Raw genomic sequence first — 52,449 nt, 5'->3', positions numbered from 1 at the left:
ATTTTTACACCTTGTATTCAAGAATTGATAAAGAAGGTGAAAAGCTTGAGCTAGTCCTAGCTGATGGCATGCTGTCTTGGAGTACGGAGTCAGGAATTGACGGGGCAGTAAGCATTCAGCACCCGATCATCCTTAAACGCGTCGAATTAAGGTTCAACCCAAACATTCCAGAATTCACAGTACATGAGACGGATAGAGAGGTTGAGCTTTATAACAATCTTTTCCTTGATCTCAAGGAAGTTGAATCAGTTTCGATTCGTAACAGAAAAGAAGAATTAGAAAATTCCGGATATCACCCATTGGGATGGGAAGACACATCGGCATTCCTAAAAGCCTTCGCACTAACAGTGTCACCTACGAAGGGCGAATACCTAGACGAGCCAAGCGATGGAAATAAGAATTACCCTCGTATCTGGAGAGATCCAGTTCTTGTACTAAGAAATCGAACGGCAGGTATTGCGAACGCGGTCGATAAAATTCTTGATCACATTGATGGACAGCCACTGTTTCCCCAGTCTCTCTCTCAGATTACTGGAGAAGCGACTGAATGGAGTGCTTCTGGTTTATCAGACAGTCAAAAAGGCTCATCGTCACATGCTGAGCATGGATCAAAACTCCCTGAGTCTTTTTCCTCAAAAGAAATTCTTCTTGTCAACGAAGCAAACGAAGAACAAATTGAAATCGTAAAGAGACTTGATCGAAGTGGATCAGTGGTTGTTCAAGGTCCTCCGGGTACAGGCAAGACTCACACAATTAGCAACTTGATCGGGCACTTACTTTCTCAGGGTAAATCCATTCTTGTTACGGCTCACACGACTAAGGCACTTAGAGTTTTAAGAGACAAAGTGCCTGACATGCTTAAACCCTTGTGCGTATCTGTTCTAGGGAGCGATCAATTGGCTAGACGTCAGCTTGAGTCTGCTGTTAGCTCTATTACTGAACGACTTACGAGCGAAACATATGAAAGCCTTGCTAAAAAGGCCGAACGATATGAAGAAGAGCGCAACGAACTAATCAAAAGGCAGCTAGCTTTAAAACACTTGCTGAGGGAAGCAATTGAAAATGAGTACAAGACAATTGATCTAGGTGTAAAAAAATACACGCCTGCTGATGCGGCTAGGTTAGTTTTACAAAACAAAAAAGGTAATGATTGGATACCTTCATCAATTAACGTTTCCGTCAGTATTGAAGCAAAGATCACAGACATCGAACGACTGTATGTACTCGGCGCTTCATTCGATCAAAGTGAAGAGGACGACTCCAGACTCCACGTTCCTAAGTTACCTGACTTGCCAAATGAAAGCCAATTCAAGTCGATGGTCGCCGATTTCGAGGCGCTACTTTTACAAGACATATCAGCAGGAAAAGACAAATGGCTCGAAAGCGAAGTAAAGAGTGAGGAACTTGCCTTAGTTCTGGCAAGTTTACTGTCGGAATTTGACGATGAATTGCTTGCTCAAAGCTGGAGGCCGTTCGCTATCGTTGCGGGCTTACATGGAGCAATTGAGCGTCAAGTTTGGACATCACTAATTGAAAAAATTGAATCGGCGGTTGAGTCAAGCGCAAAGTACTCCCTAACACTTCAACACAGAGCCACGCTTTCGAATGAAATTGCCATACATAAGCAATTTGCGCTGCTGAGTCAGATTTGCTTCCATCTTGAAGGCGGGGGAAAACTTGGCTTCCTTCAGTTAGCAACAAAATCCGAATGGAGGCATTTACTTAAAGGCGTTAAGGTCGCCGCAGGAGAACCAACGCATCTTGAGCATTTCAATGCTCTACGCCAGATTGCGGATTTGAAAGCAAAGCGACTTGACCTAGAGGAACTGTGGAATATGAATCGCCCCGCATTTCGAGGAGGCCAGTTGGTTTAAGTTAACACTTCGGTGTTGGCCTTCTCAGCGAGTTGCCGATAGTAGTTGGCCTCAGCCTCGGCAGGTGGAATATACCCAATCGACTCCAGCAGTCGGTGGTGGTTGAACCATGACACCCATTCAAGGGTTGCCAATTCCACAGACTCCTTCGTTTTCCAAGGCGCACGGCGGTGAATCAATTCGGCCTTGTACAACCCGTTAATCGTTTCGGCCAACGCGTTGTCATAGCTGTCACCACGACTCCCCACCGAGGGTTCTATGCCCGCTTGCGCTAGACGCTCGGTGTACAAGATGGAGACGTATTGCGACCCCCTATCCGAATGTGAACGGGAATGAGATAAACCCAAGGGAAGTAACGAGATAAATCCGGGAAGAGGCTGGAACAATCGGGAAGAAACGGGACGGGTTCTAAAAAACGCTTGCAACAGGCGAAAATAATAACCGGCTCGACTTCGGGCGGCTCAACCGAGCTTCCCATCCACTAAATCACGCATCAAGCCCAAAATTGACTCGCTGGCTTTCGGGGTCAGCTCCAGATCGGTGCCTTTCATCCGCATGGGCAGATATGGACGGGCGGGAATGGTCACCTTGCGACCTCGGCCAGCTTGGCCACCAAACTGGTGAATGGCCGCGTAAGGCTTGGAAACCGACAGGCCCGCTTCTTTGCTGTTGCTGAACGGCTGGACACTGGCGGCCAAGCCACCCGCTGACACCTGGAGCATCTTGCCAGGCCATTGGCCCTTCTTCTCACGTCGCCGGATGGTGGACAGCGCCAACTTCGGCCACTTCTCCCCATCACCTTCTTTTGCAAACGCGGCCTCGGTCAGAGAAAGCAACTCGACCGAGATGCCGCGCATCAGCACCTGTGGATTCATCAGGCGGCGCTGAATAGAGGCCAGTTCGGCGCTCACGGCGCTGCTGTTGACCTCAAGGCGAAGCTCGCTCACTGGTTGCTCCCGTGGTAATCGGCGGCAGGGTTGTAGTCCCAGCCTGCATCTGGCTGGAATGGCTTGTCCATGCCCGGCAAAACGAGGCGTTTGACCTTGAGCATGGAGCCATCCTTCTGGGGTACATCGACCTGCTGGACGTAGCCTTCAGCGGAGCCAACCACCAAACCCTCGCGCCGAAGCGTGGATTCAGAGAGCGGCGTAGCCCGGCACCGGCACCGCCAGCCGTTGGGTGGATATGCCACCGACCAAGCCACATCGTCATGACGAAACACACGGCCATTCATGGCTCGGTGTGTTGGCCGCGTGCGGCTGTCCAGCACTGCGACGTATTGCCAATATGGGTGCGTGCCCGTGGAGTCCTTCATGCTGCGGTACCGACCGGCCATGAAGGCCGTCTGTATGTTCTGCTCATAGATCAGCTTCAGGCGGCGCGGGCTGCCCAACTCAACGGGTCGGCTGGAATCAGGGTGGTAAGTGGTGATTTCGCCGGTTGCCTTGTCAATCGCCTTGCCCCACCAACCCTTGGCTTGCAAGGTTGGCGTGAGCTTGTCGGTGAACTGTTGGTAGCTCTCGCCTTTGGCCAGGGCATCCAGCAAGGCTTGCCGGATGTCTTCCAACACGTCATAACCTGCCGACCGCGCCACGGTGAAGGCCCGGCGATGGGCGACCTGCCACAGATCGCGCCATGAATCGCTGACCTGCAAGCCTTTGGAGCGCAGGAACTCGACCGCCTGGTCTGGCGGCATCTTCATGGCTGCGACGATGGTGGCTTGATCGACGTTCATTCACCCAACTCCTGAAGCACTGCATCAGCGCCCACCAGCTCGGCAATGAACATGGCACGGGCCACGGCTTCAATCAGCACGCTATCGGCCACCAGTGGGTTTTCGCTGGCCAGCAGCTCCAGCGCGGCCTCGGCGGTGCTGGCTTTGGTCAACGCCTCCACAGCGGGCTTCAGCCAGGCTTCGACTTGAGGCTGCAAGGTGGCATCCAGATCGGCCAAGGCACCGTCGATGGCGTCCTGGTCGGGAAAAGCGGTTTTGCCGTCGCTTTGGCTTGCCGACAGAGCGGCCAGTGCGGCTTTGGTTGTCGCCTTTGGTTTGTCAGTCGCTGGCGTGGCAGGCTGTGCGGCCTGAGTGGCCAGCACGTCTTCGTTGTCCGCTGGCTGCGGGATGCGCAATTTTTCATGCGCCCACTGCGTGGGAATCTTCATGCCGATGCTCACCAACTTGGGCAGGCTGTCCGAGTAGGTCTTGAGGTCTTCGGCTTCCAGCGTGTCGTACACAAAGCGCGGGCAGCGGCGAATGTCGGCCCAACCCTTGTTGATCGCCAACAGTGGGTAAATCAGGCTCCGCGTGATGGTGCCTGCCAACTGTTTGCAGTCGCTATCACGAATGTCCAGGCGAATTTCGTTCTGGATGTTAGACAGCCCTTCACCAATGCCACCGCGTCCGGTGTCCATGCCGAGGGTGCTGCCTGTGATCGCCTTGGACTGCGTCTTTTCGCACCAGTCGATCATGGCTTGAAAGGGCTTTTCGGAGCCTTGGGCGGCCTCCTGAAACTCAATGGCCATAGAGGCGGGAATGATGCCTGCGGCGTTGTGGCCAATGCCAGCGACCGCACGCCACAAGGTGGCCTTTTCAGTTTCCGTGGCTTGCGAGGGGAACTTGCCAATGCGCAAAGGCAGGCCGTAGATGTCCAAGAATTCGGCCAGGTCGCCCACGGAGAAGTGCTTGAACAAGTAAGGCCAAACCAGCACGCGTGCCAAGCCTGAACGGGCCGTGTAACCGCTCATGGCACGGTGAATGTGCAGCATCCAGCCAAAGGGCTGGAGCTTTTCGCCATCGGGTGAGCTGTCACGCAGACGCAGTTCGTTGCGGGTTTCAAGGTCAAGCTGGAACCATGTCTGAGGCCGATGGTTGGCGCACTGCACCGTCCAGTCGCTGCCGATGCGTTGCCACTGCAGCTCCAGCGCTGAAAAGCCGTGGCCAATGCCGTCGAGCGCGTCAAACTGCATGTCCTCGAAGTCGCTCATGTCCTGCAGCAGCTCTTTCACATAGGCCGTGAGGTTCTCTTCTTCCTTGCTTGGGTTGCGCGGGGGCACGATGTCCCAGTTCAACTTGATCACGGCACGCTTGCGCTTGCTCAGCTCAGAGAACACATGGCCATCGCGCTCTTCCATGTCGCGGAACAGCTCATGCTGCGAGATCAGGTTGCCCTGCTCAGCCGACTCCAGGATGGAGTTCAGGCGTGCCGGATTGATGCCCCGCGACGGATGCCCAGCCACTTGCCGATGCAGCGTGGTCAGACGTGATGTCTGGGGTTGGTCGAGCGTACCGCTCTCAAGCGGTTGCCCGAACTGATCAACCAATTTCGCCATAAACACTCTCCTTTAACCAGCGCCAAACTTTGGGAATAAGGCGCTTGGTCACAAACTCGATAGCCACCGCGCTGGCGGCGATGCCAATACCAAAAAAGAAACCCTGAACAATCCACTCGAACACGATCATGTCGGTCACCAATCCCCACGGCGTTCAATTTGCGGCAAGTCCAGGCTGGTGGTTGGCCGCATGAAATTGCTGGGTGCGGCTTGGCCTGTTGAATAGCCGCCAAGCGGCACTTCGATGTATTCGATGGAGCCGCCACCTTGATTGCTGGCAAACCACGCCAGGCACAAAGCCACGGCGGCATCACCGTGGCGCTGTTGGCCTTGGCCCGTCTTGGTCTTGCCTTCTGGAATGCGCGGGATGCCCTTGACCACGGTGATTGCTCGCAGATCGTCCAGGATGTCGCGGTCTTTGGGCATACTGGCCAGCGTGCCGTCCTCAAAGGCGGCTTTGAGCTTAGGCATGTTTTCCAGATACCAGTTTTGCGTGAGCATCACCTGAGCGATGCTGCTGGAGCCATAGCGCTGCATGGCCACCTCGGCCAAGTACTGGCCGTTGCCTCGGGCATCAAACGCACCGTAGCCAAAGCGTGGCAGGCGGTCGGTGATCCAGAAGACGATCTGCTCTTGCTGCTTGAAGGGCACATTGCGCATTTCCACCAAGAACGGGTTGACCCGCTCCAAGCCTTGCATCTCCAGCAGCGGGATCAACACGGACAAGTCGCCACTGCGCCCGAAGTCCATACCGATGCTGCTGCGTGCTGTGCGGGGTAACGTGGCCAGCAAGGGGGCTACCTCACGCTCCAGCCACTCTTCTGCATGCGTTGCACGCACGTGGTCGGGCAGCTGATCAAACCCTTCCGCACAGGTGTAACGAAGCACCTTGCAATCGCTGCTCATGCGCGATTCGATCAGGGCGCGGGACAGGTAGGCACCCGTGCTGTTCGATGGCACACAGTCCAACTCTTCGGCATCGTTGGGGCGATAGATGGCGCGGATTTCCTCGGCCCAGGTGGCTTGAGCCTCGGGGCTCCAGATGCGCTTGCTGGCAGCGAACACCCGTTGGCACAAGCCTTGTTCAATCGCTTCATCGAAGGTGATGCGGTGCAGGCTGTAGGGCTTCTTGCCTGCGCGGATGTCGTTGACAAGGTCGGCGAACGGGTTGTCCACCCCGAAGTGCGTGCTGATGATGGAGACGCTACCGCCCCAGATCAATAGCGCAAAGGCTGACTTGAGCAGGTCGGGCAGATCAGGGTGGAAAGCCGCCTCATCAATCACCACGCGGCCTTGTTTGCCGCGCAGGTTGCGTGGGCTGCTGGACAGCGCGGTGATGCGGTTGCCAGAGGCAAAGTTGATGCGGTAGGCCAAGATGTCGCGGTCTTCATCTTCGACCACGATCTGCTCCATTGCCTCGGCGGCGATTTGGTAGTGCCCAGCCCACCAGGCGCAATCGCGGATGAATTCCTGGGCCATGTCTTGCGAGTAGCCCAGATACCAGGTGTCCTGCCCGCCTTGCTTGGCCGCTTCCAGTGCTGAGTTCGCAGCCTCACCCCATGACAGGCCGACACGGCGTGACTTTTCGCAGACCTTCACTTGGGCGGTGTCAGCGATCCACTGCTGCTGATAAGGGAGTAAGACGGCGGTCATGTCAGCGGCGCTTTCTGAGCGGCAGGCGTTTGGCGATGTTGCGGCGCTTGGTGGTCTGGCGCTTGATGGCGGCATTGCTGCCCTTGCGACGGCCACCAAAGCCGCCCACGCTGGGCATGGATAGGCTTGGCAGCGTCCAGATGAACCGAGGCAAAAAGCCGCCAATCAAGGCGGCGATGGTGGGCAACAGGCGGAGCATCATTCGGCGATCCCCAAAATGCGGCGCTTGATCTGCTCGACCGCGTCGTCGGTCAGGCCGACACTCTTGGCTGCGATACCGGCTTCCTTGGCGGCCTCGGCCAGCGCTGACTTGCGTGCCTCCATCTGCCAGCGCTTTTGCGCGACGGAGGCCTTGCCCAGCTCGGCCACAGCGCGGGCCAGCTTGGTCAGATCAATGCTGGTGGGGTCAACTTCCAACTCCATGAGGATGCCGAACATCTTCTCTTGAGTGAGGCGCACCAAGGCATCGTTGACAGCACCGTCATCATCGGGCGAAGCCTGCACCACGGCGCGGGCTTGCTCGGTGACCATGCGCAAGGTCTTGAGGCGCTCTTCAAAGTCTTGGCCATAACGATGCAAGCCCGTCTTGCTGATCTCGCAGCCGCGCTTCTTCAGCTCGGCAGACAGCAGCTCGTACTGGCTGAAATTGCTTTGCACCAAAGCCTGATCAAGCCAGGCTTTGATTTCGGGTGGCAACTGCTCAACCTTGGAACGGGGCGGCATGGCGGATCACCAGTACTTGTTAGGACGAGCGATGCCAGGCTCGCAGGGCACGGTGTACTCCACCACGTCCAGCCCAAAGCGGTCGAGCTTGCAGAACCACTGTGGCTGCATGTCGCGGCCCGTGATGGTGATCAGATCGCGCTCGGCCAGATAGTCGAGGTTGCGGCGCATTTCGAGCTGGGTCAGGTCAGGCATCATCGGCGTGATCGCCGAGAACACCACTTGCTCACTCGCCCCCACGGGTTGAGCAGAGTTGAGGGCCAGCAGAATCAGCCAGCGCAGGTTTTCACGGCGGGCTTTTTCGAGGTCTGGGGTCATGCGGACTTCTCCATGAGGCGTTCAATTCGGGAGCCAATAGCGTCGAGCTTGGCGTTGAGTACGGTTTCAAAGCGGATGGCATCCTCCCGGCGTTGGTATTGCAGGGGCAACATCGTCAGCGTTTCGTTGAGTGATGTTTCGATCTTGCTCACGCGGTCGTTTTGATGGTCAATGCGGGCGTCGATCTGTTTGATCAACACCATGCCGAATGTGGCCAACGTGCCGATAAAACTCAGCAGCAAACCCATCAGGTGCCAAAAATCAACTTGAATGGTCATGCCAGTCCTCTTCGTTTTTGTTGTTCCAGTCGTGACTGGCAGTTGATACAAAGCCGCACACCAGGCACGGCCACTTGTCGTTCAACGGTAATGGGCACCTCACATGCCTCGCACTCACTGAGTGATTCGCGTGAGAGCTGCTCTTGACGTGAGCGCGCAAATGCGGCGAGCGCGTCCTCACGTTGGTTGGCCTCAAGGGCTTCTGCGCGGTCTGCAATGTCAGCCATGCTGATAGTTCCCTCGGCCAAACAGGCACACGGCCCAATACATCAATACGCGCCGCCACTTCGGAACACCCAGCACTTCCATTGCTTCCAGGAAGACGCGGTCTGCCCAGGCTTTGGTGCCGATGGCACGCTCATACAAGAAGTCATGCACGATGGCCGCTTTGGCATAGCGGCCATGCGGCGGGAAGATCGTCCAGAGCACGCGGGGCACAGTGGCCAAGTCGGTGACCGTGCCTGCGGGGATGCGGATCACGGACTCGCTGGGAAGTGCCCCGACGTGGTAATCGAACTCGGTGAGCAGCTCCCACTGGTAGTTGTCCAGCATGCGCAGGTCGGCGGGCGTGGTGAATGCACTCATGCCATACCTTTGGATTTCTCAAAGGTGCGCAGACCTCCAAAACCGAGCATGCCGGTGATCAGTGCCATCAAGGTGGACGTGTCCAGATCAGGCATAGGCATGCCGTGGCCAAGGTAGGAGAACACACCATTGGCCAGTGGTCGAATCAGGAATTGATAGGCCAGTCCAAAGCCACACACCCAGCCGATGAATGGCCGCCAGCCACCACGGAAGTTGCTCGCGCTTTGGGCCTCGGCCTTGTTGATGTCGGTCTGTGCCAGCATGAGCTGAAGGTTGGCCTCCAGCTCTTTGAATTCGCCAGCTTGCTGCAACTGCAGCAGCTTGAGTTGGGCTTCGGCTTGTGCCGTAGGGTCAGGCCAAACCTTGCTGATGATCGACTTGCCAATTTCGAGCAATGGGCCAATGAGTAGGGGATTCATGCGACGGCACCTCCGGGTTGTAAACCTTGAGCGAGCTGCGCCAGTGAGAGGCCGCCCGTGTATTGAAAATGGGCGAATTCACGGAAGGTGTCCCAACGGCCAGCCCACTCCAGGCCAACCGACTCACCAATCTTGCCGATGCGCTCCCACAGGACACCATCGGGGCCAGTGGTGCCCCAGACGGGCTTACCTGCGCGAAGAGGAACCACGTCGATGGCCACGCGCCAGTTGTGAAAACTCTGGCCAGGCTTGGCATTGGTCACGCGCTTGCCGGGTGCCGTGCGCCCTTGAGCGAACAAGGCCGCTTGGGCTTCTTGGTCGCGGTAGGTCGAGGTGATGAGGATGTCGATGCCCGCCTTGCTGCAAGCGTCAAGGAACGCTTGTACCCGTGCGCGTGCGGGTGGCAGGAGATCGGAGAGGGAACGTGAATTAACCATGCCGCCAATGGTGGCGGCGACGGTCAATTAAGGCGATTAAAGTGCTTTAAAACTTAATCCGAAAGTTATGCGGGGAACAGCGCACCTTGGCGCTTGGCTACGTCGCGTGCGCGGCCACGTTTGACGATATTGCGAATCTGCACCGTGGTCAGGTCAAACTCATGGGCCAGGTCGTGGTAGTTGGCCCCCTTGAACTTGGCATAGATGGATTCGTCGCGGATCGACATCTCGTAAGCCTCGCCCTTGGGGATGTACTGCTGCTGGCCACCGATCTCTTCACGGATGGCTTCGATCATCTCGAACGCCTTGGCATTGGCAATCGCCAGCGGCAGACCGAGGTCGAGCAGCTTGCGTCCCAAGATTTGGCCCATCTGCTCCAGCAACTCGGGATACCCATCGGGAAACGTCATAACGGTTGGGGGGACTGCTTGGCTCATGATGTGCCTCCACTTTCAATTGTTTTTTTGAGTGCCTCCCAGGCGGCTTGCATGGGGTCGAAAGTTTGCCGGTTTTGCGCAATGCCAACCAGAGAACGCAGGTTGATCAGGTCTTCCTGTGCCACTTGAATTTCAGCGGCCTTGATGGAGGTGGCGAGCTGCTGGGCCATGCTTTTGACCTGGTCGGGCAGGTAACGCATTGACCACTTCTTCAGCGTCTCAATCACCGTCTCAGCCTGCTCGCCCGTGATCCACTGGAGCGCGTCAACCTTGGCGATCCGCTTCACGTAGGCCGCGAGTGATTCTTCGGATGGGTTCCTGACGGCACCGAGCTGATGCAGCATGATCCACAGGGCGCGGATTTTCCGGCTCTCTGCGTCATGGGCCAACGGGCGTGAGCTGGGTGCTGGCGTGCCGGTGCGTGGCCGTGGCTGGCTTGGTTTTCCTGCCTTGGTACGGGGTTTGAAGCCGAGCTTCTTCAGGTGGTCGAGGTAACGCTTGCGGCCAGTCCAATCCAGATCGGCGGCGCTCTTGACCTGGCACACCGACCACAGCAGCGAGCGGTGATCATCGTCAGTCATGCCGAGCTGCTGCACGGCGATGTGAATCTGTGCCAACTCACGGCGGCGAAGGTCGGGCGCGGTAGCGGGTTTCATGGTGCTTTTCTCCAAGTCAAAGGCTCTTTCAAGAGCGTCCTGTCTGCGCTATTGAAAAAGCCCCGGTCGGGCTCCAACACCTGACCGGGGAAACGGCTGGCAACTGCCGGAAAATCAAACATCGGTTGGCCCTATCTGGATGCGGTGATCGCGTGCATTGCCCTGCCACTCACACCCTGCCGCATCACTGAAGTGGTGGGCATCGTCAAAGCAATGCGGGCAAATCCAGCACTGCGCCTGACCGAAGTTGTGGCCACGTTCTTTGATGAGTTGCTGCTGGGCATCGAAGCTGGCGAGGCTCATATCAAACCGCTGCCACGTCGAGGCTGATCGGACGGTACTGATCGCTGGTGCCGATGCGCTCATAAAAGCGCACGTACTCTTTGCTGCCGACCACTTGCAGGCTTTCTCCGATGGCCTTCATGGCCGTTTGCCACTTCTGATCGCGGATGTCCAGGCGGCGCAGTGCCAACACGCGGCCTGTGTTGATCTTGCCTTCCTTGTCGGTTTGAAAGGCGGCTTGCACCAGCACCTTAATTTCGTCGCGGCTACCCTGTGACCAGTCGGTGATGCACTCATCAATGAGCTGCTTGGCTGCTTGCAGGCGCTCATCAAAAATCATGTGTTCGGCGATGGCCACCTGCACCTTGAAGGCACCGTCGAAACTGAACAGCGTGAGGTTGCCCTTCTTGCCGCCCAACTTGACTTCGTACTGCTCAGCGGACAACTCCACGAAGGCATTGATGTCGGCGAAGACGCGGGCCTTGAATTCGCGCAGGCCGTCACTGACGATGCGGGCTTGGCGTGCCATTTCTTTGACCAGTTCATCGCGGGTGCGGTCAATCGGTTTGATCATGCTCTCGGGTATCAAGCAGCCTTTGGCATCGGCGCGGTACCCTGCAGGGACATCAGTTTTTGTGCTCATAGCGTTCTCCAGGTTAAAAATCAGGTGTTCAAGTTGAGCTGCCCCAACAAGGCGGGCAGCGGTACCTTGCGCAGCCGTGCCTCAATGGACAGGCTGTGCATGGCTCGGGAGCGCAGGAAGGCGCAGCACTCCTCAAGTTCGTCGGCGGTTTGGGCGATGTAGTAGCCGGTCTCTGGCGCTCCCACCACAGGCACGCCTTCTTCGCGCAGCTTCGAGATCACCGTGCGCAGGGTGCGCTCATGAATTCCCGTGGTGACCGCCAGCAACCCGGCCTTGATGCCTTTGGTGCGGCCCTTGTGATCGCGGGACAGGTGGAACAGAACGATGCTGCCGAGCGTGTCGCGCTTGGGTTCTGGGAAGATGAACTGCTGCTGGGTCATGGCGTGCCTCCTGTCTAACGGTTCTTGAGGGCCGCGTGGTGTTGGCGCAGTTCGGCTTCGGCCTGGCTCAACTCCTCGGGGGTGCTGCGTTGCTGCTGCTCTTTGGCGCGGGCGGGGCGACCGGCACCGACCATGCCTTTGATCAGGGCATCCAGTTGTGCCTTGATCGCGGGTGGCATGGGGCCGGGGCGTGGTGCGGCCAGCTTCATCGGTTCGGGTGGGCGCGGCATGACATCAAAGACCTGCACCGGGGCAGGCCAAAAATCAACGGTGCCCGCGATGGTCAGAAAGGCGCTTTGAATGCGCTGTGCATCGCGGTCTTCTAGCCAGGCGACATTGCGCGACATGAACACGGCCAGCCACACTTCCACCACCGCGTCGATGGTGTCTGCTGGGGGAGCGTTGCGCAGGCGAAGAGTGAGCAGCGTTTGCAGCCCTTCAATCACGCGAACCTCCAGCCAGTGGGGTGCGTTTGACCATGTCGCGCTCACGTCAGCCTCCTCGCTTGCGTTGCTCCAGGCGGGCAATCGCCTGGGCAGTGGTGGACAAGGGTTTGGCGATGGAGGCGACATCACCGCCTTGCAGCACCACGGCGGTCTGGGCGCTTGCCCGAGCCGATTCGGCGATCACTACCTCGAACAGGTAGCCGTGCGATTTGAGAGGCGGACGCAAGGCACCAGAATCGCGTGCAGCAATCGTTTTTTCGATGGCCGATGCCCAGGCATGCAGCGGTGCCTCATGCACGCGTCCATCACGCTCCAGGCGCTCCTGTTTGATCAGCGGCAGCAGCTCACCCAGCAGCGCGGCGACACGCGGCCAGGTGAGCTTGTTTTTGGCCGGGCGGAACAGTGCCAGGTAACGAATCACCAAGGCACCAATGGCGCTCATGTCCAAGGCGGCTTGCAGGGCTTGTGCTGCAGCGCCTTCATCCACGATCACGTCCAGGCTCATCTGAGCGCCACAGGAGGGGCAGCGGACTTGCATCAGTGCAGCCCTCCCTGCTTGGCCTTTTGCTCTCGTTCGTAATGAGCAGCCAGTTCGGCGAGTTCATTTTTGAGCGTTGCCTGATCGTTTCCGATGTGGGCTTGCACCAACTTGATCAGTCTGTCGCTCAGATAGTTGGCGAGGCAGTTCATGCGGTGCAGGCGCTCGCCCAAGGCGAAGACGCTATCGTTGGCCCGGCGCAGCTCTTCACGAAGCTCTGGCACCGTGGTGAAAGCCTCGGGGTTGGCCATCGTTGGCATTGCAGTGATCGTCATTGCAGATACCCCGCACAAAAGCCAATCAAGCCAACCACGGCCATCAAAGCAAAGATGCGGACAACCCAAGTGCGAGCCAGTCGGCGGCGCTCCATGCGGGTGCGTTGGTGGTCAATCACACCAGGTGCAAAGAAGTGCTGTGCGCTGCATCCATTGCAGCGTGGTTTTTTGTTTTGGCACAGGCCAAGTTGGTCGCAAGTGCGCTTCATACTGAAACCTTTCTGACGTGAATTCGAGTGACGTCCTCGCCAAATCGCTCCAGCGCGTCGGCGGTGGCATCCCAACTGGACGGGAAGAGGCCGGTGTAGAAGTGCTGATCTCCATCGGCATCAACTCGGACGGCGTACTTCAGCAACGGCGCTTTGTCAAAACCGCGCGCTATCTCGCACTCAGGGCAAAGGCATACGCTCTGCGTGTAATCGTGATTAGCAATTGCAGCCATGTCACGCCTCCCGCGCGATGTCGGCATCAACTACGGGTGCGCCCAAGCTGGCCGCAAGGTTCATGGCGGCTGTCAATGCGTTGGCGACAGCGAGCGGATACACCAGGCTGACCGAGGTGGTCATGACTTGCGCTTGTGCCTTGCCAGTGCCTGCACGTCGATGGGCAAAGGTCAGGCGCTCACGTAAAGCGTCAATGCCGTCCTGGGTGATTACCTTGTCTAGTGCGCAACCGACACGGTTGAGCTTGAACTTCAGGTAGTCGCCCAGGTTGTTGTCGAGTGCTGGAAGTTCGACCAAGTCACAGCGCTGGGCCACTTCGCGGACTTCAGCGTTATTGACAGCCAGGCGTTGGCGAAGCTCTGGCTGACCAACCAGAACTATCGAGAGCAGCGGTGCCAGACCGTCCTTTAGCTCGGCGAAGCGCTTGAGGTGCTTCAGCGTTGCGGTTGGAAGGCAATGCGCTTCTTCAATAATCAGCACGTGGCGCTGGCCAGCGCGGTATCCAGCGGTCAGCATTTGGTGCACCTGGCGTGCGCGTGCTTCAGCATCACGCTTCGGTGGCACCGAAGGGGCAATCGTGGCGATGATGGCTTGCACGATGGCCGCGCTTTTAAGCGTCTTACCTTTGGAGTCGTTTTCCTCCATGTACAAGACGCTGGGTTCGATGATGATCACGTCGCGGCCTTCGCGCTGAAGGCGGTCTTTGAAGTCGGCCACCGTGGTGCTTTTACCGCAGCCGGATTCGCCAACCAAGGCCAGCAGGCCACCGTGCTTGGCGTGTTGCCACAGCGTCTCGCGCACATAGCGAATATCTGGGCTTACGAAAACATCACCACTCGCAGCGATGTCGTTGTTGAATGGGTCTGCTCCGATGCCGAAATGGCGGCGGGTGGCGTGCGTCATGGTTTGCTTTTGGAGTAGCATGTCGGTCTCTTTCTCTGTGGCAGTGGAAGATGTCTCGCTGGATGGCGTGACGGTGGAACGCTCAGCGCTGGAACGCTGGGCGTTTTGCTTTGAGCCGCCTAGGGCGGCGGGCGTTTTCGGCGCGACTTGCGCCCTGTGATCGAAGGCGCTGGCGATAGCGCCTGCGGACGCGCCGAGCTGCTCTAACTCTTGCTGCATGGCAAGGTGCAATTCAGGCCAGCCCTTGGAGGGCTTGCAACCCCAGTTCAGGATGTCGGCCAAGGTGCCAGGGCTGATGCCTAAGCTGCGTGCAAAGCGTGCTTGCGGCACACCCAATCGTTTGAGCAATGCCTTGAGCTTTAGCGCCGTTGGTTTGCGGTCGGGGTATTGCATTACTTGACCCTCCGAAGGCCCGTGGCGGCACCGCCGTGGGTGCCGGTGGCGGCAATCTCTTCGCCCCAGTGGTCGGCCCAGTCTTGGGGAACATGGCCACCAGGGAATGCGTCTTTGATCTGGCTGTAGAGGTCAGCCGGTGCCGAATCGCCAAGCCTGCCCTTAATGCTGCGCACTGCCTCGGGGACGGTGAGCATCACCTGAACCTTTTGCACCTGGGCTTGGAGCGCAGTGACCACATCGGTTTGCACATCGCCTGCTTTGGGCAAAACACGTGTTGGCAGATTGGTCTTGCCAAGGTGGCTGTGTGCGACCAGACCTTTGCCATCATTGAGATGGGCGAATGGCCGGGCTTGTTTGGCACGCAATTGCTCTGCGCCCTCAACCGTGGTGCCTTCTCCCCAGGCGGCGGCTGACAGTGAGCGGGCGGCTTTTTCTGCGGCAGTCTCTGGTGCACGGGCAAACTCTTGACCGACAACAGGGGCTGACTCGGGGCGACCATAGTCGTCAAACTCAGTGTCGGGCTTGACCATCACAATCAGCGGCTCTTGGCCCAGCCGCTCAATGCTGATACGCAGGCTTGCGTCTTGCAGCAGCATTGGCGTGGTGGCCACCTTTTGACCGTTGCCCAAAAACTCAGCCCAAGGTCGCAGGTCATAGCTGCCCACGCGGCCCAGCTCTGGGTGGGCAAAACTTACGCGCAAGTCGCGCACCACTCGGGTTTGCTCTTGCGCCGTCATGAACCACTTGCACACATCGCGCTCGGGCATTTGCACCAGTGCGCCGGGGGTGCGCAAGATGAGCTGCCAAAGGTCATCGCGCACCAAGGGTTCGCCGCTGGCACGCACCAAGCGGCAGTCCACGTGGGCAATGGCGTTGGCGTTGTAGTCGCGCACCCACTGGGCGGCGCTGGCGTTGAGCTGGGCTACGCTGTCCACCGGCTCAAAGCGCAGGCGGCTTTCAAAGTGCGTCTCGACCAGGTTGTTGCCTTGCTCCACACCGCCTTTGGCCCAGCTGTGGCCGGTGGCGTGGGTTTGGTGGTCAACACCCAACGCATCCAGCAGGTTTTTGATGGCGAAGCTGGTGTTGGCGCTGCCCTTGTCCCACAGCAGCATGCTGGGCACGCCGTGTGAAAGGCGATCTGGTTGCTCGCCCCATGTGTAGAGCAAAAACTCAAACAGGCTGTGTTGGTTTTCGCCTGCGGCCTCGTAGTAGCGCACGTCCACCGTGCCGCTGGCATGGTCGTAGCGCACATAGCGCCAAACCTTCAGCTTGATCTTGTTGATCGCGGCGGGTTTGTTTTTATAAAACTCTTCATCGCGCATGATTCGCTGGCCACCGCCAGGCGCGTAATAGATCAAGCAAAGCGAGGGGTCAATCTGGTGCAGGTGGTTGGGGTGCAGGCTGCGCATGGTGATGTGATTGCGGGCAGCGGCTTGGGCCTTTTGATCCAGACGGTGAGCACGCATGAGGGCGTTGATCCGGCTCTCGGACACATTGATCTCGATACCGTTGGTGTGCGCAATGTTCATGGCCACAGCTGTGGGCAGCGTGGCTTTGCCGTTTGCACGCATGCCCTCGCGCTTGGCTGCGGCGATGAAGTGCAGCGTCTCGTCAGGCAATGCGGTGGTGCCTGCGTCTGAGCGCTTTTTGCGCCCTGCGGCATACCCGGCGTGCTGACGCAGCCAGGTATAGACCGTGTTGGGGTTCTTGCCGATCAGGTTGGCAAAGTTGTGCACCAGCTGCGTGGCCGCGCCGTGCGGAGCAGCGGCTATTGCGTCACGCAGACTGAACAGCTCTTGCAACAGATCGGGGGAGAGTTGGGCGGCCATGTCGGTGTCCATTCAGATCACGCGCACTCAGGCCGCATCGCCATAAGCGCCCAAGCTCTTGTCGAAGGTGACGCGCTCTTTTTGAATGTCGCGCTCGGCCTTGCCCAGCGCGGCTTCGTACACCTCCACCACATGGCCCAGGGCGGCTTCGTATTTGGGCTGCAAGTCGGCTTCTAAGGCTTGGCCCGTCTCCATCAAGGTAATGCGGCAGGTCTCCAAGTCGCTGATGGCCTTGGCGATGGCGCGGCCAGCAGCAGCTACTTGGTCGGTGATGGGTGTCAATGCATCGGGCCAGTCGGTGTCGGCTGCGATCTTCTTTTGAGCCTGCACTTGCAGTTTGGTGAGTTTCTTTTGCGCAGCGTCGAGCACTTTGTCTTTGGCATCGACATCGCCACGCAGGCTGCGCACAGCTACGCGCAGTTCTTTCACGCTCATCGTGGCCACATCGTCCAAACTCAGCTCGCCGGTTTGGCCGGTTAATGCCAACTCCTCAAGGTCTTCATCGTCCAAGACCAACATTTCAAACAGCTTGGTCTGATTCCCAATGGCCTTCAAAAGCGGCGTTGACGACGCATTTACAAATTTGGCTGCGGTCGCCATGAACTTCTGAGCGACTCGGGGCTCAATTCCCAACACATCTAAGCGTGGCAAGAATTGACCGTGTGAGCACGCAGCTTTAAGCACCGTCAGGCCTCGCCCCACCTCAAGGCAGGCCTCAACGCTACGGCGCATGTTGGCCGAGATGTCGCGCTGGATCAGGTCAGGGTCGGTGGCATCGGCGGGCAGTTGGTACCCAACCTTGGCGGCAGTGGCTCTGACAAGAACGTCTTGTTCATGGGTGATCATGACAAGCTGATTCAGGTTGCCGCTGGCAGCCTCGAATACGGCAGGGTTTGCTTGATCAATGACGACAGGAGTCTGTGTGGGTTTGCGTGGCATTGCTATGTCCTTAAGCGGGGTGAGTGAATCGGGTGGTGATGTCATCGAGCTGGCGTTTGGCTCGGTCAAGGGTGTGCAAGATCGCCAGTGCCTTTCGGCCAAGGCTTGGGCTGATACGAACCTTGTCGCCACCGGGCAGGCGTTCAATCAGGCCCGCCTCTTCTAGGTTCGCAAGGTCACGCGTGGCGTTGCCTGCGGTGATGTCGGCCAGCTTGGCAACTTGGCCTGGTGTGAGCCCTTCAATCTCATGCCCAAACAGACACATGAGGACTTTCAAAATGCGCTGTTGACTTGCGCAGTGGTATTGGCTTTTCATGCCGCAACCCTTTCGCCTGACCACACAGCCTTTTTGCGGCCACGGCGGCTGACAGACGCATGAATCGGGCAGCCGGTGATCTTTTCCAGCTCCGCTTCGATACGGGCACTGCGCATCGTTCCATTGACCACACGCCATACCGATTGCACGGTGACGTCCAAGTACGAGGCAATCGCGGCTTGATTTGTGCCAGCTCGCAGAATTGCTGCTTTAATCTCATTTGGTGTCATTGATTGGCCTTTTTTCAATAGCGTTAAAAGTTACGCGTAGTGTACGCGCAAATTGCGCGTAATAAAAGCAGGGTGTTAAAAAATGTTGAGTGAAAGACTCGGAAAAGTGGTTGCTGAGAGCGGAATGACTCAGGCTGACTTTTCGGCAGCAACAGGTATCGCCTTGGAGCGACTGAAGAATTTGGTGAACGGCAGGGTTCATCGTCTGAAGGATGAAGAGGCCGAGGCGATCCAGCGCCGGTTTGGCTATCGCGATATTTGGCTGAGAGAAGGCAAGGGAGCCCAGCGACTGACCAAAGATGAGCAAGCATTGCTGTGCGGCGATAAGGCCATGCTTCCGGCTCTGGGGCGAGTTTCCAGACTGGTGATGAAGCTAGGGGTCAAAGACCCTCGCGCCATTGAGTTCACCCAACGTATTGCTTTGGCCGCAGCGAGCGGGAATGAAAACGATTTGGATGCGGCGCTGAGCCAATGGATAACGGAGACGCAAAAGCCAAGTGGTGTGGCCATGAATGACAGCGACTTTGTGTTCGTGCCCAAATTCGACTTGGCTGCATCAGCAGGCAACGGATTGCTGGTACACGATGAATCGATCGTGGATCACTTGGCGTTCAAGCGTGATTGGGTTCAGAGGTCTCTCGGGCTTGATCCTGCATGTTTGGCGTTGATTGATGCAAGAGGCGACTCTATGTGTCCAACCATCAATAGCGGTGACCTTCTCTTGCTGGATACACGCCAAGGTCAAGTCAGAAGCGAAGGGGTCTATGTGATTAACCTCAACGGTGCTCTCTTGGTCAAGCGCATCCGCATCAAGCTCAGTGGCATCGTGGACGTGGTTTCAGACAACCCTCAGTACGGATGTGAATCGGTTTCTGGCGAGGAGCTTGATCGGTTGCTGTTTGTTGGCCGCGTGGTGTGGCACGGACGAAAATTCTGATGGGAGCTGAAAAATGAAAAGAGTCTTTTGTGTTGTCGTTCTCATGTGTGCGGCCATCACTGCATCTGCCGTTGAACGTGTTTTTATTCCTCTTAGTCCGACTGAGTTCTCAGAAGGTTTTAATCGTGCGGCGCGGTTCTACAAACTCAAATACCGACTTCCTTTCTGGCCTGCGAAGACTGGAAAGTTCAGCGCAATCATTGCACCGGGCATTACTGTTGCCGTGGTTGGCATTGATAAAGGTGATGCCATTGATCGGATCACGATCAATTGCAAAGTGCCTGACGGCTGCGAGCAAGGGATAGTTGCCGCTGCTTTGGCGGTTGACCCCAACATCGACATGAAGGCTTTCGGCACCTATATGGCTCAGCGACTTCAGGGCCAAATGGAAGGCCAATCTATGCAGCAAAACGGCATCTACTATTTTGTTGATGCCGGGAAAAAAGCGGGTGGCATTGAGATGATCATTGAGGCCAACGATGAAAATGATTAATTTGGGTGCGCCTTTATTTACGCTCGCTTTGGTTTTCGGCTCAGTATCTTCTGCATACGCAACCAATACGCCTTGTTCTGGAAAAAAAGGTGGTATCTCGCCATTGCGAGAACGGGCGCTTCATCTGCAACGATGGAACGGTGAGTCAATCCAAAAAAGTGTGCGGCATTCCCAGTTCTAAAAAATGACCCGCAGGGGCCGCAATGCCCCCTTGCTTGCCCCGATGTACCACCTTGCGCATTCGAGCGCGCCGGGAATGTTCGCAGGCCGCTTTGTGCCGAAACAAAATGCGGCATGCTCTCTGCCCTGCTCATCACACACGCAAGTTGAGCGGAAAAGTCTTGGTCAAAACTAAAAGCCTTTAATGTCCTAAAGCAGTGCCGCCCGGCAAAGTGGCGGCATGACCAAGCACAAGCCCATCAAACCAGCATCGCACCCGCAACACGCCGTGGCGGCGTTGGCGTTTGATATTGAGCTGGACGATCAGGCTGGCACCGCCTCGGCTCCGAATCGCTTGCGTGTGTTGCCTGATGGCCTGTTCAGTTCGCCCGATGGGCGGCCTGCAAACATGGAAGGCGTCACGGCCAAAAGCTGGGTGCTCAACAACCAAGTTGCCCAGGCTGTCATAGCGCGATTCAATGCGATGGGTTTGGAGCTGCCGCTGGACTATGAGCACCAAACCCTCAAGGCCGCCGAGAACGGCTTGCCTGCACCCGCAGCCGGATGGATCACCGATCTGACCTATGAGTCAGGCGTTGGCCTGATGGCCGATGTGCGCTGGACTGAAGCGGGTGGCGACTATGTAGCCAAGCGCGAATACAAATACCTCTCGCCGGTCTTCCCCTTTGACAAGAAGACGGGCGAGGTGCTTCTTCTGCACAGCGTCGCATTGACGAACAAGCCCGGTCTGACTGTGCTGGGCGCTATTGCCGCGATGGCAGCAATGGCCTTTGACGACAACCACTTCAACGATTTTTCACGCCGACTGCCCGGCTTCGGCAGGACTACAGAGCCTCACAACGAGGAAAAGGAAACCACGATGGATAAAACCAAGGTGCTGGTGGCCCTGGGCTTGGCCCTGGACACTGGCGATGAAACCGCACTGACTGCACTGTCTGCGACGGTGCAAAAGGCCAACACGCTTGAGCAGCAAGTGGTCGCGCTCAAGGCCAACCAGTTTGACCCCGCCAAGCACATCCCCCTGGATGAGCACAAGAAGGTGACGGGTGAGTTGACCAAGCTGCAAGCAACGCTGGCACACACAGAGCATGTGGCGTTGATGGAAAAGGCGCTGGCCGACAACTACATTATGCCGGCCAATGAAGACTACTGGCGCAAGCAGCCGCTGGCCGCGCTGAAGGAGTTTTTGAAAGATGCCAAGCCGCTGCTGGCAGCTTTGACCGGCACCCAAACGGGCGGCAAGCCGCCCGCAGGTGGCGGTGGCACTGTGACGCTCTCTAGCGATGAGATGGCCGTTTGCAAGTCGCTTGGCCTCACGCCCGAGGCGTATGCGCAAAACAAGGTCGAGCAGGCTTGATCTACTAAACCAATTCTGGAGAAATAAAAAATGGCAGCTTTATCAACTGCTCGCGCTACCAAAGAGCGTGAGGTTCGTGAAATCGGTTTCCCTGTGGATGCCGGTGTGAAGGTGATCGGCGGCGGCATGGTGGCATTCAGTGCCGCAGGCTATGCACGCCCTGCGGCCAATGCCACCACCACGCGTTGCATGGGCGTGGCCACGCAGACCGTGGACAACACCACTGGCGCTGCAGGCGCTGCGACCGTTACGGTTCGTCGCTCTTGCTTTGCCTTCGCCACCACTGACGTGACCATCGCCGACATCGGCAAGGACTGCTGGGCGGTCGATGACCAAACCGTGACCAAGACTCTGCCAGGCGTTAACCCCGCCAAGGCCGGGATGATCGTCTCGGTTGAACTCGTCGGTGCTGTTACCCAGGTCTGGGTGGACATGTCCGTTTAATTTCATTCACACCCGACAAATAGGAGCAAAACATGCTTGTCACCCAAAGCCAATTGACCGCCGTTTACACCGGCCTAAAAACCGTGTTCCAGGAGGGCTTCATGCTCACTGGCAGCGGCATCGAAGACGACTGGAAGCAAGTCGCCCTGGAAGCACCCAGCGAAACCGAGCAAGAGGAATATGGCTTCTTGCGCAACATGAGCAACATCCGCGAGTGGATTGGCGACCGCTACCTTCAAAGCTTGGTTGAAGCCTCGTACTTGATCAAGAACAAACACTTTGAAGCCACCCTCGCCGTGCCTGCCGACAAGGTCGCTGACCGCAAGCTGGCGAGCTTCAACATCCCGACCAAGCAGCTGGGCCAGAACGCTCGCGTGTTCCCGAACCGCCTGGTGTTTCCGTTGCTCGCGGCGGGCTTCACCAACCGTGGCTTCGATGGCCAGTACTTCTTCGACGCAAACCATCCGGTGATGCGCCCCGATGGCGGTACAGACCTGGTGTCGAACAACCAAGGCGGCACTGGCCCTGCATGGTTCCTGTTGGACACTACCAAGATCATCAAGCCGGTGGTGTATCAGAACCGCCAACCGTTCAACTTCCAAAGCTTGACGGACATGAGCAAGTCGGATCACGTGTTCATGCGCAACGAATACCTGTTCGGTGTGGATGGCCGCTGCAACGTGGGCTATGGCTTGTGGCAGACCGCATACGGCTCCAAGCAACCGCTGACACTGGACAACGTGACCGCAGCGCGTGCCGCCATGATGGGCTACAAGGGCGACAACGGCGAGCCGATTGGTATCGTGCCGAACTTGCTGGTGGTTCCGCCTGCGCTCGAAATGGACGCACGCAAAGTGACCGATGCTTTGGTGATCGGCACTGACACCAACGTGATGAAGGGCGTGATGAAGACGATGGCCACCGCTTGGCTTGCCTGATCGCTGGCACTGGCCTTCGTGGCCAGTGCTGCGCCTTTGCATTTACCCCCTTAACTGAAAATTTAACCTAAAGGAAACCGTATGGCTACCAACCCCAAACAAGCCGCCAAAAAGGCGGGTGACACAACCCAAGGCGTGGAAGTAATCGCCAAGACCGACGTGTTTTACCGCGCTGGCCGCCAGTGGGGCCAAACCCCCATCGTGGTTCCGCTTTCTGAGCTGACCGAAGACCAGCTGCAGGAGCTGCGTGATGAGCCCTTGCTGATCGTGCGTGATGTCGAGATCAAGCCCGAGGAAGCGCCTGCCTCTTCCTAACTCTTTCTAACTGAATCGCCAGTTGTCTCCTCCACTTCGGTGGACAAGCCAGCAAGCTCCGGCCTGCTGGCTTTTTGCTTTTTTGGCACGTCAATAAATCAAGCCCTTTACTGTCGCTAAATGACGTGGCTCGGCACCATGCCGTATATGAGCTACGCCACCATTCAACAACTGACCGAACGCTACCTTGAGCGTGATCTGCGCCACATCACTGACCCTGATGCGCAGGTGCTCGACGCGGCACGTGCACAGCAAGCGCTGGACGATGCGACCGCTGAAATCGACGCATGGCTTGGCAGGCGCTACGCCTTGCCATTGGTCAGCTACCTCACTGGCTTGCCCGTTGGCTCGCCGATTGTTCTGGTGCGCTGCGCCTGTGACATTGCCATCTACCGCATGCAGACCCTGCGGCCTGCTGACGACATCAAGGATGCCCGCCAGCGGTACGAAGACGTGGTCAAGCTACTCAAGTCGATGGCCTCTGGTGATGTGTCGATTCCCGAGGTCAAGCTGCGCTCTGACGTGTCAGACAACCCCGAAACACAAGCCATCGGCCTGCCTGAATTTGGGCAGCCTGACAGCCTCTTTGGCAGGGGCTACCGATGAGCGCCATCGGCCAGCTCGAAGCGGCCATCGTGGCCCGCATTGGCGCGGCGCTCACGCTACCTGGTCAGACGCACCCCAAGGTGGAGGTGCGTGCCTGGCCAGAGCGTGCCCGTGAGTACAAGATGAGCCACCCACATGGCTGTGCGATGGTGATCTACAAAGGCTCCAAGTTCTCGCAGGATCAATCGACTTCAGGCCAACTGGTGGCCTTTGAGGCTGAATTTGAGCTGGGCCTAATCTCGCGCACGTTGCGCGAACCGAACTTACCAAGTAGTGCGCCTGAAACCGATGTCGCCTTGTCTGCGTCATTCGGCACCGGCATTTATGACTTGCTGGAGAGCTGCCGCATCGCGCTACTCGGTTGGCAACCTGACCAGGTAGCGGGAGCCGTGCGGCTTCGCTCAGAGAACTTTGACGATTACGTCGAGGGCACATGGGGCTACAGCCTGCGCTTCCTCGTTCCCATGATGACGGTTGCCGAGCGCCCCTGCCCGCCAGGGCCGTGGGCTGCGGATGGCCCGAACAGCTGCTGCACCGATGCGCCACCTCTTTCTCAGCTCACCCTTTCCCAACCGTTTCCCCAACCTTGATTCCCGAAAGGAACAACCATGCAAAAAGCCACGTACCGATACACCGGCCCGAACTCTGCCGTCACGCTCAAGGTGAGCGATGGTGCAGGCGGCTTCAAAGATCAGGACGTGATCCTGTGGAGCGGCCAAAACGTCGAGCTGCCCAGCGATCACGAAGTCACCAAAGCACTTGAACACCAAGGCTTGCTGGATCCGATCAGCCAGGCCCAGGTGTCCGCTCAATCGCCAATGAGCGCACCGCAAGCTGACCAAGTCGCGCCTGCTACCGCAGCCGACAAGTCCACGCAACCGAAGGCCAAGTAAGTCCGCCTGGTCACCCAACATCAACTTTTAGGAGAACCCCATGCCCGCAAGCTATTTGCACGGTGTAGAAACCATTGAAATCGACAAAGGCCCGCGTCCTGTATCGCTGGTCAAGACTGCCGTGATTGGCCTGATCGGCACCGCTGCTGCGGGCGCTGTGAACACCCCTATCCTGGTCACCAATGACCGCGACTTTGCGCAGTTCGGTGAAGACATTGCGGGCAGCACCATCCTGGATGCGCTGAATGCGATCTACAAGCAAAAGGGAACCGTTTGCGTGGTGCTCAATGTGCTTGACCCCAACGTCCACAAAACCGCCGTGGTCGATGAGGTGGTCACCATTGGCGTGGACGGCACCTTCAAGACCGCCAAACCCGCTGTGGCTGGTGTAGTTGTCAAGAACATGGCGGGCACGACCACCTACACGCTGGCCACCGATTACACGGTTGACCTGCGCACAGGCAAAGGCACCCGCGTGACCACCGGCACCATCCCGGCTTCGACCGTGGCAGTGCCAACTCAGGTCAAGGTGAGCTACAGCTATGCCGATGCCACCAAGGTCACGGCCAGCGACATCATTGGCTCGGTCAACGCCAGCGGCCAGCGCTTAGGCATGAAGGCGCTGCGTGACAGCTACAGCCTGTTTGGCTTTTATCCCAAGATTTTGATCTCGCCGGTGTTTGCATCGCTGGCCAGTGTTTCGACTGAGCTGATCGCCACTGCCACGGGCATGCGTGCCATCACCTTCATTGATGCACCTATCGGTGTCACGCCCCAACAGGCGATTACCGGACGTGGCCCGGCTGGCACGATCAACTTCAACACCAGCAGCGACCGCGTGGGCCTGTGCTACCCCTACCTGAAGGCATACGACACCGTGGCAGGGGCCGATGCGCTCTATCCGCTGAGCCAGTACGCAGCCGGTGCGCAAAGCCGCAAAGACCAGGAGAACGGCTACTGGTGGAGTCTGTCGAACACCGAGGTGCTGGGCATCACCGGGGTTGAGCGCCCGATTGACGCGATGATCAACGACCCGAACTGCGAGGCCAACTTGCTCAACGCGGCGGGCATCATCACCGTCTTTAACAGCTACGGCACCGGCATCCGTGTGTGGGGCAACCGCAGCGCGGCCTTCCCCAGTAACACGCACCCGAAGAACTTCCTGTGCGTGCGCCGCGTGGCCGACATCATTGCCGAGAGCCTGGAGTACTTCACCCTCCAGTACACCGACCGTCCGCTGGACAACGCTTTGATCGACGACATCGTCGAGAGCTGTAACCGCTTCATTCGCAAGCTCAAAGCCGATGGTGCTGTGATCGATGGTCGCGCATGGTACGACCCGGCGCAAAACCCGAGCGTCGAGTTGGCTGCAGGGCATTTGACTATCGCCTACGACTTCATGCCGCCCACGCCAGCTGAGCGTGTGTCCTACCAGGCCACGATCAACATCGACTACCTCAACCAGTTGGGCAAAAAGGCCTGATCGGGCTTATTCATCAATCTTTGAAAGGAGCCTGAAATGGCCGGAAAAATCCAACTCAATACCCTCAACAACGCCAACGTCTACATGGATGGAAACTGCCTGTTGGGCCGTGCTGAAGATATCAAACTGCCCACCGTCAAGTTCAAGATGTCCGATCACAAGGCCGTGGGCATGGTGGGCACGATCAAGCTGCCCGGTGGCATCGACGCACTGGAGGGTGAGATCAAGTGGAACTCGTTTTATGCAGATGTGTGGGGCAAGCTGCTTGACCCGTTCACTTCGGTGCAGTTGCAACTGCGTGGCAGCCTGGAGACGCACACCAGCCAAGGCCGCATTGCGCAAGTGCCCTACGTGGTCTACCTGACCGCATCGTTCAACGAAGTGCCGATGGGTGACTTCAAACAGAACGACAAGGCCGAGTTCAGCAGCAAGTACTACGCGAGTTACATCAAGCAGCAGGTCAATGGCCAGGATGTGTTGGAGGTCGATGTGATGGCCAACATCTACAAGGTCAACGGCGTGGACAAGCTCGACCTGTATCGCACCAACATCGGAGGCTGACAAGCCACCTGAGCAGTTTCTGCTCCTCAAAAGCCCGCTTGGTCAATATGGCCTCGCGGGCTTTTTTCATGGGCCAATAAATCAATCTCTTTAATGTCGCTCAACGGGGCAAACCGGCACGATACGGTTTTACGTTCCTCCACCTCTAAAAGGATATGAGCATGACTGCCAAGAATGATTTGAAACCCAAGACAGACAAGCCAAGCGTGGATTTGGAAGTCCCGCTCAATACGCCGTCCGGTGTGGTCAATACGATCACGTTTCGCCGTGGCAAGGCCAAGGACATGATGGCCGCGCAGCGCATTGAATCTGACCCTGCTCGGCGCGAGTTGGTGCTCATGACGATGCTGGCAGAAGAAAAGCTGACACCCGAAGATTTGGAGGAACTGGACTTGGCCGATTTGGCCGAAGTCCAGGCCGCGTTTCAAAGCCTATTCCTGCGATCCACCCGACAGCGAGACGCTGTGGGAAGCGAAGGGGCTGCTGGCTAAATGGTTTGGGTTCCAGCCGTCAGAGATTGACGAGCTGGACTGTCAGGACTTGGAGCTGTGGTGCGAACAGGCTGCGAAGCAGATCAAGCAGCGGGCTGAGCAAGCCCGAGGCGCATAGCCAACATGGCGTAAAGGCCGGGGAACACTCGCATGAGAATGAATTTTGAAATGATGCCGCTCAGCAAGCCGAAGACAACGAGCCCAACGACAGTTTGCGCCATGTCTTCGGTCAGTCCTGACGGGTTCTCAATGGCCGCGCCAATGAAGAAAAGCACCATGCCCACCACCCAGTGGTGCTTGAACTGCAAGCGTTCTGCATCAGCTAAGTTTTGATCGTAGGCAGTCATGAAAACTCTTTCGCTTGGTATCGTCATTTCAGCCCTCGGTTTTGGCGGGGCTGCGGCCTCGCTTGGGTCTGTGAACGACAGAATCTCAAGTATAGGGCGTACCGTCGAAAAATTGAAGGTGCAGCAAAAGAGCGCCCTGACCAGCATGGATCGGGAGTGGGTCTGGGGTGGCGAGGCCGTCAAGCGCTACGCCACCGAGGTGGAAAAGCTCGACAAACGCATTCAAACACTCAGCCAGCGCAAAGTGCGACTGGAGATGCTCGGAACTCAGCACTCGCAGAACCGTGCCGACCTGAATCAGCGGTATGGCGACGTGATGGCTGCGGCGGGTATTGGCGCAACGATGGCGGCACCTGGTGTGAAGGCGGCGAAGTTTGAAGACCGGGTCAAGCAGATAAGCATCGTTGGTGAGCTATACAAACAAAATGGGGCCGAGGGCGCGATGGCTCAGGCGATCCGCGAGGCGGCGGTCAAATACGCCGTGAGCCAGGATCAGGTGGCTGAAGGCATCGAAAAGCTGGTGGCCCAGGGAATGGATGCCAAGTCAGCCCAAAAGTACGCCGGTCTGCTTGCCAAAGTAAACACCGCCACGCGCACCGAAATGGGTGACCTGGCCGAGCTGGTCTACACGCTGCAAACGAAGTTCAAGCTGACCAGCGAAGGTGAGGTCATGCAGGCTGTCAATGCCCTGGCCAAGGCGGGCAAGCTCGGCCAGTACGAGCTGAAGCAGATGGCCAAGGGCTTCCCAGAGCTGGGCGGCGCTGCGGCCTCCTTTGGCTCCAAGGGCCTCGACGGCGTGCGCGAGATGGGCATGATGATGCAGGTCATGCGGGCAGGTGCTGGCACCACGGGCGAGGCCGACACCTACATGCGCAACTGGTTCTCACACATGAGCGCCAAGAGCACCCAAGACCATTTCGGGAAGGTCGGCATCAACTTCGAGCGCGAGAAGCTCAAGCTGATGATCGACAAGCGTGTGTCTGCGGTCGAGTCCAGCTTCATGGTGTTCGATGACTACCTGAACCGCGTGACGCAGCAAGGCTTTGTTGAGGTGCGGGACAAAAAGGGCAAGGTCAAAGAACGCATCGACGTGCGCCAGGAGCTGGACAAGGTGATGAACATCGCCAAGAAGGAAGGCTTGCAAGGCGAGGCGCTCCAGGAGCGAGTGAAGGCCGCTGTCGAGCGCATGGGCTTGTCCACGGTGTTGCAGGACATTCAGGCCACCCAAGCCTATCTGGCCTATCGCAACGGCAAGGAAAAGTATGTCGAGGGTCGCAAGGAACTTGCAAAGGGTGAAACCAACAAGACCATCGACAACGATTACGCCGAGCAGATGAAGCTGGCCACCATGCAGACCCAATACATGAAAGTGGCTGTGGGCGACCTGATGATTGAAGTCGGCAACCGCTTGGCTCCTGTCTTTGGCAAGGTCGCTGGCGTCGTGGGCTGGTTTGCTGAGGCGCTGTCCGGGCTGATGCATAAATTCCCAGGCACCACCACGGGAGTGATCACGGTGGTGGGTGCGCTGGCAGCGGCAGCAGCCGGGTTCTTTGCTGTGGGGGCCGCGATGGCGGCATTCCGCTTCGCCGGTACCGCCTTGCAGCTCATGCCGCTGTTGGGTGGTGGCCTGCGCATGGTGGCCGTTGCCGCAGGTTGGCTGGGGACTATCTTGCGCGGTGCATTGGTCATTGGTTTGCGCATGGCTGGGCAGGCTTTGCTATTCATTGGCCGTGCGCTGTTTCTCAACCCGATTGGCTTGGCCGTGACGGTGATCGCCGGTGCCGCGTATCTGATCTATCGCAACTGGGAGCCGATCTCAGCTTGGTTCGGCAAGGTGTGGGGCAAAGTCAAGACCGCATTCAGCGGCGCATGGGACTGGTTCAAGGGATTGCCTGGCCAGTTCAGCCGCCTCGGCAGTGATTTGATCAGTGGGCTGGTTGGCGGCATCACGGCCAAGCTGAGCGCGGCCAAAGACACCATCGTCGGCTTCGGCCAGAACATCAAAGGGTGGTTCGCTGACACCTTGGGCATCAAGTCGCCCAGCCGCGTTTTTATGGGCTTTGGCAGCAACATCGGCGAGGGTGCGCAGATCGGCATTCTGAAGGGTGTGCCTGGTGTGAAAGGCGCAGTCGGCAAGATGGCCGGAGTCGCGCTGGCCGGGGCAGTGGCTGCCAGCGGCAGTGCCTTCGCTGGGGTCAAGCAGGCCAACCAGATGCTCCAGAACATCCAGGGCGGCGGTGTCACGCATAACCAAACAGCGGGTGCAGCGGGCATGACGATTCACTTTGCGCCGACCATTCACGTGGGCGGCGGTGGCGATGTCCGTGGGCAAGTGAAGGAGGCCATGCAGGTGTCTGTGCGCGATCTGGAGCAGATGTTGCGCCGCCTACAGGCTGACCAACAACGGAGGGCTTTCTGATGCCTCAAATCATTCCGCTTCTGAAGTCTGTTGGTGGGTTTGATGCCCTTGGACTTGGCAAGCTGGGTCAGTCTGTCCGCGTGGTGGACTTGGTGCGTGGCTTGCCGCGCAGTCTGGGCTTGGGCACGGCAGCGGGTGTGTTGCAGGGCATAACGCGCAAGGCGACACCTCGGGCTGCATACCTTTATGTGGGCGACTTGGGCGTTGACTTGGCGCTGCCAGACGAACACACGGTGCGTGAGCGGGCAGACTTTGCCGAGCACGCGCTGATTGAGCGAAAGCCGCGTTTGCAGTGGACGGGTTCGGCCTTGGCTGAGCGCCGCTTGTCAGTCAAGTTGCACAGCGATTTCTGTGATGTTCAGACCGCACTTGCATGGCTGGCCAAGCTGCTGGCAGATCATGTGCCTCAACCCTTGGTGATGGGCACAGGCGAGTTCTTGGGGTGGTATGTGCTGACCGAGCTGGAACGGCAGGAGCTGGTGCATGCCACGGCGGGTATGAGCTACGCGAGTGCATCCCTGACCTTGCGCGAATATGCGCCCACTGCCGAGGAACTGCAAAAGATGGGTGTGCCCAAAAATCCTGCGGCGGTGCGTGCGCCAGGGGACGCATTGCCGGGCCTGACCAAGGTGGAAGGCATTTTGCGTGACCCGGTCAAGGCTGCGGTGCGTGTGGCTAACGATGCGTTGCCGAGTCTCAAAGAAACGGCGATGCAGGTGAAGACACAGGTTACTCAGGGCATCGGCTTATGACGGACGTTTTATTGCACCAAGTCGTTGAAGGTGAGCGCTGGGATACGTTGGCGTTTCATTACTACGGCAGCGCCACCCAGTACGGGCGAATCGTGCAGGCGAACCCACACCTGGACATCATGCCCGTGCTGCCTGCCGGGGCCATTGTGTTGATTCCGGTGGTGACCCAAGCCAGTGCTGCGCTGGCGTTGCAGGATGAGGAGTTGCCGCCGTGGAAGCAATGAAGGTGCCCGCGCCTAAGGTGGTGGTGACGTATGAAGGCAAGGACATCACGGCCAGCATCACGCCGTCGCTGATTGAGGTGAATTACATCGATTTCATAGAGGGCGAAAGCGACTCGGTCGAGCTGGTGCTGGAAGACGTGGATCGCCGTTGGCAGAACGCTTGGTATCCGAAGCACGGCGACCAGGTCAATGTGCAGATCGGTTACGAAGATGCACCGCTGCTGCCCTGTGGCGACTTTGAGATTGATGAGGTGGAACTGGACGGCCCGCCTGACGTGGTGCGCATCAAAGCGCTGGCCGCAGGCGTGAAGCGCAGTGTGCGTACCCGCAACGGTCGCGCCTATGAGGACACCACGCTGGCCGACATTGCGGCCACCATCGCCAGGCGCAACAAAATGCAGCTCACGGGCAAGATTGAGCAGATCAAGATCAGCCGTGTCACCCAGGTCTATGAGACCGACCTGACTTTCCTGAAGCGCATATCCGAGGAGTATGGCTACAGCTTTTCGGTACGCGGCAGCAAGCTGGGCTTCTTCAAGCGGTCGGCGCTGAAAGAGGCCAAGCCAACCTTGACTATTGACCGCACGGATGTGAGCAGCTACCGCTTCCGCGACAAGGTACATGGTGTGGCGACCTCTGCCACGGTCAGCTACCACGACCCGCGTGCCAAGCGCACCCGCAAGAGCAAGACCAAGGATGTCGAGGCTAAAACCAACCAACGCAGCGCCGATGAGCTGAAGATCAACGTGCGTGCCGAGAACGACCAGCAAGCCCACCTGAAGGCCGATGCTGCGCTTGACCGCGCCAATGAAGACCAGACCGGCGCAAGCCTGACCTTGTTCGGTAATGTTCGGCTGATGGCTGGCGTAAATTTGCAACTCACCGGCTTTGGCCGCATGGACGGAAAGTACACCATCACCCAGAGCCGCCACCGCTTCTCACGTGGCGCTGGCTATGGCACCGAAGTGGAGCTGAAGCGCGTGCGCGATCCAGCACAGGGAGCCCAGCAATGAACACAGGCGGCGTGACTTACAAACAGGGCATCGTGGCCGAGGCAAAGCCGGGCTTTTGCCGTGTGCGCTTCGATGATCTTGATGAGCTGGTGACGGCCTGGCTGCCGGTGATCCACCACAAGACCCAAGACGACAAGGTGATCTGGACGCTGGACATCGGCGAGCATGTGGCCTGCCTCATGGACAGCAACATGGAAGACGGCTGCATCGTCGGTGCGATCTACTCCGAGGCTGACACGCCGCCTGTGGCCAGCACCGACAAGTTTCGCATCCAGTTCAAGGACGGTGGCTCCTTTGAGTACGACCGCAGCAGCGGGGCCATGAGCGTGGTGTGCAAAGGTGTTGCAAACCTCACCGCTGGAGGGGCTGCGACGGTGAAGGCTCAGACCATCACGCTGGACACGCCCGAGGCCACTTGCACGGGCAAGCTGACCGTTCAAGGCCTGCTGACCTATCAGGGCGGCATGGCCGGTTCTGGTGGCACTGGTGGGGCCGCTGCGAGCATTCAGGGCAATATCAAGGTTACGGGCGGCGACGTTCAGGCTGACACCATCAGCCTGAAGAATCACAAGACCAGCCAGGTTCAAGGTGGCAATGGAACATCCGGCGCACCTGTGCCCTGACCGGCAGCAAAACTAAAGCTCTTTACTCGCCGCTTGAGCGGCCCGAGGCGACCATACACAACATGGTCACCTCAGACGTCAACAACCTTCCCAATCGGTTTTTCCAGCCCGCGCTGTCAAGCCAGGTGGATGGCCACGCCTCGGGCTTGGCCAGCGACCGCTTGGGCGAGCTGGTGACGGACACCCAGGACGTGGATCAATGCATCCGCATCATCTTGACCACGCCTAAGGGCAGCGATCCGCACCGCCCGTTGTTCGGAAGCAATCTGCACCTGTACATCGACTACCCCGTCAACAGCGCCCGTCCGCACATCGTGCGCGAGGCGGTCAATGCGCTGCGTGAGTGGGAGCCGCGTATTGAGGTTGTGAAGGTCACCGTCAGCCTGGTGGACGTGGCTGCACTTGCCTGCGTGGTCGAGTGGAAATTTGTTGCAGGGGTGGCCGAAGAGTCATTCATGACCAACCTTGCATTGGGGACGGCCAAATGAGTCTGCTTGATCGCCTGTTGCCAGAACCTGATTTTTTGGTGCGCGACCCTGATGCGGTCACGCGCCAGATGGTCGCCCAGTACGAGGAGCTAACTGGCAAGACTTTGTACCCCGCGCAAGTTGAGCGCCTGTTGGTGGACGTGATCGCCTACCGCGAGAGCTTGATGCGCGAGGCCATTCAAGATGCGGCTAAGCTCAACCTGGTGCGCTACAGCCGTGCGCCGATCTTGGACTACCTGGGCGAGAACATTGGCGTGTCCAGGCTGGATGCGTCAGCCGCTCGCACCACGCTTCGTTTTACCTTTACTCCGGTGCCCGCCGTGGCCACGTTCTTGCCTGCTGGTGTGGTGGTGCAAGGTGGCGAGGTTCAGTTCACCACAGAGGTGGCCATCTCCATTGCACCCGGCACACAGACGCTGGATGTCGGGGCGGTTTGCCTTCAAACAGGAGTCAAAGGTAACGGCTTTCTGGCTGGCCAGGTGCGTGACCTGGTGTCGGACGTTTCAAGCCTTACAAGCAACCAACTGGTGGTCAGCGCCGTCCAGAACACCACCACGACCGCAGGCGGTGCCGAGGCAGAAGACGATGAACACTTCCGTGAGCGCATCGTTCTTGCGCCCGAACAATTCAGTAACGCTGGCAGTGTGGGCGCGTACAAGTTTCATGCGCTGTCCGCTCACCAGGATGTGATCGACGTGGCCGTGGTGGGTTCGGAGATTGCCGTGCAGAACGGTCAACTGGTATCGACCAACGGGATTCCTCCTGGTGTGGTCAACCTGCACCCGTTGATCAAGACTGGCTTGCCCAGCGCGGCGGTGAAGGCCGCAGTGTTGGCCGCATGCAATGCGGACAAGGTTCGGCCACTGACTGACCTGGTGCGGGTTTATGACCCGGTGCAGGTGGACTTCGCCATCACGGCACAGCTCACCCTCTACGCGTCAGCCGATGCCGCCTTGGCGCTGCTGGAGGCCAACAAGGCGGCGGTGGCCTTCCGTGATCGCTTGCAAGGCCGGCTGGGTCTTGACGTGGTTCGCACGCAGTTGATTCAGGCGTTGCACGTTTATGGGGTCTATGCCGTGGCACTGACCGCACCTGCCAATGATGTGGTGCTGTCCGCTGAGAAGTGGCCGCGTTGCACCGGCATCAACATCACTATTGCCGGAACGGCGCAGGGGTAACGATGGCTGCATTTGTCGAACCCTCGCTGCTTGTTCCTGCGCTTCAGAATGACCTGAGTATGCGGGCGCTGGAGACGATCTCCAGCAGACTTTCCACGCTCGACCTGTCTCCGGTGGTGGTCTATGACTTCGATCATGTGCCGTCGCAAGCGCTGACCGCGTTGGCTGAGCAGTTGAACTTGCTCGGCGATGCCGGGTGGGACTTTGCAGGCTTTGGGCCTGCGCCTGATGCAAAGAAGCGGGCCTTGCTGAAAGAGGCTGTGGCGCTTCATCGGCTCAAAGGTACGCGCTATGCGGTGCAACGGGCGCTGGATTTGATGAGCGTGACCTCGCGCATCATAGAGTGGTGGGAGCCACAACCGAACAATGGGCCACAGGGCATGCCGCACACCTTCTTGGTCGATCTGCTGCTGACGGATGCGCCAGAAGGCCAGCCCGTGTTGACACCCGAACGGGCTGACGCTGTGTTGCGCATGGTGCGCTTCTGGAAGCCAGCACGCAGCCAATTCCGTGCCCGTGTTGGAGCAGGACTTTTGTCAAGAACCCGGTCGGCAATGGTGGTCAGACCCGCTCAGTCGGTGCATGTAACGACTCGCCCCGATGCGACGCGCATGGCGGCTGATTGCCGCACCCGAAGCGTCTGCGCCGTGCGCTTGACCCAGCGCTACTCGCTCACGCTTTTACCTACAGGAGCATTGCAATGATCTTGCACCCCACGAAAACCGTCGCAGGACGGCAGGCGACCTTCAACGCCAACAACTCTGGCGTCAGCTTGAACCTGACGCACATCTCCATCGGCGACAGTGGCGGTGCGATTGATGACACCCGCACCAGCCTGCGCAGTGAGCGCGAAAAGGTGTCGGTCTATGGTCGTCGTGTGACCACCGACCAGATTCACCTTGATTCCGTCTTCGACGGCGCATCCGCTTTCTGGGTGCGGGAGGTGGGCATCTGGGCGGGCAACACGCTGGTCTATTACTGGTCGACCGCTGGTGCCGAGCTTGGCTACAAGAGCCAGAACTTCGAGTGGCTGCTGGGCCTTGACCTGGCGCTCGATGAGGCGGTGGACGGCGTGATCCAGGTCACCGCCCAAGCCCCAAACGTGGGCATGACCGTCGCCCCGATCTTGGCCACCGTGTTGCAGTCCCTCTGCGACACGAATCGGCTTGTCTTGAAAAACCACTACCTATGAAAGAGGTGAATCATGAGTCTTGAACAACAACTCTCTGATGCCATTGCGGCTCAGAACGCATTGACCCAGGCGGTCGCCACGTGGAAAGGACAAGCCGATCAATCGCTTGCCGCAGCGCTCGCCGCTGTTCCAGTCACAGACCGTGTGTATTGGGTCAATTCAGCTACCGGAAACGATGCCAGCGCGGACGGTTCGGCTGCTGCGCCGCTCAAAACGATAAGTGCTGCATGCGCACGAGTTCCAGTTGGTAGTCGAGGAACAATCACATTGGTCGGGTCCGGCGATTCGGTGAATCCACTTATCCACACCATCACCACGTCAATTTATCTGGCCCGCAAGTCGATCCAATTTAAGGTTAATGATGCGGGCGTAAAGATGGTCATCAATGCTTCGTTCTCCTTAGAGTCATCACTCGTCCAGTTGGTACCGGGCATCTCTTGTGCCGTTGAACAGGGCTGTGCCATTGCGTTTTATCAGACTGACTCATTTGTCAGCCTGGGCGGTTACATCTCGCTGGACTACAAGTTCACGTCGAATATCGTGGGATCGGCCATCGTCGGCGGTGACTACAACAACAGCCTCTTCGGTAAGGTCTACCTTGGCCGGGTGCGCCTGACATCGGGCAACGGACTGCAGTGCTACGTGGGAAGCTTAAAGAATGCGGGCTATATCTTGGCAGGCCTGTGGCAATGCACATTGGGCAGCAACGTAGCCAAGACTGACGGCATAGTGCAGGCGGCTGCAACTGGAAGTTCGTTTGACATTTATACCGTGTAACCAAGGAGAATCACATGGACATCGTAGGCTTTACGGAACGATCGAAAGAAGCTGATCAACTGCTGGCATCGGCTGGCTTATCTGGTAGCGAAATTGAAGCGCATTGGGCAGATGCGACAAAGCAAGAGAACAGAAAAATTGTTCGTGATGCGATTGACAAAGTCGCTGACACAAAGACCCGTGAAGGCGTGATTTCCGATGTGCTCGGCGTGGTAGTGGTTGGCTTGTCCCAACTCACCGTTGCCCTGTCCAAGGCGAAGTCGCTGGCCGACGTGAATGCCGCAGCCCAGCCGCTGGCCGACATCGGCGCTGTCGTTGACGCGGCGCTGAAGTCCGGTTCGCTGAAGCTGCCCTACATGGTCAAGACAGGCGGCGCTCAAGGCGTGCTGGCTGATATGACCAAGCTGTCCAATGGTGTGGCTGCGGTTTTTGCCGCTGCCCAGACCCCGGCCAAGTAAGAAAAGAAGACGGGCGACTGGCTTGGGTGCGCTAACACCTTCGCCAGCCCCGAACCCGCTGATTACGCAGCAAGCCCGGCAAGGCACGTCCCACCTGTACAGGCAGGGTCTAGCCTAACCGATTTTTACCAAGTGCAAAAGGCTTGCAATGTTGAAACAAGATAAACCGAAAAGTTTTCTCGCCTGGGTAGGCGGGAAGAGCCAACTGACTGACCGCATCATCCCGCTGCTGCCGCCCCACCATTGCTATTGCGAGGTGTTTGCCGGTGCCGCGTGGATGCTCTTCCGCAAGGAGGAGAGCAAGGTTGAGATCATCAATGACATCAATTCCGACCTGGTCACGCTGTACCGGGTGGTGAAGAACCATCTTGAGGAGTTCGTCCGCACGCTGAAGTGGCTGCTGGTCGCCCGTGAGGAGTTCGACCGCTTCATGATGCAGGAGCCGTCCACGTTGACGGACATCCAGCGCTCGGTGCGCTTCTTCTACATCATGAAGACCGGCTACGGTGCCCGCCTGAAGAGCCCCAGCTTCGGCATAGCGGCCAGCGCACCGAGTCGCTTCAACCTGCTGCGGATTGAGGAGGAGCTGTCAGCCGCCCACCTGCGCCTGAGCCGGGTCTACATTGAAAACAAGCCCTTCCAGACGGTGATCGACCGCTTTGACAAGCCTGACACGGTCTTCTACGTTGATCCGCCGTATTGGGGCTGCGAAAACTACTACGGCAACGGGGTGTTCATCCGGGATGACTTCACTATCCTTCGTGACCGCTTGGCGGGCATCAAAGGGAAATTTGTCATGAGCATCAATGACGTGCCGGAGATCAGAGAGCTGTTCAAGGATTTCGTCATCCGCGAGGTGCCAACCAAGTACTCGATGGCCAGGAATGGGGTGAAGCAGGTCACCGAGCTGCTGATCTTCAACTACGAGCCGCCGAAGGTGTGATGGCCAGCAGTCGCGTTTACGCGACTGTTGGGTTTTACACGTCGCAAGACGCTTGCAATCTTGCGTGGTAGAGCGATAGTACCGACCATCGCAACCGAGCAAGAAAGGCACGCAAAATGAATCCAGAAAACTTTGAGGCGCTGTTTGAGCAGATAGCCAGGCAGCACTTGGGTGTTGCAACCTTGACCGAGCGCCACAGCGACCGGCTTGACTTTCATGACGTCAGCGTCTTGGGAATCAGGCGTGCGCTACAGGCAGCTTTTGAGGCTGGCCAGCAGCATGGCCACGCCGGGAGGGTCGGACAATGAGCGAGATCGAACAACACCTGACGGATTACCTCACGGGCTACGGTCGGGCCGACCAAGGCAAACTGATGGCTGTGGCCAGTTACAGCGACTGGCAGCGCATGGCCCAGCATGAGCTGGATCGTCGGGCGGCACGGCTGCTTGAGTTGTTTGGGGAGGATGAGCTACAGGCGATTGCCTCTGGCCAAGTCAGCCTGCCGAAGTTGGCCAGCCAGCTCATGCCAACTTAAAAGACGCAACCGCATGCATATTTTTGGAGGCCGCCCATGAGGCGGCTTTTTTGTAGCTGGCGGGTTCTGTGAGAATATCTTGCAGCCAGTGAAAATGTGACGGGCGGTATTTATCTCGTCAAATTGGGGTCAAATATCGCGCCGCGCTTCACGAATGGTGAATCAATGCATCTGAGCGCTCGGGCTGACGGTCGTACAGGGCTTGCTCCAACGCATCCAACACGAAATCCGTGCGCATGGAGCTGCTCACACGCCAACCCACGATACGGCGGGCAAACACATCAATCACGAACGCCACGTACAACCAGCCCTGCCAAGTTGAGACGTAGGTGAAGTCCGACACCCACAACTGGTTGGGGCGGTCTGCCTTGAATTGCCTGTTAACCCTGTCTAGCGGGCGGGCCGCAGCTTTGTCTGGGACTGTTGTGCGTATCACCTTGCCACGACGTACACCGCGCAGGCCTAGGTGCTTCATCAACCGCTCCACTGTGCAACGGGCTACGGGTATGCCCTCTCGATTCATTTGATGCCAGACCTTGTCCGCGCCATAGACCTGCAAGTTGGCGTTCCAAACGCGTTGAATGTGAGGGATCAATTCATCATCGCGCTTGGCTCTTGCACAGCGAAGTTGTGGGTTGCGTTGCAGGGCGGCGTGTCGCCTGTAGCAAGACGGGGCAATTTGCAAAACCTTGCAAATTGGCTCGACCCCGAAGGTATTGCGATGCTGGTCGACGAAACGCTTCAAGACTTGAGTCGGCGGTCGAGCTCCGCCTGGGCGAAAAACGCGCTGGCCACCTTCAAGATCTCATTGGCCCGACGCAGCTCTTTGTTCTCGCGTTCAAGCTCCTTGATTCGGTCATGCTCAGCGCTGGTGGTGCCGCCGCGCACGCCGCTGTCGACTTCGTGCTTACGAACCCATTCGTGAAGGGTTTGAGGGGCGCAGCCGATCTTGAGTGCAATTGATTCAATGGCCGCCCATGTGGACGGATATTCGCCACGGTGGTCTTGCAACATGCGAACAGCGCGTTCGCGTACTTCGGGGGAAAAACGATTTGATTTGCTCATAGCTCCATCTTCTCAAAGGTTGGAGCCTCCTCAAAACACGGGGCGATTCATACAGCAATGGGGCCAATTGCAAGGCAGTTCTTACGATGGGTCCACCTTTGTAGGCTCGCATTGCACGCAACAGTCCACCAAACTCAGAAGGCTCGAGGATGGCCGCAAACGTACCTTTGACCCGAGGCGTCAGGCGTGCACGCAATCCATCAGTGATATTGCGTTGTTGTAGGGGGGCCGTAGGCAACCAGTAATCCCAAACTTGCCCTGCCGTATCAAGAATACGACTAGCGGTTTCGATAGCACCTCTGTCTTCAACTTTTTTAAGTACCTCTAAAAGCTCCAAAGGGTGTATCTGCGGCATTGGTCTTTCACCGATGAAGGGGAACAAATCCTTGTGCAAATTGCGCTTTGTACGGGTTGCATGACTTGCACTCCATTGCGGAGCCTGCTTAGCAAACCACTCCAAAGCTACCGTCTTAAATGTTGCTTCACCGGTACTTGCAATTTTGAGCTTGGCCAGCTTTTTGGCTTGGATTGGATCCATGCCACTAGCTTTTTGCAGCTTTGCACGGTCTCTAGCCAACCTGGCTTGGGTCAAAGTAACCGATGGGTAGCTACCTAAGGCTAGCTTCTTTTCAACTCCAGCGATTCGAAACTTGAAAAACCATCGCTTAGACCCCCCAGGACTGACCTGCAAATACAAGCCACCTGAGTCAGCAAACCTAGCTTGCTTCTTCTCTGCTGGACACACCGCATTTCTGCATTCAGCATCAGTCAACATACTCACTCCTTGGGTAACCCTTGTCCAAATATGGGGGTACAAATCCAAAAAGAGAGCGCAAAAATCTATCTGTACCCCCAGCCGTACCCCCAAGTCATCTTTGCAGCCAGTGTATCAATATGTTCATCTTTGTACTATAAATATATGATTTACCAATGAAAAAAGCCGCTAGGTGGTTGAACCTAGCGGCCTTTGTCTTTGCATATGGTGGAGCTGGCGGGATTTGAACCCGCGTCCACAAGTCTTTTTCGTGCAGTTCTACATGTGTAGTCGTCTGATTTGAGTCTTATCTGATGAACCGCGCAGCGACACGCTGAACATCAAACCAGCATCCTTAGATCTCGCACAACATCAAGGTGCCCGATGTCATGCCAGCCAATATGAGTTACCTTGTAGCTAGGACTTTGGAGGCTTTAACACCCCCATCACCCTAACCCAGCCTATCGGCCAACTGTTACAAGGCTCACCGGATTAAGCGGCGAGTGCGAAACGTTCGTCGTTTGCAGTTAGTTTTTTTTCTGTTGTTTTACGAGGATCAGAACCTCGACATGCCCTGCTACGCGTCCGAACCCATGTCGAAACCAGTGCAGCCCCAAGCATTCTATTTTAGGCCTATCCCAGCAATTGCAAGAGCTGAATGGGTGAATCTATTTTTAAATCTGCGCCCCAGCTGCTGATATCGGCCTTTTCGCCCAAATAACCATAGTTGGCGGCAACGGTTCGCATGCCTGCGGCGCGTCCAGCCACGATGTCGCGCTCGTCGTCACCGACATACAAGCACACCTCTGGCGCAAGCCCCAACCGCCGTGCAGCTTCAAACATGGGCTCAGGGTGAGGTTTGGGGTGAGGCGTGGTGTCACCACTCACGATAGCCGCCGCACTGGCGAATAGGGGCATGGCTTGGGTCAACGGGTCGGTAAAGCGTGCCATTTTGTTGGTCACGACGCCCCAAGGCAAGCCACGGGTTTGCAAACCCGCGATCAAATCTGACACACCATCAAACGCGTAAGTCCGAACGGTCATGGCCGCTTCGTAATTGGCAAAGAACTCTTCGCGCATGGCCATGAAGTCGGCGTGTTCGGGCGTTATGTCAAAGGCAATCTTGAGCATGCCACGCGCGCCTGCCCCCGCTAGAGGGCGATACAGCTCATACGGCAGCGAAGGCAAGCCTCGGTCGATGCGCATTTTGTCTGCGGCAGCACCCAAGTCAGGGGCGCTATCGATCAAGGTGCCATCTAAATCAAACAGCACAGCACGAATGTGTTGCAGCATCAGCGCGCTTTCTGGGTGGCGACGAGGTAGTTGACGCTGGTGTCAGCGCTCATCCAATAACGACGTGTCAAGGGGTTGTATTCCATGCCACGGGTGTGCTGCCATTCCAAACCGGCAGCGCGGCATGCACTCGCCAGCTCGCTGGGGCGAATGAATTTGGCGTATTCATGGGTGCCTTTGGGCAGCAAGTTGAGCACGTATTCAGCACCCAAAATGGCAAACAAAAAGGACTTGGGGTTGCGGTTGAGCGTCGAGAAAAACACCCAACCACCCGGCTTGACCAAATCAGCGCACGCTTTGACAACAGACACGGGGTCAGGCACATGCTCCAACATTTCCATGCAAGTCACCACATCAAAGCTGGCGGGACGCTCCAACGCCAAGGCCTCGACGCTTACTTCGCGGTATTGCACATTGGGCGTTTGCGCTTCTAAGGCGTGCAGTTGCGCAACTTTGAGCGACTTGGTGGCCAAGTCAATGCCCAAAGCGTTGGCACCGGAGCGGGCCATTGCATCGGTCAAGATGCCACCGCCACAACCCACATCCAGCACGTCTTTGCCTTGAAGGGGGGCGGACGCCTTGATCCACTCCAAACGCAAGGGGTTGATTTGGTGCAGCGGTCGAAATTCGCTTTCAGGGTCCCACCAACGGTGAGCAAGGTCTGAAAACTTGGCCAATTCGGCCGGATCTACGTTGGTGTGGGCAGTCGTTTGCATAGCGTCAATTGTCGTTCAAGCAAAAAGAAACCCCGCCGAAGCGGGGTTTCTTTGAAGGATCAATGAAGATCAGTTAGCGCGTGTGCCAACCACTTCGATCTCAACGCGACGGTTTTTCGCGCGACCTTCTTTGGTCTTGTTGTCAGCAACAGGTTGCTTCTCGCCCTTGCCTTCGGTGTAGATGCGGTTCTTTTCGATACCTTTGGACACCAAGTAAGCCTTCACAGACTCAGCGCGGCGGACCGACAATTTTTGGTTGTAAACATCAGTACCGACGGAGTCAGTGTGACCCACAGCGATGATGACTTCCAAGTTGATGCCTTTGACTTTACCGACCAAGTCGTCCAGCTTGGCTTTGCCAGCGGGCTTGATGACAGATTTGTCAAAGTCGAAGAATGCGTCAGCGGCGTAAGTCACCTTGGCAGCAGCAGGCTTTTGTGGCGCTGGAGCTGGAGCTGGTTTTGGAGCCACGGTAGGGGCGACCACAGCAGCAGGGGCAACTAAAGCGCCATCGCAATCTTTAGCGGCAGTTGCTGGCGTCCAGCTGGCATCGCGCCAGCACAAGCCCGTTCCGCTTTTCCATGTGTCGCCGGAGGCATTGCGCCAGTTGTCAACGTTCTGTGCAACAGCAGCAGTAGCCAAAGCAGCGGTAGCAACAAAAGCTGCCAAATTCTTCAAGTTTTTCATAGTTCACCTCTGAGGTATGTAAAAGCCGCAGAACACTCTGCGAATTCAGGCAGTCAAGGCGCAAAGACCATAACGCTTAGAAATATTGTGCCATAGCCAACAGGCTCTACTGCTCGAATTAACAAGCCTTAAGAAATTAAGCCGGCAGCCTGTTGCAAGTGAGCCACACCCAAGGGCTAAGTTAAACCGCCTAAAATGTCAGGTTTCCTGCTTTACGGCCGCTTTCATGACCCAGTTCGCTAAAGAAACATTGCCCATCAGCCTAGAAGAGGAGATGCGCCGCAGTTACCTAGATTACGCCATGAGCGTGATTGTGGGCCGCGCCCTGCCCGACGCGCGAGACGGCTTAAAGCCAGTGCACCGTCGCGTTTTGTTCGCGATGCATGAGCTCAACAACGACTGGAACCGTCCTTACAAGAAGTCTGCCCGTATCGTGGGTGACGTGATTGGTAAATACCACCCGCACGGCGACAGCGCGGTGTACGACACCATCGTTCGTATGGCGCAAGATTTCTCGTTGCGCCACATGTTGGTAGACGGCCAAGGCAACTTCGGTTCGGTCGACGGCGACAACGCCGCGGCCATGCGTTACACGGAAATCCGCTTATCCAAAATCGCTCACGAAATGTTGAGCGACATCGACAAAGAAACCGTCGATTTCGGCCCCAACTACGACGGCTCAGAAAAAGAACCGCTGGTCTTGCCAAGCCGCATTCCCAACTTGCTGGTCAACGGTTCGTCCGGTATTGCCGTGGGTATGGCCACCAACATCCCACCCCACAACTTGAACGAAGTCGTCGACGCGTGTTTGCACATGCTGCGCCACCCCGAGGCCACCATCGACGAGTTGATGGAAATCATCCCCGCGCCCGACTTCCCGACTGCCGGCATCATTTACGGCATGAGCGGCGTCAAAGACGGTTACCGCACTGGCCGTGGCCGTGTGGTGATGCGCGCCAAGTGCCACTTTGAAGACATCGACAAAGGCCAGCGCCAATCCATCATCGTGGACGAACTGCCTTACCAAGTGAACAAAAAGACCTTGCAAGAACGCATGGCCGAGTTGGTGCACGAGAAGAAAATTGAAGACATCAGCCACATCCAAGACGAGTCCGACAAGTCGGGCATGCGTTTGGTGATTGAACTCAAGCGCGGCGCCGTGCCTGAGGTGGTGCTGAACAACCTGTACAAGCAAACCCAGTTGCAAGATACCTTTGGTATCAACATGGTGGCCTTGATTGACGGCCAACCCAAGCTGTGTAACTTGCGCGACCTGATTGCTGTGTTCTTGGGTCACCGCCGCGAAGTGGTCACACGCCGCACCATCTTCACCCTGCGCAAAGCCCGCGAGCGCGGTCATGTGCTGGAAGGTTTGGCGGTGGCGTTGGCCAACATCGACGAGTTCATCCGCATCATCCGTAATGCGCCTACGCCCCCTGTGGCCAAGGCCGAGTTGATGACCAAGTCGTGGGACAGCCAACTGGTGCGCGAAATGCTCACCCGCAGCCGCACTGACGGCGGCGTGATCAACGCTGACGACTACCGCCCCGACGGTTTGGAAAAAGAATTCGGCATGGGCAGCGACGGCCTGTACCGTTTGAGCGACACCCAAGCCCAAGAAATTTTGCAGATGCGTCTGCAACGCCTGACCGGCTTGGAACAAGACAAGATCGTCAAAGAATACAAAGACGTGATGGCCGAGATCGACGACTTGCTCGACATCTTGGCCAAGCCCGAACGCGTCTCCACCATCATTGGTGACGAGTTGGCCGTGGTGAAGCAAGAGTTCGGTCAAACCAAACTCGGGGCACGCCGCAGCCTGATTGAACACAACGCCCAAGACTTGGCCACCGAAGACCTGATCACGCCCACCAACATGGTGGTCACGCTCAGCCACAGCGGTTACATCAAGAGCCAGCCTCTGTCTGAATACCGCGCCCAAAAACGCGGCGGTCGCGGCAAACAAGCCACCGCCACCAAAGAAGACGACTGGATCGACCAACTCTTCATCGCCAACACGCACGACTACATCTTGTGCTTCTCCAACCGTGGTCGCCTGTATTGGCTCAAGGTTTGGGAAGTGCCTGCGGGCTCACGCGGCTCACGCGGTCGCCCCATCGTCAACATGTTCCCGCTGCAAGAAGGCGAAAAAATCAACGTCGTGCTGCCTCTCACCGGCGACATGCGCACCTTCCCCAGCGACCACTACGTGTTCATGGGCACCTCGATGGGCACGGTCAAAAAGACCTCGTTGGATGAGTTCAACAACCCACGCAAAGGCGGCATCATCGCGGTCAACTTGGACGACGGCGACTTCCTCGTCGGCGCCGCTTTGACCGATGGCAAGCACGACGTGATGTTGTTCAGCGACGGCGGCAAAGCCGTGCGCTTTGACGAAAACGATGTGCGCCCCTTGGGTCGCAGTGCACGCGGCGTGCGCGGCATGATGATCGAAGAAGGCCAAAGCGTCATCGCCATGTTGGTGTCTGAGCAAGAAGACCCGAACGCTCCTGCCGATGAAGGCAAGCCACGCGCCAGCGTGTTGACCGCCACCATCAACGGCTACGGCAAACGCACCAGCATCACCGAGTACACACGCCACGGCCGAGGTACCAAAGGCATGATTGCCATCCAACAATCTGAGCGCAACGGCAAAGTCGTCGCCGCAACCTTGGTGCATGCCGAAGACGAGATCATGCTCATCACCGACACCGGCGTTTTGGTGCGTACCCGCGTGTCTGAAATTCGCGAACTCGGCCGCGCCACCCAAGGCGTGACCTTGATTGGCTTGGACGAAGGCGCCAAACTCAGCGGCTTGCAACGCATCGTCGAAAACGACGCGGCCATCGCAGAAGGTGACACCGACGAGAGCCAAAGCGGCAGCGCTGACAACGCAACAGACGGCGACACAAACAGCGGTACAGATGCACCCAGCGAGTCCTAAATCAGCATGAGTGTTCGTCCCTATAACTTTTCGGCAGGCCCAGCGGCCATGCCGCTGGAAGTGTTGCAACAAGCGGCTGCCGAAATGACCGACTGGCACGATGCACAAGGCCGTTCCTCAGGCATGGGCGTGATGGAAATGAGCCATCGCGGCAAAGAGTTCATCAGCATTTACGAACAAGCCGAAGCCGATCTGCGCGAGCTGTTGGCTGTGCCCGCCAATTTCAAAATCTTGTTCATGCAAGGGGGTGGCTTGGCTGAAAACGCCATCGTGCCCTTGAACCTCTCACGCGGCGAAACCGTCGATGTGGTGGTCACGGGCAGCTGGAGCGAGAAGTCGTACAAAGAAGCAGCCAAATACTGCACACCGCATTTGGCCGCCACCGGTGCTGACACCCACTTCACCACCCTGCCCGCCCCCGCGCAATGGCAGCTCAGCCCTGGCGCGCAATACGTGCATGTGTGCACCAACGAAACCATCCACGGCGTGGAGTTTCACACCCTGCCCGACCTCAAAGCCTTGGGCTCTGACGCACCGCTGGTGATCGACTTCTCGTCCCATGTGCTGTCGCGCAGCGTCGATTGGGCACGAGTCGGTGTGGCGTTTGGTGGCGCACAAAAGAACATTGGCCCCGCTGGCGTGACGCTCGTCATCGTGCGCGAAGACTTGTTGGGCCATGCGCTCAAGGCTTGCCCCAGCGCGTTCAACTACAAAACCGTGGCCGACAACGGCTCGATGTACAACACGCCGCCCACGTACAGCATCTACATGGCAGGCCTGACCTTCCAGTGGCTGAAGCGCCAAGGTGGTGTGGCGGCCATGGAGCAACGCAACATTGCCAAAGCCAAGCTGTTGTATGACTTCTTGGACAGCTCCAGCTTCTACAGCAACAAGGTCGCGCACGACTGCCGCTCGCGCATGAACGTGCCCTTCTTCTTGGCCGACGAGTCGCGCAACGACGTGTTCTTGGCAGGTGCCAAAGCCGCAGGTTTGTTGCAACTCAAAGGCCACAAGTCGGTGGGCGGCATGCGCGCCAGCATCTACAACGCCATGCCCATCGAAGGCGTGCAAGCGCTGGTGAGCTACATGCAAGCGTTTGAAAAAACACAAGCTTAAAACCGTCATGAGCCAACAACCCATTCAGTCTGACGCCCTCGGCGCGTTGCGCGTGCAAATCGACGCGCTCGACAAACAACTGCTACAGCTGGTCAACGACCGCGCCAAAGTGGCCGAACAAGTCGGTGAAATCAAACGCGCCGAAGGCTCACCCTTCTTCCGCCCCGACCGCGTGGCGCAAGTGATCGACAAGATCACCCAAGCCAACCCAGGTCCGTTGAAGAACGAGCACATTGCGTCCATCTGGCGCGAAATCATGTCGGCTTGTTTAGCCCTTGAAGCACCCCAGCGTGTGGCGGTGCTTGGGCCGCAAGGCACGTTTTGCGAACAAGCCGCCATTGAGTTTTTTGGCAGCGCCGCCAACCTGATTTACTGCGCCAACTTCGACGAAGTCTTCCACGCCACCGCCGCAGGCACAGCCCAGTACGGCGTGGTCGGCATGGAAAACTCCACCGAAGGCGTGGTGGCCCGCTCGCTCGATTTGTTCTTGCGCTCGCCCGTGCATGTGGTGGGCGAAGTCAGCCTGCTGGTGCGCCACAACTTGATGCGTCAAATCAACTCAGACGCAGGCATCGAAGTGGTCATGGCCCACCCGCAAGCCTTGGCCCAATGCCAAGGCTGGTTGTCGCAACACTTGCCGCACGTCGAACGCCGTGCCGTGGCCAGCAATGCCGAAGGCGCGCGCTTGGCGGCCACCAACCCCACATGGGCCGCCTTGGCCAGCGAGCGTGCGGCCAGCCAGTTTGGCTTGCACATCGTGCACCATGCCATTCAAGACGAGGCCTACAACCGCACGCGGTTTGCCGTCATCGCGCTGCCGCAAACCTTGGCCACGCCCCCCGCATCGGGCAACGACTGCACCAGCTTGGTGGTGTCGGTGCCCAACCGCCCGGGTGCCGTGCACGACTTGCTGGTGCCGCTCAAAAACAACGGCGTGTCCATGACGCGCTTTGAGTCGCGCCCCGCCAAATCGGGTCAGTGGGAGTACTACTTCTACATCGACATCCAAGGCCACATCAGCCAACCTCATGTGGCGGCGGCGCTGCAAGAGCTGCAAGGCTTGTGCGCGTTCTACAAGGTGTTGGGTTCTTACCCTGTGTCGGAATGACGTCCGAATCGCCGCTGACACCGCGATTCGACAAACTGGCGCTCATTGGCTGCGGGCTGATGGGCGGCTCCTTCGCGCTGGCTTTGCGCGAAGCGGGTTGGGTCAAGCACATCGTAGGCTTCAGCGCCTCTGAAAAAACCCGTCAACGCGCCGTCGCGCTCCACGTCATTGACCAAGCCTGCAACAGCGTGGCCCAAGCCGTGCAAGATGCCGATTTGGTGCTGCTCGCCGTGCCCGTGGGTGCGATGCAAAGCAGCTTTGAAGCCCTGCGTCCCGCCTTATCAGCCCACGCGTTGCTGATGGATGTGGGCTCCACCAAATGCGATGTGGTCACCGCTGCGCAACAGCATTTGGGCGAGCGCTTGTCGTGCTTCGTGCCGGCCCACCCCATTGCAGGCAAAGAGCTGGCGGGCATCGACCATGCCGAAAGCAGTTTGTACCAAGCACGGCGCACCATCCTCACGCCTTTGCCGCAAACAGGCGCAGCCCAATTGCAAGCCGCCCAAGCCGTGTGGCAAGCCGTGGGCAGTCATGTCACGGTGATGAACCCCGAGGACCACGACGCCACGTTTGCCGCGGTCAGCCACCTGCCGCACTTGCTGGCTTTTGCCGCAATCAACGCCTTGACCGCGCAAGCACAAGGCGACACGTTTTTACAAATGGCCGGCCCTGGCTTTCGCGACTTTTCGCGCATCGCCGCCAGCGACCCTGCCGTGTGGCGCGATATTTTGAATGCCAACCAAGCCGAAGTCTTGACCCAAATGGCGCACTTTCGCACGGCGCTCGACGCGTTTGAAACCGTCTTGAAACAAGGCGACACCGCCGCGCTGCAACACCTGATTCAACAAGCCAGCCAAGTGCGCTCGGCTTGGACTCTGCAAGCGGGCAACGCTTGCCACACAGCTTCTGAAACCCAACGCTCATGACGATGCGCCGCATCTGCGTCCTGCGCGTTCTTTCACATTAATCACCATGTTCTCCACCGCTTTTCTCGACTTGCCCGCCCTTCAAGGCGCCTCTGGCACCGTCACCCTGCCCGGATCCAAAAGCATCTCGAACCGCGTGTTGTTGCTCTCGGCGCTGTGCCAAGGCACCACCGTCGTGCACGACTTGCTCGACTCGGACGACACCCGCGTGATGCTGGCAGCGCTGCGCCAACTGGGCTGCGGCGTGGACGTGCAAGGCACGACCGTGACCATCACAGGCTTGGGCGGTCAACTCAAGCACCACGACGCGATTGAGTTTTTCATGGGCAACGCGGGCACCGCCATGCGCCCGCTCACCGCCGCGCTCGCGGTACTCGGTGGCGACTTCACGCTCAAAGGCGTGCCCCGAATGCACGAGCGCCCGATTGGCGATTTGGTCGATGCGCTGCGCTTGCTCGGCTGCTCGATTGACTACTTGGGCAACGACGGCTTTCCACCGCTGCACATTGGCCAACCCTCGCTCAAAGTGGACGCCCCCATTCAAGTGCGTGGCGATGTGTCCAGCCAGTTCCTCACTGCGTTGTTGATGGCCTTGCCCCTCGCAGCAAAAACGCAAGACATCGTGATTGACGTGGTGGGCGAGCTCATCAGCAAGCCTTACATCGACATCACACTCAACCTGTTGGCGCGTTACGGCATCGCGGTCAAGCGCGATGGCTGGCAACGTTTCACCATCCCGCAAGGTTGCCGCTACCAATCCCCCAGCACGATTCACGTCGAAGCCGATGCGTCGTCGGCCAGCTACTTCATCGCGTTAGGGGCCATCGCTGAAGGCGAAGGCATCCGCATTCAAGGCGTGGGCGCAGACTCCATCCAAGGCGACATTCGCTTCATGGATGCCGCTTCGCAAATGGGCGCTCACATCACCAGCGGCCCCAACTGGCTCGAAATCAAGCGTGGCGCGTGGCCGCTCAAAGCCATTGAATTGGACTGCAACCACATCCCCGACGCCGCCATGACCTTGGCCGTGATGGCCTTGTACGCCGACGGCCCCACCACGCTGCGCAACATCGCCAGCTGGCGGGTCAAAGAAACCGACCGCATCGTGGCCATGGCCGCTGAATGCCGCAAGCTCGGTGCCACCGTGGAAGAAGGCCAAGACTGGCTGCGCGTTCATCCCTTGCCCAATGGCCAACACGTCAATCCATCAGTGCAAGGCCAGTGGCAAGCCGCCAGCATTCACACCTACGACGACCACCGCGTCGCCATGTGCTTCTCGCTGGCTGCATTCAACGCCGACCAAATCCCCGTTCGCATTGAAGACCCCAAATGCGTGGCCAAAACCTTCCCCGATTACTTTGAGGCCTTGTTCTCGGTGGCACACGCCAGCGCCCAAGACATTCCCGTCATTTGCATCGATGGCCCCACGGCCTCAGGCAAAGGCACCTTGGCCAGCCGCGTGGCGCAGGCCTTGGGTTACCACTACCTCGACTCGGGCGCGCTCTACCGCGTGACCGCTTACGCCGCGTTACAAGCCGGATTGGCACTTGAAACAGCCCACGAAGCCCGCATCGCCGACCTCGCACGCACCCTGCCCGTGCGCTTTGACGGCGACACCGTCTGGCTCGGCGACGCCGACGTGAGTGACGCCATTCGCACCGAAGAAGCCGGCATGAATGCCTCCAAAGTGTCCGTTTTGCCTGGCGTTCGTACCGCGTTGGTGGACTTACAGCTGAGTTTTCAACGCCTGCCCGGCCTCTTGGCCGATGGCCGTGACATGGGCACCGTCATTTTTCCGCAAGCCCCTCTGAAAGTGTTTTTGACCGCCAGCGCCGCACAGCGCGCCGAACGCCGTCATAAGCAATTGATTTCAAAGGGTATTTCGACTACACTCGACAGTCTTCGCGCCGATTTAGAGGCCCGTGACGCACGCGATTCATCGCGCAGCGTGGCACCTCTGAAACCGGCACAAGATGCGTTGCTACTCGACAACTCCTCGCTCTCTATCGAAGCCTCGGTAGATCAGGTTTTGAACTGGTGGCAAAGCAAACAGCCCTTTCAAAGGGGCTGACAACCTGGCCCGTTTGGCTCCTCTCGCGCTGCATTGGCGCACTGGCCCAACGGATCTAAAACTTAACCCGTGGCGCACGCCACAACCCACCGCTAACCGCAGGCCCATGTGGTGCAGCAATCCCGCTGCCCTCTTACCCGTGGTTAGACACAAGGAAAAAAATGTCCGAATCTTTTGCCGCCCTATTTGAAGAATCCCTGAAGCGCTCCGAAATGCGCACAGGCGAAGTGATCACTGCTGAAGTGATCCGCATCGAACACAACCACGTCGTTGTGAACGCTGGCCTCAAGTCTGAAGCCTACGTGCCAATCGAAGAATTCAAGAATGACAAGGGCGAACTCGAAGTCCAAGCTGGCGACTTCGTGTCGGTCGCGATCGGTAGCGTTGAAAACGGCTACGGCGACACCATCCTGAGCCGCGACACTGCCAAGCGTTTGGCATCGTGGATGAGCTTGGAAAAAGCTCTGGAATCTGGCGAGTTTGTCACTGGCACAACCAGCGGCAAAGTCAAGGGTGGCTTGACCGTGTTGGTCAACGGCATCCGCGCGTTCTTGCCTGGTTCATTGATCGACACACGTCCGATCAAAGACTTGTCTCCTTACGAGAACAAGACCATGGAATTCAAGGTCATCAAGCTCGACCGCAAGCGCAACAACGTCGTGCTGTCACGCCGCGCTGTGGTGGAAGCTTCGATGGGCGAAGAGCGCGCCAAGTTGATGGAGACTTTGAAAGAAGGCTCTATCGTTCACGGTGTGGTCAAGAACATCACCGAATACGGTGCCTTCGTGGACTTGGGTGGTATCGACGGCCTGTTGCACATCACTGACATGGCATGGCGCCGCGTCCGTCACCCTTCTGAAGTGGTCACGGCTGGTCAAGAAATCACTGCCAAGATCCTCAAGTTCGACACCGAGAAAAACCGCGTGTCCTTGGGCCTCAAGCAAATGGGCGACGATCCTTGGATGGGCGTCAACCGCCGCTACCCACAAAGCACCCGCTTGTTCGGCAAGATCACCAACATCGCCGATTACGGCGCGTTTGTGGAACTCGAACCCGGCATCGAAGGCTTGGTGCACGTCTCTGAAATGGACTGGACCAACAAGAACGTGGCGCCTTCCAAGATCGTGTCCTTGGGCGACGAAGTCGAAGTCATGGTCCTCGAGATCGACGAAGACAAGCGCCGCATCAGCCTCGGCATGAAGCAATGCAAAGCCAACCCATGGCAAGACTTCGCTCAAAACACCAAGCGCGGCGACCGCGTGAAGGGCCCAATCAAGTCCATCACCGACTTCGGCGTGTTCGTGGGCTTGGCTGCCGGCATCGACGGTTTGGTTCACTTGTCTGACTTGTCTTGGAACGAAACCGGCGAAAACGCCGTGCGCGAATACAAGAAGGGTCAAGAAGTTGAGGCTTTGGTCTTGGCTGTGGACGTCGACCGCGAGCGCATCAGCTTGGGCATCAAACAGCTCGACTCTGACCCATTCACCACCTTCACGTCGATCAACGACAAAGGCCAAATCGTGACCGGCAAGGTCAAGACTGTGGATGCCAAGGGCGCTGAAATCGACCTCGGCGAAGACATCATCGGCTACTTGCGCGTCAGCGAAATCTCGCGTGACCGCGTGGAAGATGCTAGCCAAGTGTTGAAAGTCGGCGACGAAGTGACGGCTGTCGTGGTGAACGTGGATCGCAAGACCCGCAACATCCAGTTGTCGATCAAAGCCAAAGACCAAGCGGACCAACAAGAAGCCATGGCTTCCTTGTCGCAACAGTCGTCGCGTGAAAACGCTGG

Annotated in this window: 66 protein-coding genes, 1 other RNA gene, 2 pseudogenes and 1 other annotated feature (2 of these 70 running past the window's edge); of the genes and pseudogenes, 33 read left to right on the top strand and 36 right to left on the bottom strand. The window is 57.9% G+C overall.

The annotated features are described in order from the left end of the window. Positions 1-1,874, top strand: the 3' portion of a protein-coding gene (locus C5F52_RS14485) for an AAA domain-containing protein (RefSeq protein ID WP_104799047.1). It extends 517 nt beyond the left edge of the window; only the last 1,874 of its 2,391 coding nucleotides appear in the window; its start codon lies beyond the left edge, outside the window; the stop codon is at positions 1,872-1,874. Here the strand turns inward: C5F52_RS14485 and C5F52_RS14480 are convergent. The 29 genes and pseudogenes from C5F52_RS14480 to C5F52_RS29910 form a co-directional block, all read right to left on the bottom strand. Further along, a pseudogene (locus C5F52_RS14480) lies at positions 1,871-2,197 on the bottom strand (integrase core domain-containing protein); the annotation flags it as partial. The gene C5F52_RS14485 and the pseudogene C5F52_RS14480 sit on opposite strands and share 4 nt — an antisense overlap. Before the next feature lie 138 nt (positions 2,198-2,335). Then, positions 2,336-2,821 (bottom strand): phage virion morphogenesis protein, encoded by a 486-nt coding sequence (locus C5F52_RS14475; RefSeq protein WP_201747023.1) that lies wholly within the window; start codon positions 2,819-2,821, stop codon positions 2,336-2,338. Beyond that, entirely contained in the window at positions 2,818-3,609 is a 792-nt protein-coding gene (locus tag C5F52_RS14470) for a phage minor head protein (RefSeq protein WP_201747022.1), read from the bottom strand. Before C5F52_RS14470 ends, C5F52_RS14475 begins: the two co-directional genes overlap by 4 nt. Further along, positions 3,606-5,204: a DUF935 domain-containing protein gene (locus tag C5F52_RS14465; RefSeq protein WP_104799046.1), complete on the bottom strand. Its 1,599-nt coding sequence runs from the start codon at positions 5,202-5,204 to the stop codon at positions 3,606-3,608. The genes C5F52_RS14470 and C5F52_RS14465 overlap by 4 nt, the downstream gene beginning before the upstream one ends. Next, the gene (locus C5F52_RS29915) at positions 5,188-5,343 is read right to left on the bottom strand and encodes a hypothetical protein (protein WP_161499707.1); all 156 of its coding nucleotides are present in this window, start codon (positions 5,341-5,343) and stop codon (positions 5,188-5,190) included. The genes C5F52_RS14465 and C5F52_RS29915 overlap by 17 nt, the downstream gene beginning before the upstream one ends. Further along, positions 5,340-6,857: a terminase large subunit domain-containing protein gene (locus tag C5F52_RS14460; RefSeq protein WP_236657873.1), complete on the bottom strand. Its 1,518-nt coding sequence runs from the start codon at positions 6,855-6,857 to the stop codon at positions 5,340-5,342. Before C5F52_RS14460 ends, C5F52_RS29915 begins: the two co-directional genes overlap by 4 nt. 1 nt (position 6,858) lies before the next feature. Continuing rightward, positions 6,859-7,059 (bottom strand): hypothetical protein, encoded by a 201-nt coding sequence (locus C5F52_RS14455; RefSeq protein ID WP_104799045.1) that lies wholly within the window; start codon positions 7,057-7,059, stop codon positions 6,859-6,861. Beyond that, positions 7,056-7,580, bottom strand: coding sequence for a DUF3486 family protein (locus C5F52_RS14450; protein WP_104799044.1), 525 nt, complete (start codon positions 7,578-7,580; stop codon positions 7,056-7,058). Before C5F52_RS14450 ends, C5F52_RS14455 begins: the two co-directional genes overlap by 4 nt. A gap of 6 nt (positions 7,581-7,586) precedes the next feature. Continuing rightward, complete coding sequence (locus tag C5F52_RS14445) at positions 7,587-7,898, bottom strand: hypothetical protein (protein ID WP_104799043.1); 312 nt, start codon at positions 7,896-7,898, stop codon at positions 7,587-7,589. Beyond that, complete coding sequence (locus tag C5F52_RS14440; RefSeq protein ID WP_104799042.1) at positions 7,895-8,176, bottom strand: hypothetical protein; 282 nt, start codon at positions 8,174-8,176, stop codon at positions 7,895-7,897. Before C5F52_RS14440 ends, C5F52_RS14445 begins: the two co-directional genes overlap by 4 nt. Beyond that, a complete protein-coding gene (locus C5F52_RS14435) occupies positions 8,173-8,403 on the bottom strand; it encodes a TraR/DksA C4-type zinc finger protein (RefSeq protein WP_104799041.1) in 231 nt (76 codons plus the stop codon). Before C5F52_RS14435 ends, C5F52_RS14440 begins: the two co-directional genes overlap by 4 nt. Then, positions 8,396-8,761, bottom strand: coding sequence for a DUF1353 domain-containing protein (locus tag C5F52_RS14430; protein ID WP_104799040.1), 366 nt, complete (start codon positions 8,759-8,761; stop codon positions 8,396-8,398). The genes C5F52_RS14435 and C5F52_RS14430 overlap by 8 nt, the downstream gene beginning before the upstream one ends. Beyond that, positions 8,758-9,180: a holin family protein gene (locus C5F52_RS14425; RefSeq protein WP_104799039.1), complete on the bottom strand. Its 423-nt coding sequence runs from the start codon at positions 9,178-9,180 to the stop codon at positions 8,758-8,760. The genes C5F52_RS14430 and C5F52_RS14425 overlap by 4 nt, the downstream gene beginning before the upstream one ends. After that, complete coding sequence (locus tag C5F52_RS14420) at positions 9,177-9,644, bottom strand: M15 family metallopeptidase (RefSeq protein WP_104799038.1); 468 nt, start codon at positions 9,642-9,644, stop codon at positions 9,177-9,179. Before C5F52_RS14420 ends, C5F52_RS14425 begins: the two co-directional genes overlap by 4 nt. 38 nt (positions 9,645-9,682) lie before the next feature. After that, a complete protein-coding gene (locus C5F52_RS14415; RefSeq protein ID WP_104799037.1) occupies positions 9,683-10,054 on the bottom strand; it encodes a Mor transcription activator family protein in 372 nt (123 codons plus the stop codon). Then, complete coding sequence (locus tag C5F52_RS14410; protein WP_104799036.1) at positions 10,051-10,710, bottom strand: gp16 family protein; 660 nt, start codon at positions 10,708-10,710, stop codon at positions 10,051-10,053. The genes C5F52_RS14415 and C5F52_RS14410 overlap by 4 nt, the downstream gene beginning before the upstream one ends. 114 nt (positions 10,711-10,824) lie before the next feature. Continuing rightward, entirely contained in the window at positions 10,825-11,013 is a 189-nt protein-coding gene (locus C5F52_RS29685; RefSeq protein WP_146100090.1) for a hypothetical protein, read from the bottom strand. A 1-nt stretch (position 11,014) separates the two neighbouring features. Further along, positions 11,015-11,635: a DUF3164 family protein gene (locus C5F52_RS14400; RefSeq protein ID WP_104799034.1), complete on the bottom strand. Its 621-nt coding sequence runs from the start codon at positions 11,633-11,635 to the stop codon at positions 11,015-11,017. 20 nt (positions 11,636-11,655) lie between these two features. After that, the gene (locus C5F52_RS14395; protein ID WP_104799033.1) at positions 11,656-12,015 is read right to left on the bottom strand and encodes an HTH domain-containing protein; all 360 of its coding nucleotides are present in this window, start codon (positions 12,013-12,015) and stop codon (positions 11,656-11,658) included. Between the two features lie 14 nt (positions 12,016-12,029). Further along, positions 12,030-12,506 carry a hypothetical protein gene (locus C5F52_RS14390; protein WP_146100089.1) on the bottom strand — a complete coding sequence of 159 codons (477 nt, stop codon included), beginning with the start codon at positions 12,504-12,506 and terminating at the stop codon, positions 12,030-12,032. Between the two features lies 1 nt (position 12,507). Then, entirely contained in the window at positions 12,508-12,966 is a 459-nt protein-coding gene (locus tag C5F52_RS14385; protein WP_104799031.1) for a hypothetical protein, read from the bottom strand. A gap of 32 nt (positions 12,967-12,998) precedes the next feature. Beyond that, a complete protein-coding gene (locus tag C5F52_RS14380; RefSeq protein WP_104799030.1) occupies positions 12,999-13,274 on the bottom strand; it encodes a hypothetical protein in 276 nt (91 codons plus the stop codon). Further along, positions 13,271-13,483, bottom strand: a complete 213-nt coding sequence (locus C5F52_RS14375; RefSeq protein WP_104799029.1) for a hypothetical protein — start codon at positions 13,481-13,483, stop codon at positions 13,271-13,273. Before C5F52_RS14375 ends, C5F52_RS14380 begins: the two co-directional genes overlap by 4 nt. Then, positions 13,480-13,716, bottom strand: a complete 237-nt coding sequence (locus C5F52_RS14370) for a hypothetical protein (RefSeq protein WP_104799028.1) — start codon at positions 13,714-13,716, stop codon at positions 13,480-13,482. Before C5F52_RS14370 ends, C5F52_RS14375 begins: the two co-directional genes overlap by 4 nt. Position 13,717: 1 nt before the next feature. After that, positions 13,718-15,013, bottom strand: a complete 1,296-nt coding sequence (locus tag C5F52_RS14365; RefSeq protein ID WP_104799027.1) for an ExeA family protein — start codon at positions 15,011-15,013, stop codon at positions 13,718-13,720. Beyond that, entirely contained in the window at positions 15,013-16,845 is a 1,833-nt protein-coding gene (locus C5F52_RS14360) for a DDE-type integrase/transposase/recombinase (RefSeq protein WP_104799086.1), read from the bottom strand. Before C5F52_RS14360 ends, C5F52_RS14365 begins: the two co-directional genes overlap by 1 nt. Before the next feature lie 27 nt (positions 16,846-16,872). Continuing rightward, entirely contained in the window at positions 16,873-17,784 is a 912-nt protein-coding gene (locus tag C5F52_RS30245; protein WP_236657872.1) for a hypothetical protein, read from the bottom strand. 10 nt (positions 17,785-17,794) lie between these two features. Then, complete coding sequence (locus C5F52_RS29680; protein WP_161499706.1) at positions 17,795-18,100, bottom strand: helix-turn-helix domain-containing protein; 306 nt, start codon at positions 18,098-18,100, stop codon at positions 17,795-17,797. Then, entirely contained in the window at positions 18,097-18,348 is a 252-nt protein-coding gene (locus tag C5F52_RS29910) for a helix-turn-helix domain-containing protein (RefSeq protein WP_161499705.1), read from the bottom strand. The genes C5F52_RS29680 and C5F52_RS29910 overlap by 4 nt, the downstream gene beginning before the upstream one ends. Positions 18,349-18,454: 106 nt before the next feature. Between C5F52_RS29910 and C5F52_RS14340 the strand changes: the two genes are divergently transcribed. The 12 genes from C5F52_RS14340 to C5F52_RS14280 all read left to right on the top strand — a co-directional run bounded on the left by C5F52_RS14340 (position 18,455) and on the right by C5F52_RS14280 (position 27,028). Next, the gene (locus tag C5F52_RS14340; protein WP_161499709.1) at positions 18,455-19,267 is read left to right on the top strand and encodes a helix-turn-helix transcriptional regulator; all 813 of its coding nucleotides are present in this window, start codon (positions 18,455-18,457) and stop codon (positions 19,265-19,267) included. 13 nt (positions 19,268-19,280) lie between these two features. After that, positions 19,281-19,760: a hypothetical protein gene (locus C5F52_RS14335; protein WP_146100087.1), complete on the top strand. Its 480-nt coding sequence runs from the start codon at positions 19,281-19,283 to the stop codon at positions 19,758-19,760. Positions 19,761-20,160: 400 nt separating this feature from the next. Then, entirely contained in the window at positions 20,161-21,297 is a 1,137-nt protein-coding gene (locus C5F52_RS14325) for a phage protease (RefSeq protein ID WP_104799022.1), read from the top strand. 30 nt (positions 21,298-21,327) lie between these two features. Further along, positions 21,328-21,741 (top strand): hypothetical protein, encoded by a 414-nt coding sequence (locus C5F52_RS14320; protein WP_104799021.1) that lies wholly within the window; start codon positions 21,328-21,330, stop codon positions 21,739-21,741. 32 nt (positions 21,742-21,773) lie between these two features. After that, a complete protein-coding gene (locus tag C5F52_RS14315) occupies positions 21,774-22,679 on the top strand; it encodes a Mu-like prophage major head subunit gpT family protein (protein ID WP_104799020.1) in 906 nt (301 codons plus the stop codon). Positions 22,680-22,760: 81 nt separating this feature from the next. Next, positions 22,761-22,994 carry a hypothetical protein gene (locus C5F52_RS14310; RefSeq protein WP_104799019.1) on the top strand — a complete coding sequence of 78 codons (234 nt, stop codon included), beginning with the start codon at positions 22,761-22,763 and terminating at the stop codon, positions 22,992-22,994. A gap of 120 nt (positions 22,995-23,114) precedes the next feature. Next, complete coding sequence (locus tag C5F52_RS14305; RefSeq protein WP_104799018.1) at positions 23,115-23,600, top strand: gp436 family protein; 486 nt, start codon at positions 23,115-23,117, stop codon at positions 23,598-23,600. Then, on the top strand, positions 23,597-24,190 hold the full coding sequence (locus C5F52_RS14300) for a Gp37 family protein (protein WP_104799017.1): 594 nt from the start codon (positions 23,597-23,599) through the stop codon (positions 24,188-24,190). The genes C5F52_RS14305 and C5F52_RS14300 overlap by 4 nt, the downstream gene beginning before the upstream one ends. A gap of 18 nt (positions 24,191-24,208) precedes the next feature. After that, complete coding sequence (locus tag C5F52_RS14295) at positions 24,209-24,493, top strand: hypothetical protein (protein WP_201747021.1); 285 nt, start codon at positions 24,209-24,211, stop codon at positions 24,491-24,493. Between the two features lie 40 nt (positions 24,494-24,533). Next, positions 24,534-25,976 carry a phage tail sheath subtilisin-like domain-containing protein gene (locus C5F52_RS14290; RefSeq protein ID WP_104799016.1) on the top strand — a complete coding sequence of 481 codons (1,443 nt, stop codon included), beginning with the start codon at positions 24,534-24,536 and terminating at the stop codon, positions 25,974-25,976. 36 nt (positions 25,977-26,012) lie between these two features. Further along, complete coding sequence (locus tag C5F52_RS14285; RefSeq protein ID WP_104799015.1) at positions 26,013-26,537, top strand: phage major tail tube protein; 525 nt, start codon at positions 26,013-26,015, stop codon at positions 26,535-26,537. Between the two features lie 161 nt (positions 26,538-26,698). After that, positions 26,699-27,028 carry a phage tail assembly protein gene (locus C5F52_RS14280; RefSeq protein ID WP_161499704.1) on the top strand — a complete coding sequence of 110 codons (330 nt, stop codon included), beginning with the start codon at positions 26,699-26,701 and terminating at the stop codon, positions 27,026-27,028. An 83-nt stretch (positions 27,029-27,111) separates the two neighbouring features. Here the strand turns inward: C5F52_RS14280 and C5F52_RS14270 are convergent, their stop codons facing one another. Continuing rightward, positions 27,112-27,375, bottom strand: a complete 264-nt coding sequence (locus C5F52_RS14270) for a hypothetical protein (RefSeq protein ID WP_104799013.1) — start codon at positions 27,373-27,375, stop codon at positions 27,112-27,114. Here C5F52_RS14270 and C5F52_RS14265 point away from each other — a divergent pair. The 14 genes from C5F52_RS14265 to C5F52_RS14200 all read left to right on the top strand — a co-directional run bounded on the left by C5F52_RS14265 (position 27,374) and on the right by C5F52_RS14200 (position 37,977). After that, the gene (locus tag C5F52_RS14265) at positions 27,374-29,794 is read left to right on the top strand and encodes a phage tail tape measure protein (protein ID WP_104799012.1); all 2,421 of its coding nucleotides are present in this window, start codon (positions 27,374-27,376) and stop codon (positions 29,792-29,794) included. The two genes, C5F52_RS14270 and C5F52_RS14265, sit on opposite strands and share 2 nt — an antisense overlap. Further along, positions 29,794-30,546, top strand: a complete 753-nt coding sequence (locus C5F52_RS14260; protein ID WP_104799011.1) for a phage tail protein — start codon at positions 29,794-29,796, stop codon at positions 30,544-30,546. The genes C5F52_RS14265 and C5F52_RS14260 overlap by 1 nt, the downstream gene beginning before the upstream one ends. Next, a complete protein-coding gene (locus C5F52_RS14255) occupies positions 30,543-30,770 on the top strand; it encodes a tail protein X (protein WP_104799010.1) in 228 nt (75 codons plus the stop codon). The genes C5F52_RS14260 and C5F52_RS14255 overlap by 4 nt, the downstream gene beginning before the upstream one ends. Beyond that, a complete protein-coding gene (locus C5F52_RS14250) occupies positions 30,767-31,783 on the top strand; it encodes a phage late control D family protein (protein ID WP_104799009.1) in 1,017 nt (338 codons plus the stop codon). The genes C5F52_RS14255 and C5F52_RS14250 overlap by 4 nt, the downstream gene beginning before the upstream one ends. Next, positions 31,780-32,406, top strand: a complete 627-nt coding sequence (locus C5F52_RS14245; RefSeq protein ID WP_104799008.1) for a phage baseplate assembly protein V — start codon at positions 31,780-31,782, stop codon at positions 32,404-32,406. Before C5F52_RS14250 ends, C5F52_RS14245 begins: the two co-directional genes overlap by 4 nt. Positions 32,407-32,468: 62 nt before the next feature. After that, on the top strand, positions 32,469-32,894 hold the full coding sequence (locus tag C5F52_RS14240; RefSeq protein ID WP_104799007.1) for a GPW/gp25 family protein: 426 nt from the start codon (positions 32,469-32,471) through the stop codon (positions 32,892-32,894). Next, positions 32,891-34,072 (top strand): baseplate J/gp47 family protein, encoded by a 1,182-nt coding sequence (locus tag C5F52_RS14235; RefSeq protein ID WP_104799006.1) that lies wholly within the window; start codon positions 32,891-32,893, stop codon positions 34,070-34,072. The genes C5F52_RS14240 and C5F52_RS14235 overlap by 4 nt, the downstream gene beginning before the upstream one ends. Positions 34,073-34,074: 2 nt before the next feature. Next, positions 34,075-34,776 (top strand): phage tail protein I, encoded by a 702-nt coding sequence (locus C5F52_RS14230; protein WP_104799005.1) that lies wholly within the window; start codon positions 34,075-34,077, stop codon positions 34,774-34,776. Further along, positions 34,773-35,264, top strand: coding sequence for a phage tail protein (locus tag C5F52_RS14225; protein WP_104799004.1), 492 nt, complete (start codon positions 34,773-34,775; stop codon positions 35,262-35,264). The genes C5F52_RS14230 and C5F52_RS14225 overlap by 4 nt, the downstream gene beginning before the upstream one ends. Positions 35,265-35,276: 12 nt before the next feature. After that, on the top strand, positions 35,277-36,041 hold the full coding sequence (locus C5F52_RS14220) for a hypothetical protein (RefSeq protein ID WP_104799003.1): 765 nt from the start codon (positions 35,277-35,279) through the stop codon (positions 36,039-36,041). Positions 36,042-36,055: 14 nt separating this feature from the next. Then, positions 36,056-36,499, top strand: coding sequence for a hypothetical protein (locus C5F52_RS14215; RefSeq protein ID WP_104799002.1), 444 nt, complete (start codon positions 36,056-36,058; stop codon positions 36,497-36,499). A 148-nt stretch (positions 36,500-36,647) separates the two neighbouring features. Next, on the top strand, positions 36,648-37,442 hold the full coding sequence (locus C5F52_RS14210) for a DNA adenine methylase (protein ID WP_104799001.1): 795 nt from the start codon (positions 36,648-36,650) through the stop codon (positions 37,440-37,442). 116 nt (positions 37,443-37,558) lie between these two features. Then, positions 37,559-37,750, top strand: coding sequence for a hypothetical protein (locus tag C5F52_RS14205; protein ID WP_104799000.1), 192 nt, complete (start codon positions 37,559-37,561; stop codon positions 37,748-37,750). Next, positions 37,747-37,977 (top strand): hypothetical protein, encoded by a 231-nt coding sequence (locus C5F52_RS14200; protein ID WP_104798999.1) that lies wholly within the window; start codon positions 37,747-37,749, stop codon positions 37,975-37,977. Before C5F52_RS14205 ends, C5F52_RS14200 begins: the two co-directional genes overlap by 4 nt. A gap of 151 nt (positions 37,978-38,128) precedes the next feature. Here C5F52_RS14200 and C5F52_RS14195 read toward each other — a convergent pair. From C5F52_RS14195 to ompA, 6 genes and pseudogenes are all read right to left on the bottom strand, one after another. Continuing rightward, positions 38,129-39,042 (bottom strand): annotated as a pseudogene (locus tag C5F52_RS14195) (IS3 family transposase); the annotation flags it as partial. Beyond that, positions 38,648-38,764 (bottom strand) — a sequence feature (AL1L pseudoknot). (Overlaps the previous pseudogene by 117 nt.) Beyond that, positions 38,942-39,817, bottom strand: coding sequence for an integrase arm-type DNA-binding domain-containing protein (locus C5F52_RS14190; protein ID WP_104798998.1), 876 nt, complete (start codon positions 39,815-39,817; stop codon positions 38,942-38,944). The gene C5F52_RS14190 and the pseudogene C5F52_RS14195, both read right to left, overlap by 101 nt. Positions 39,818-40,022: 205 nt before the next feature. Beyond that, positions 40,023-40,411, bottom strand: a transfer-messenger RNA (tmRNA) gene (ssrA, locus tag C5F52_RS14185). Positions 40,412-40,429: 18 nt separating this feature from the next. Then, positions 40,430-41,089 (bottom strand): HAD-IA family hydrolase, encoded by a 660-nt coding sequence (locus C5F52_RS14180; protein WP_104798997.1) that lies wholly within the window; start codon positions 41,087-41,089, stop codon positions 40,430-40,432. Further along, positions 41,089-41,805, bottom strand: coding sequence for a bifunctional 2-polyprenyl-6-hydroxyphenol methylase/3-demethylubiquinol 3-O-methyltransferase UbiG (gene ubiG / locus C5F52_RS14175; protein WP_104798996.1), 717 nt, complete (start codon positions 41,803-41,805; stop codon positions 41,089-41,091). The genes C5F52_RS14180 and ubiG overlap by 1 nt, the downstream gene beginning before the upstream one ends. 69 nt (positions 41,806-41,874) lie before the next feature. Beyond that, the gene (gene ompA / locus C5F52_RS14170) at positions 41,875-42,492 is read right to left on the bottom strand and encodes an outer membrane protein OmpA (protein WP_104798995.1); all 618 of its coding nucleotides are present in this window, start codon (positions 42,490-42,492) and stop codon (positions 41,875-41,877) included. Positions 42,493-42,718: 226 nt separating this feature from the next. Here ompA and gyrA point away from each other — a divergent pair, with 226 nt between their 5' ends. The 6 genes from gyrA to rpsA all read left to right on the top strand — a co-directional run. After that, on the top strand, positions 42,719-45,436 hold the full coding sequence (gene gyrA / locus C5F52_RS14165) for a DNA gyrase subunit A (RefSeq protein ID WP_104798994.1): 2,718 nt from the start codon (positions 42,719-42,721) through the stop codon (positions 45,434-45,436). Positions 45,437-45,442: 6 nt separating this feature from the next. Then, on the top strand, positions 45,443-46,552 hold the full coding sequence (gene serC, locus C5F52_RS14160; protein ID WP_104798993.1) for a 3-phosphoserine/phosphohydroxythreonine transaminase: 1,110 nt from the start codon (positions 45,443-45,445) through the stop codon (positions 46,550-46,552). A gap of 7 nt (positions 46,553-46,559) precedes the next feature. Next, entirely contained in the window at positions 46,560-47,660 is a 1,101-nt protein-coding gene (gene pheA / locus C5F52_RS14155; RefSeq protein WP_104798992.1) for a prephenate dehydratase, read from the top strand. After that, positions 47,657-48,586 carry a prephenate dehydrogenase/arogenate dehydrogenase family protein gene (locus C5F52_RS14150; protein WP_104798991.1) on the top strand — a complete coding sequence of 310 codons (930 nt, stop codon included), beginning with the start codon at positions 47,657-47,659 and terminating at the stop codon, positions 48,584-48,586. The genes pheA and C5F52_RS14150 overlap by 4 nt, the downstream gene beginning before the upstream one ends. Before the next feature lie 46 nt (positions 48,587-48,632). Further along, entirely contained in the window at positions 48,633-50,657 is a 2,025-nt protein-coding gene (locus tag C5F52_RS14145; protein WP_104798990.1) for a bifunctional 3-phosphoshikimate 1-carboxyvinyltransferase/cytidylate kinase, read from the top strand. 161 nt (positions 50,658-50,818) lie between these two features. Next, positions 50,819-52,449: the 5' portion of a 30S ribosomal protein S1 gene (gene rpsA, locus C5F52_RS14140; protein ID WP_100132589.1), read on the top strand. The gene runs 52 nt beyond the window's last position; the window shows 1,631 of its 1,683 coding nt (coding positions 1-1,631); its start codon is at positions 50,819-50,821; the stop codon falls past the right edge of the window.

It is taken from the genome of Limnohabitans sp. TS-CS-82 (genome assembly GCF_002943475.1).
The sequence above is the reverse complement of the archived record's forward strand: the minus strand, read 5'-3'. Positions and strand labels throughout refer to the sequence as shown.

Excerpts from the sequence above, each read along its gene's own strand:
- C5F52_RS14315 (WP_104799020.1), top strand. The coding sequence starts at position 21,774 with ATGCTTGTCACCCAAAGCCAATTGACCGCCGTTTACACCGGCCTAAAA.
- pheA (WP_104798992.1), top strand. The coding sequence starts at position 46,560 with ATGAGCCAACAACCCATTCAGTCTGACGCCCTCGGCGCGTTGCGCGTG.
- C5F52_RS14455 (WP_104799045.1), bottom strand. The coding sequence starts at position 7,059 with ATGATGCTCCGCCTGTTGCCCACCATCGCCGCCTTGATTGGCGGCTTT.
- C5F52_RS14380 (WP_104799030.1), bottom strand. The coding sequence starts at position 13,274 with ATGACGATCACTGCAATGCCAACGATGGCCAACCCCGAGGCTTTCACC.
- C5F52_RS14305 (WP_104799018.1), top strand. The coding sequence starts at position 23,115 with ATGACGTGGCTCGGCACCATGCCGTATATGAGCTACGCCACCATTCAA.
- C5F52_RS14235 (WP_104799006.1), top strand. The coding sequence starts at position 32,891 with ATGAGTCTGCTTGATCGCCTGTTGCCAGAACCTGATTTTTTGGTGCGC.
- C5F52_RS14200 (WP_104798999.1), top strand. The coding sequence starts at position 37,747 with ATGAGCGAGATCGAACAACACCTGACGGATTACCTCACGGGCTACGGT.
- ubiG (WP_104798996.1), bottom strand. The coding sequence starts at position 41,805 with ATGCAAACGACTGCCCACACCAACGTAGATCCGGCCGAATTGGCCAAG.
- gyrA (WP_104798994.1), top strand. The coding sequence starts at position 42,719 with ATGACCCAGTTCGCTAAAGAAACATTGCCCATCAGCCTAGAAGAGGAG.
- C5F52_RS14340 (WP_161499709.1), top strand. The coding sequence starts at position 18,455 with ATGACTCAGGCTGACTTTTCGGCAGCAACAGGTATCGCCTTGGAGCGA.
- C5F52_RS14270 (WP_104799013.1), bottom strand. The coding sequence starts at position 27,375 with ATGACTGCCTACGATCAAAACTTAGCTGATGCAGAACGCTTGCAGTTC.
- C5F52_RS14460 (WP_236657873.1), bottom strand. The coding sequence starts at position 6,857 with ATGACCGCCGTCTTACTCCCTTATCAGCAGCAGTGGATCGCTGACACC.
- ompA (WP_104798995.1), bottom strand. The coding sequence starts at position 42,492 with ATGAAAAACTTGAAGAATTTGGCAGCTTTTGTTGCTACCGCTGCTTTG.
- C5F52_RS14280 (WP_161499704.1), top strand. The coding sequence starts at position 26,699 with ATGACTGCCAAGAATGATTTGAAACCCAAGACAGACAAGCCAAGCGTG.
- C5F52_RS14295 (WP_201747021.1), top strand. The coding sequence starts at position 24,209 with ATGCAAAAAGCCACGTACCGATACACCGGCCCGAACTCTGCCGTCACG.
- C5F52_RS14225 (WP_104799004.1), top strand. The coding sequence starts at position 34,773 with ATGATCTTGCACCCCACGAAAACCGTCGCAGGACGGCAGGCGACCTTC.
- C5F52_RS14310 (WP_104799019.1), top strand. The coding sequence starts at position 22,761 with ATGGCTACCAACCCCAAACAAGCCGCCAAAAAGGCGGGTGACACAACC.
- C5F52_RS14385 (WP_104799031.1), bottom strand. The coding sequence starts at position 12,966 with ATGAGCCTGGACGTGATCGTGGATGAAGGCGCTGCAGCACAAGCCCTG.
- C5F52_RS14325 (WP_104799022.1), top strand. The coding sequence starts at position 20,161 with ATGACCAAGCACAAGCCCATCAAACCAGCATCGCACCCGCAACACGCC.
- C5F52_RS14470 (WP_201747022.1), bottom strand. The coding sequence starts at position 3,609 with ATGAACGTCGATCAAGCCACCATCGTCGCAGCCATGAAGATGCCGCCA.
- C5F52_RS14285 (WP_104799015.1), top strand. The coding sequence starts at position 26,013 with ATGGCCGGAAAAATCCAACTCAATACCCTCAACAACGCCAACGTCTAC.
- C5F52_RS14290 (WP_104799016.1), top strand. The coding sequence starts at position 24,534 with ATGCCCGCAAGCTATTTGCACGGTGTAGAAACCATTGAAATCGACAAA.
- C5F52_RS14150 (WP_104798991.1), top strand. The coding sequence starts at position 47,657 with ATGACGTCCGAATCGCCGCTGACACCGCGATTCGACAAACTGGCGCTC.
- C5F52_RS14415 (WP_104799037.1), bottom strand. The coding sequence starts at position 10,054 with ATGAGCCAAGCAGTCCCCCCAACCGTTATGACGTTTCCCGATGGGTAT.
- C5F52_RS14300 (WP_104799017.1), top strand. The coding sequence starts at position 23,597 with ATGAGCGCCATCGGCCAGCTCGAAGCGGCCATCGTGGCCCGCATTGGC.
- C5F52_RS14215 (WP_104799002.1), top strand. The coding sequence starts at position 36,056 with ATGGACATCGTAGGCTTTACGGAACGATCGAAAGAAGCTGATCAACTG.
- C5F52_RS14335 (WP_146100087.1), top strand. The coding sequence starts at position 19,281 with ATGAAAAGAGTCTTTTGTGTTGTCGTTCTCATGTGTGCGGCCATCACT.
- C5F52_RS14430 (WP_104799040.1), bottom strand. The coding sequence starts at position 8,761 with ATGAGTGCATTCACCACGCCCGCCGACCTGCGCATGCTGGACAACTAC.
- C5F52_RS30245 (WP_236657872.1), bottom strand. The coding sequence starts at position 17,784 with ATGCCACGCAAACCCACACAGACTCCTGTCGTCATTGATCAAGCAAAC.
- serC (WP_104798993.1), top strand. The coding sequence starts at position 45,443 with ATGAGTGTTCGTCCCTATAACTTTTCGGCAGGCCCAGCGGCCATGCCG.
- C5F52_RS14210 (WP_104799001.1), top strand. The coding sequence starts at position 36,648 with ATGTTGAAACAAGATAAACCGAAAAGTTTTCTCGCCTGGGTAGGCGGG.
- C5F52_RS14370 (WP_104799028.1), bottom strand. The coding sequence starts at position 13,716 with ATGGCTGCAATTGCTAATCACGATTACACGCAGAGCGTATGCCTTTGC.
- C5F52_RS14435 (WP_104799041.1), bottom strand. The coding sequence starts at position 8,403 with ATGGCTGACATTGCAGACCGCGCAGAAGCCCTTGAGGCCAACCAACGT.
- C5F52_RS14465 (WP_104799046.1), bottom strand. The coding sequence starts at position 5,204 with ATGGCGAAATTGGTTGATCAGTTCGGGCAACCGCTTGAGAGCGGTACG.
- C5F52_RS14395 (WP_104799033.1), bottom strand. The coding sequence starts at position 12,015 with ATGACCCAGCAGCAGTTCATCTTCCCAGAACCCAAGCGCGACACGCTC.
- C5F52_RS14425 (WP_104799039.1), bottom strand. The coding sequence starts at position 9,180 with ATGAATCCCCTACTCATTGGCCCATTGCTCGAAATTGGCAAGTCGATC.
- C5F52_RS14445 (WP_104799043.1), bottom strand. The coding sequence starts at position 7,898 with ATGACCCCAGACCTCGAAAAAGCCCGCCGTGAAAACCTGCGCTGGCTG.
- C5F52_RS14255 (WP_104799010.1), top strand. The coding sequence starts at position 30,543 with ATGACGGACGTTTTATTGCACCAAGTCGTTGAAGGTGAGCGCTGGGAT.
- C5F52_RS14230 (WP_104799005.1), top strand. The coding sequence starts at position 34,075 with ATGGCTGCATTTGTCGAACCCTCGCTGCTTGTTCCTGCGCTTCAGAAT.
- C5F52_RS14365 (WP_104799027.1), bottom strand. The coding sequence starts at position 15,013 with ATGCAATACCCCGACCGCAAACCAACGGCGCTAAAGCTCAAGGCATTG.
- C5F52_RS14220 (WP_104799003.1), top strand. The coding sequence starts at position 35,277 with ATGAGTCTTGAACAACAACTCTCTGATGCCATTGCGGCTCAGAACGCA.
- C5F52_RS14320 (WP_104799021.1), top strand. The coding sequence starts at position 21,328 with ATGGCAGCTTTATCAACTGCTCGCGCTACCAAAGAGCGTGAGGTTCGT.
- C5F52_RS14375 (WP_104799029.1), bottom strand. The coding sequence starts at position 13,483 with ATGAAGCGCACTTGCGACCAACTTGGCCTGTGCCAAAACAAAAAACCA.
- C5F52_RS14240 (WP_104799007.1), top strand. The coding sequence starts at position 32,469 with ATGGTCACCTCAGACGTCAACAACCTTCCCAATCGGTTTTTCCAGCCC.
- C5F52_RS14265 (WP_104799012.1), top strand. The coding sequence starts at position 27,374 with ATGAAAACTCTTTCGCTTGGTATCGTCATTTCAGCCCTCGGTTTTGGC.
- C5F52_RS14400 (WP_104799034.1), bottom strand. The coding sequence starts at position 11,635 with ATGAGCACAAAAACTGATGTCCCTGCAGGGTACCGCGCCGATGCCAAA.
- C5F52_RS14410 (WP_104799036.1), bottom strand. The coding sequence starts at position 10,710 with ATGAAACCCGCTACCGCGCCCGACCTTCGCCGCCGTGAGTTGGCACAG.
- C5F52_RS14450 (WP_104799044.1), bottom strand. The coding sequence starts at position 7,580 with ATGCCGCCCCGTTCCAAGGTTGAGCAGTTGCCACCCGAAATCAAAGCC.
- C5F52_RS29680 (WP_161499706.1), bottom strand. The coding sequence starts at position 18,100 with ATGAAAAGCCAATACCACTGCGCAAGTCAACAGCGCATTTTGAAAGTC.
- C5F52_RS14260 (WP_104799011.1), top strand. The coding sequence starts at position 29,794 with ATGCCTCAAATCATTCCGCTTCTGAAGTCTGTTGGTGGGTTTGATGCC.
- C5F52_RS29685 (WP_146100090.1), bottom strand. The coding sequence starts at position 11,013 with ATGAGCCTCGCCAGCTTCGATGCCCAGCAGCAACTCATCAAAGAACGT.
- C5F52_RS14180 (WP_104798997.1), bottom strand. The coding sequence starts at position 41,089 with ATGCTGCAACACATTCGTGCTGTGCTGTTTGATTTAGATGGCACCTTG.
- C5F52_RS14205 (WP_104799000.1), top strand. The coding sequence starts at position 37,559 with ATGAATCCAGAAAACTTTGAGGCGCTGTTTGAGCAGATAGCCAGGCAG.
- C5F52_RS14145 (WP_104798990.1), top strand. The coding sequence starts at position 48,633 with ATGTTCTCCACCGCTTTTCTCGACTTGCCCGCCCTTCAAGGCGCCTCT.
- C5F52_RS14245 (WP_104799008.1), top strand. The coding sequence starts at position 31,780 with ATGAACACAGGCGGCGTGACTTACAAACAGGGCATCGTGGCCGAGGCA.
- C5F52_RS14360 (WP_104799086.1), bottom strand. The coding sequence starts at position 16,845 with ATGGCCGCCCAACTCTCCCCCGATCTGTTGCAAGAGCTGTTCAGTCTG.
- C5F52_RS14250 (WP_104799009.1), top strand. The coding sequence starts at position 30,767 with ATGAAGGTGCCCGCGCCTAAGGTGGTGGTGACGTATGAAGGCAAGGAC.
- C5F52_RS14440 (WP_104799042.1), bottom strand. The coding sequence starts at position 8,176 with ATGACCATTCAAGTTGATTTTTGGCACCTGATGGGTTTGCTGCTGAGT.
- C5F52_RS14190 (WP_104798998.1), bottom strand. The coding sequence starts at position 39,817 with ATGTTGACTGATGCTGAATGCAGAAATGCGGTGTGTCCAGCAGAGAAG.